Source organism: Facivitalis istanbulensis (assembly GCF_040560405.1).
Taxonomy (GTDB): domain Bacteria; phylum Pseudomonadota; class Alphaproteobacteria; order Sphingomonadales; family Sphingomonadaceae; genus Sphingomonas; species Sphingomonas istanbulensis.
In genome coordinates this window covers 168,695-225,404 of sequence record NZ_JAVSCQ010000003.1, presented here as the reverse complement: position 1 = coordinate 225,404, position 56,710 = coordinate 168,695, and the positions used below count along the sequence as shown (strand labels likewise).

Genomic DNA, 56,710 nt, shown 5'->3' with positions numbered 1-56,710 from the left:
GTGCCCGCATAGGATAGCCGCACCGGGCGCGGATGGTGCCCCATGCGGGTCGCCGCGATCCGCGCCACCTGCGCGGTCAGGTCGGGCCGGATGGCGAGCGTACGCTGCGACACCGGGTCGACGAAGCGCACCGCGTCGTGCAAGCCGCCCGCCTTCAGTCGCGAGCCCAGCGCCTCGGCGAATTCGATCGAGGGCGGATCGGCGCGCTCATAGCCATGCAGCCGCGCCGCCTCCAGCACCCGCGCCTCGACCGACGCGGCGGCATCGGCATAGGGGGGAAGACGGTCGTGATAGCCTTCGGGAAGGAGCGCGGTCATCGGGCCAGCCTGTTCATCGGCGTGAGCGCCACGCCGTCGGGGTTGTTCATCACATCCGCTCGGGAAAGCGGATCGCCGCACTGCCCCGGCTTATGGGCCAGGCGCTGCGGTGGACGCCCGGGTGATTGGTCGCTCCGCGGATCGCCGTCAACCTCTATGACCGGCGGCAGGGGCTGCGTGATACGGGCAGCGATCAGGAGCCGTTCCGGCCTGGAGGGGACGTTTCGCTCGCCCCGATCGTCACCCGGCATCGGCATGGATGCGATCCAAATGGACTCGCCATGGTCCTTTACGGCGTCGGCTCCCCCGCCATCGCGAAGGAGCCCGCCACGCCCTCTCCCCGACCGGGGAGAGGGATTTCGCCTGCTTCAATCGATCAGAACACGAGGCCCATCGCGGTCTTCACGCCCGGCAGCGCCTTGACCTGAGCCAGCAGGTCCGCATCCACCGCTTCGTCGACCGAGAGCAGCAGCACCGCCTCGCCGCCCGCCGAGCGACGGCCGAGGTGGAAGGTGCCGATGTTCACGCCCGCCTCGCCCAGCGTGGTGCCCAGGCGACCGATAAAGCCCGGCGCGTCCTCGTTGACGACATAGAGCATCGGACCGGCCAGATCGGCCTCGACCTTGATGCCGAACAGTTCGACCAGACGCGGGGCCTGGTCGCCGAACAGCGTGCCCGCCACCGAACGCTCGCCGTCCGCCGTCGTCACCGTCACGCGGACCAGCGTGTGATAGTCGCCCTCGCGATCATGGCGCACTTCGCGCACGTCGAGGCCACGTTCCTTGGCGAGGAACGGCGCGTTGACCATGTTCACCGTGTCCGAATGGACGCGCATGAAGCCCGCCAGCACGGCCCCCGTGATCGGCTTCAGGTTGAGCGCGGCGGCGGCGCCCTCCGCCTCTATCGCGATGCCGGTGACGGCACCGTGCGCCAGCTGCCCGACCAGCGAGCCCAGCTTCTCGGCCAGCGCCATATACGGCTTGAGCTTGGGGGCTTCCTCGGCGGTCAGGCTCGGCATGTTGAGAGCGTTGGTGACACCGCCCGAGACCAGATAGTCGGCAAGCTGCTCGGCGACCTGGATCGCGACATTGACCTGCGCTTCCGTCGTCGACGCACCGAGGTGGGGCGTCGAGATGAAGTTCGACGTGCCGAACAGCGGGCTTTCCTTGGCCGGTTCGACCTTGAACACGTCGAGCGCCGCACCGCCGATATGGCCCGAATCGAGGCCTGCCTTCAGCGCCTCCTCATCGATCAGGCCGCCGCGCGCGCAGTTGATGATCCGCACGCCCTTCTTGGTCTTGGCGAGAGCCTCGGCCGACAGGATGTTGCGGGTCTGGTCGGTCAACGGCGTATGCAGCGTGATGAAGTCGGCGCGGGCGAGCAGTTCGTCCAGCGTCACCTTCTCCACGCCCATTTCCAGCGCGCGCTCGGGCGTCAGGAACGGATCGAAGGCGATGACCTTCATCTTCAGGCCCAGCGCGCGGTCGGCGACGATCGACCCGATATTGCCCGCACCGATCAGGCCCAGCGTCTTGGACGTCAGCTCGACGCCCATGAAGCGGTTCTTCTCCCACTTGCCGGCCTGGGTCGACGCATCGGCCTCGGGCAGCTGGCGGGCGAGCGCGAACATCAGCGCGATGGCGTGTTCGGCGGTGGTGATCGAGTTGCCGAACGGCGTGTTCATCACCACCACGCCCTTGGCGCTGGCGGCGGGGATGTCGACGTTATCGACACCGATCCCGGCGCGGCCGACGACCTTCAAATTGGTCGCATGCTCCAGGATCTCCTTGGTCACCTTGGTCGAGCTGCGGATCGCCAGCCCGTCATACTGGCCGATGATCGCCTTCAGCTCTTCGGGCGTCTTGCCGGTGATTTCGTCCACCTCGACCCCGCGCTCGCGGAAGATCTGGGCGGCCTTGGGGTCCATTTTGTCGCTGATAAGAACTTTGGGCATGATTCACCTCGTCACCCCAGCCAGCGCCGGGGTTGTGGAACAGGGAAAGTCCCCGGCACGAGGCCGGGGTGGATTGGCAAGAAGGTCAGGCCGCCTTGGCGGTAGCGTAGGCCCAGTCGAGCCAGGGGCCGAGCGCCTCCACATCCGCCGTCTCGACGGTGGCGCCGCACCAGATGCGCAGGCCAGCCGGCGCGTCGCGATAGCCCGCCACGTCATAGGCCGCGCCTTCGGCTTCGAGCAGCGCGGCCATCTTCTTGATGAGCGCTTCGTCCGCACCCTCGACCGTCAGGCAGACGCTGGTGGTCGAACGGGTCGCCGGATCGGCCGCCAGATGGCCCAGCCAGTCGCGCGCCTCGACGATGGCGTTCAGCGCCGCCGCATTGGCGTCCGACCGCGCGACCAGCGCGTCCGCACCACCCAGATTCTTGCCCCATTCGAGCGCGAAGATCGCATCCTCGACCGCGAGCATCGACGGGGTGTTGATCGTCTCGCCCTTGAACACGCCCTCGGCGAGCTTGCCCTTGGCGATCAGACGGAACACCTTGGGCAGCGGCCAGGCGGGGGTGTAGGTTTCGAGACGCTCGACCGCGCGCGGACCGAGGATCAGGACGCCATGCGCGCCCTCGCCGCCCAGCACCTTCTGCCACGAGAAGGTCGCGACATCGATCTTGTCCCAGGGCAGGTCATAGGCGAACACCGCGCTGGTCGCGTCGGCGAAGGACAGGCCCTGACGGTCATCGGCGATCCAGTCGCCGTTCGGCACGCGCACGCCGCTGGTGGTGCCGTTCCAGGTGAAGAGCACATCGTGTCCCCAGTCGACCGCATTCAGATCGGCGATCTGGCCGTAATCGGCGCGCAGCACGGTCGGGTCGAGCTTCAGCTGCTTGACCGCATCGGTCACCCAGCCCTCGCCGAAGCTTTCCCAGGCCAGCGTGGTGACGGGCCGCGCGCCGAGCATGGTCCACATCGCCATCTCGAACGCGCCGGTGTCGGAGCCGGGGACGATGCCGATGCGGTGGGTGTCGGGGAGCTTGAGCAGCTCGCGCATCAGGTCGATGCAATATTGCAGCCGCTGCTTGCCCAGCTTCGAGCGATGCGAACGGCCGAGGCTGTCCGTCGCGAGCTTGGCCGCTTCCCAGCCGGGAGGCTTGGCGCAGGGACCGCTGGAAAAATAGGGGCGCGCCGGTTTGGTGGCGGGCTTCGCAGGCGCAAGAGTGGCGTCGGCGGCAGTCAAATCAGTCATTTAAGACTCTCCTCACAGAGAGCACGCGCGGCGTTGGGACCGCGTGGCCCGTCGACGGCTCTAGCGGCAACGCGCGCCGTGTCAATCGCGGAAAATGGCTCCGTTGCGCCAGCCTCGACGGTGGTTTGGCATGGGTGGGATCGAGGCCCGCGAGGATTACCCATCCCTGTCAGCATGTTGGCCCCATCGACGCCCCGTCATCGGTCGCGACGAGCGTGAAACGCGTCAATCCGGCAAAATCCGGGCGCATATCGCACGGACGCCTCCTCATGCCCCGTTCACCCGCGATCGCTACAGACAAAGGCGGGGCGGCGTCGGAGAAGAAAAAAAGCCATGGTTCGCACGTCCCTCGTCCTGCTGCTCCCGCTTCTTGGAGCGACGCTGCTGTCCGCCTGCGGCCGGGCCGACCGACCGACGCCACAGGCCCCGCATCCCCAGCCCTATCGCCCGCCCATCCGCGAGACCGCGCAGTGCGAGGCCGATCTGCGGCGTGAGGGCGTGAGCTTCCGTGCGCTGCCCGACCAGAATTTCGGGCCCGGCTGCGGCCTGTACGGCACGGTGCAGTTGACCGATATCGGCGTGCCGGTCACCGGGATCACCGCGATGCGATGCGGCAATGCGCGCGCCTTCGCCGGGTGGATCCGCAACGCCGTCGCCCCCGCCGCGTGGCAGATCCTGGGCGCACGGCTGGTCAAGGTCGAGGGGATGGGCACCTATGCCTGCCGCAATGTCGTGGGCAGCGCGCGGATGGGCGACCGGCGATCGGGCCATGCGCTGGCCAACGCGGTGGATGTGGGCGGTTTCCTATTGCAGGATGGACGACGAATCACGCTGCTGAACGACTGGACCTCGCCCGATCCGCGCGTGCGAGAATTCTGGACGACCATCCGCGCCTCCGCCTGTCGCCGGTTCGGTACGGTTTTGAGCCCCGATTACAATGCCGTGCACCGCAATCACCTGCATCTCGAAGACGATAGCGCCCATCTTTGCCGGTAGCGCCGGGCGGGTCGATATCCTACATCCCTATAAATGACTGATACCCGCGTACCGAACCGCGTCTTCCCCAATGCCAGCCAGGATGCCGCGAGCGCCAAGACGATCGTCTCGACGCCGCAGACCGAAAGCCCGGCCTATAAGCTGGCCTTTCAGGACATGGACTTCCTGTTGCGCGAAGACCTCCGCCCCGTGCGATTCCAGCTGGAATTGCTCAAGGCGCAATTGCTGCTGGAAGAGGCCAAGATCGGCTCGACCTTCGTCTTCTACGGCTCGGCGCGGATCCCGGAGCCCGCCAAGGCCAAGGCGCTGCTCGACCTGGCGCATGACGAAAAGTCGCGCCGCATCGCCGAGAATCTGGTCGCCAAGAGCAAATATTACGAGATCGCGCGCGAACTGGCGCAGATCACCAGCCGCCTGCCGCGCGACGATCGCGGGATGCGGCAATTCGTCGTCTGCTCGGGCGGCGGCCCGTCGATCATGGAAGCCGCCAATCGCGGCGCGCATGATGTCGGCGCGGAGTCGGTCGGGCTGAATATCGTCCTGCCGCATGAGCAGGCGCCCAACCCCTACGTCACCCCGTCGCTGTCGCTGCAATTCCACTATTTCGCGCTGCGCAAGATGCACTTCCTGCTGCACGCGCGCGCACTGGCGGCCTTCCCGGGCGGATTCGGCACGTTCGATGAACTGTTCGAACTGCTGACCCTGATCCAGACGGGCAAGATCCAGCCCATTCCCGTGCTGCTGTTCGGCCGCGAATTCTGGGAACGCGTCGTCAATTTCGAGGCGCTGGTGGACGAGGGCGTGGTGTCCGAGCGCGATCTGGGCATCTTCACCTATGTCGAAACCGCCGAAGAGGCGTGGGACGTGGTGCGCCGCTTCTATGAAGAGCGCGCCCGGCTGGACGCCGAGCGAGGCTAAGGCCTTCGCCCGCAGGATGGGGGCTCGCGCGGGGGCGGTTCAAGCCGTTCCCCGACCCCCGCCGGGGACCAAGCGGTCCTTCTACCGCCGCATTTCCCCTGCGATCAGCCATACCAGATCGGCGGCAGGCATCGCCCTGGCGAGTGGTGCTCCCTGCCCCGCCCACTGCGCGCCGAAGCCATGCTCGCCCCGCGCCCTGGCCGCCGCGTTCAGCGCCTTGCCCGCATCATAGGCGACGGGATAATCGGGCACCCGTGCCGTGATCGCCTCGCCCAGGGCGGTGAAGCGATTGGGCAGGCACCGGGCCGGACGTCCCGATATCACGCGGGTCATCACCGTATGCGCCGCGCCCTCGCCCATCAGCGCGGCGCGATAGGCCGCATCCGCCGCGCTCTCGGGACAGGCGATGAAGGCCGTTCCCAGTTGCGCCGCCACGGCACCCAGCGACAGCGCCGCCGATACGCCCGCGCCGTCCATGATCCCGCCCGCCGCGATCACCGGCCGGCCGCTCCGCACCGCCAGCAACCGGGTCAGCGCGAGCGTACCCAGCCGATCGTCGGGCGTGTCGGGATCGAAGACGCCGCGATGCCCGCCCGCCTCATAGCCCTGCGCCACCAGCATATCGATCCCCGCGCGGACTGCCGCCTGCGCCTCGGCCAGCGAGGTCACGCTCGCCAGCAAGAGGCACCCCGCCGCCTTCAGCGCGGCGATGCGCGCCGCATCCGGCAGGCCGAAATGGAAACTGACCACCGCCGGGCGTGCCGCGATCAGCATCGCCAGCATCGCGTCATCCCCGGCAAAGCTGGGATAGATGGCGCGCAGTTCGCGGGGCGGTTCGGCACCCTTCGCGGCAAAGGCGGGGCGCAGCGCGGCGCACCAGTCCGCCTCCACCACGGGATCGCGACGCGGCGGCGCATGGACGAAGAGATTGACGTTGAACGGCCGGTCGGTCCGGGTCCGGGTCTCGGCGATCATTGCGGATGCGGCGGCGGTGTCGCTCGCCCCCAGCGCGATCGCGCCAAGCCCACCCGCCTTGCCGATCTCGGCCGCCATGGCGGGCGTCGACACCCCGGCCATCGGTGCCTGCAACAGGGGGAGCGTAAGCCCCAGCCGGTCGAACGACAGATTCACCCGCAATGCCCCCGCTTCAGCCCATGGCCCCGCCGCCGCGCCTCAACGCGGTGCCTTGGCGCCTTTGATCGCGGCCTGCGGATCGACCGACGGCGCGCCCTTGGCGGGGGTGCCGGTATTGGCGATCGCGCCGGTGTCGCCGCGCGGATCCTCCTCCACCTTCATCACCGCCGCGTCCGCGCCATTGGCCGGCCCTGCCGCCGCGGCCGGTTCCTTGGCGGTGGGGGCGGCGGGCAGCGGCAGGTTCGATCCCTGCTGGTTGAGGTACAGGATCACATTCGCGCGGTCCTGCGGATTGGACAGCCCGGCAAAAGTCATCTTGGTGCCGGGGGCGAATTTGCGCGGCGACGTCAGCCACGCGTTCATCTTGTCCCAGTCCCATTTGCCGCCCACGGCCTTCAACGCCTCCGAAAAGGCGAAGCCCGCCTTGCCCTGTGCAATCGCCTCTCCCAAGGTCGCATAGAGATTGGGACCGATGCCGTTCGCGCCACCCTGGTTGATCGTGTGGCAGGCAGCGCATTTCTTGAACACTTCCGCGCCCTTGCCCGCATCGGCGGTGGGCAGAAGCGACGCGATCGGAACCTCGGCGGCGGCACCGCCCGTGCTCTCGGCCTCCACACCCTCGATCGCATAGCCCATTTTTTCCGGCCGTTCCTCGTGGAAGATCATGCCGCTGACGATCGAAAGGCCCAGGGCCACGCCTGCCGCGCCAAGCACCCATCCCGCGATCGTATTGGTCTTTAGGTCCATAGCGTTCCGCTGCCCCGCCAATATCTCTCCTGGATGCGGACCTTAGGTGGCGCTTTCCATGACGGCAAGTTCTGCTTCGGTCGAATGCGGGGCCACGTCTTGATCGGTCGCGCCCGCGCCTTTACGCGCCGTTGGCATGGAGAATTACGCCGCCCCCGCCCGCCCGATCGTCGAGGCGATGACGCAAGCCGCGCTGGCCGAGCCGCAGCGCGCGGTCGCTTACCAGGGCGCGCCCGGCGCCAACAGCCATGTCGCGGCGACCGAGGTCTTTCCCGACGGCCTGCCGCTGCCCTGTTTCGACTTTACCGACGCGCTGGAGGCGGTGAAGACCGGCAAGGCCGATCGCGCGATCATCCCGATCGAAAATTCGCTGCACGGCCGGGTCGCCGACATCCATTTCCTGCTGCCCGAATCCGGCCTCGCGATCATCGGCGAGCATTTCCTGCGCATCCGCCATGCCCTGATGGCGCTCGGCGGCCGCGACGAGCTGACCGAGGCGATGAGCCATCCCCAGGCTTTGGGCCAGTGCCGCCACTGGTTGCGCGCGCACGGCATCCGCCCGATCGCCTATGCCGATACGGCGGGCGCGGCGGCGCGGGTGGCCGAACTGGGCGACGCCCATGTCGCCGCGCTCGCCCCGGCGCGGGCGGCCGAACTATACGGCCTCAACCTGCTGAGCGAGGACGTGTCGGACGGCGACCACAACATGACCCGCTTCGTCGTGCTGGCGCGCGGCGGACAGCCGCCGGTGGGCGAAGGCCCCTGGATGACCAGCCTGATCTTCGAGGTGAAGAACATCCCCGCCGCGCTCTACAAGGCGATGGGCGGTTTCGCGACAAACGGCGTCAACATGACCAAGCTGGAAAGCTATCAGCGCGGCGGCAGCTTCGCGGCGACTGAGTTCTATTGCGACGTGGTCGGCAAGCCGGGGGACGCCGCGTTCGACCGGGCGATCGAGGAACTGGGCTTCCACAGCAAATGGGTGCGAATGCTGGGCACGTACAAACAGGCGCGCCAGCGGGGATGACGCGGCATCGTCCTTCCCCGCAAGGGAGCAAGGACGTCATTTGCCCCTCACCCCTTCGCCCATTCCTCCAGCAAGCTGTGCGCGATCGCATAGGAGGGCGGCACGGCGAAGCGCGACACATCACCCGCCAGCGCGGCCCGCACCTCCTCGCGCGAGACCCAGATGGCGTCCTCCAGCTCGGTCCGGTCGATGGTCAGCCGGTCGTCCAGCGCGGTCGCGATGCAGGCGATCATGAGGGACGACGGGAAGGGCCAGGGCTGGCTTGCGACATAGCGGACATTCTCCACCCGCACGCCGGCTTCCTCGAACAGCTCGCGCGCGACCGCTTCCTCGATCGACTCGCCGGGTTCCAGGAAACCCGCCAGCGCCGAATACCGCCCCGGCGGAAAGGCGGGCTGGCGGCCGAGCAAGGCGCGGCCGCCATGCTCGGCGATCATGATGACCACGGGATCGACACGCGGGAAATGCTCGGCGGTGCACGACGGACAACGCCGTCCCCATCCCGCGCGGCACGGATGCGTCTCCACGCCGCAGCGCGCGCAGAAGCGATGCCGCGCATGCCAGTCGACCACCGAACGCGCCGCCGCATAGGTCGCCGCCTCGCCCGTCTCCAGCATGTGGAGCGCCGCGATCATCTCGAACGACCGGCCGCTCGCGGGCTCCGTCACCAGCCGTGCGAAATGCGGCACGCCCTGCTCGATCCCGAGCAGGACATGATCCTCGACCGCGTCCGCCGGATCGATCGCGGTCCAGGCCAGCCGCCCGTCCGCCATGTCCGGCGCATAACCGTGGAGCACCAGCCGCCGCGCCGCCGGATCGGCCAGCGCGGCGGTGAAGCCCGCGTCATCGTGACGCAGCGGATCGGCGCGATCGAGCCGCCCGCCGGTAAAGCCGATATCGCTCACCGACGCGCCGCGCGAAAATCCTGATAAAGCGCGGCGGACAGGTCGCGGCGCAGCGGCCAGTGGTCGGCGGGGAAATAATTGACCATCATCGTGCCCCGCAGCCCATGGGTCGGATCGACATAGGTGATCGTCCCGGCCGCGCCGCCCCAGCCATAGGTACCCTTGCCCGGGCCGCCCGGCGTGTCGGCCAGCGTCACCGAACCGCCAGCGCCATAGCCGGTCGGCACCTCGTCGCTGCTGCCGCCGGTCGCGCCCGACACTTTGCCGTAACTGACGCCGGCGGGCAGCAGGTTGGACATGGCCAGCTTTACCGTCTCGGTCTTCATCACGCGGACGCCGTCCACCTCGCCGCCATTCTGCAGCATCTGGAGGAAGCGATCATAATCCCGCGCCGACATGACCAGCCCCGCGCCGCCATAGGGGAAGCTGGGCTGCTGGAGGAAGACCGAGGTGGCCGCCGGATCGACCGGCACCATCCGGCCATCGAGGAAGGTGTAGTTGGTCACCAGCCGGTTCGCGGCCGAGGCGGGAACCTGCCAATAGCTCGACGTCATCTTGAGCGGGGTGAACAGCCGCGTCTGGACGAAGCGTTCGAATGGCATGCCCGACACCTTCTCGACCACCGCCGCCATCACGTCCAGGCCGATGGAATAGCTCCATTTGGTGCCCGGCTCGGCGATCAGCGGCACGGTGGCGACGCGCTCGGCGAATTGCTGGAGATCGGCAGGGCGGGTCGGACGCACCGCCGCCTCGACCTGCGCATTGACGGCGAAGGGCACGATGCCCCGGCTCTCATATTCCTTCAGCAACGGCCCCTTGGTCACGATGCTGTATCCAAGCCCGGCCGTGTGGGTCAGCAGGTTGCGGATCGTGATCGGCCGGGTCGCGGGGCGGCTCTCCAGCGAGGTCTCCGGATCGGTCAGCACCCGCATCTGCTTATAGGCGGGATAGATGTCCGACAGCGGCTCGTCGAGCGACAGCTTGCCGTCCTCGATCAGGATCATCGCGGCCATGGCGGTGATCGGCTTGGTCATCGAATAGACGCGCCACAGCGTGTCCGGGCCAGCGGCCGGCGCGTCGGGCTCCAGCCGGGTCCGGCCCGCCGAAACGAAGATGGGCGGCTTGCCCGGCGCGCCGATCGCGGCGACGACGCCAGGCACCTTGCCCTCGCGGACATAGGTGTCGAACAGCGCCTGGGTGACGGGCAACGCCGTGGCCGGGGCCGTGGCTGGGGCCTGCGCCGTCTGCGCGGCCAGCAAGGTCCGGGCCTGTGGCTGGATCTGCGGCCGGTGCGCAACCTGCGCCACGGCGGAGGCACTCAGAAGGGCGAGCATGGCCCCGCCCGTCAACGTCATACGTCGAATCATCATCCTCAGACCCTTTTCAAACGATCGGCCGCCCGCGCGAACACTGTGGGCAGACCAGCGGTTTCCAGATCGGCGACGGGCCACCACTCGCCCGCCGCCGAATCATCGGGTTCGCCCTCGCTCTTCGCGAGCGCCAGTTCCAGTCCGAAATGCGTGAAGCCATGGACGACCGTATCGTTCAGGATCACCCAGGGCCCCTGCCCCGGCGCCCCGGCCAGTCCGGGCCGCTCATCCTCCCAAGGGCCGGTGGGCAACGCCCGCATCCCGCCCAGCATCCCTTTGGCCGGGCGCCGCACCAGCCAGACCTGCCCCTCCTGCTCGATCCAGAACGCGGTGCCATGGCGACTGGGGCGTTCCTTGCGGGGGGCCTTGGCGGGCAGGGTATCGGCGATGCCCTCGACGCGGGCCCGGCAATCCACGGCCAGCGGGCAGAGCAGGCATTGCGGCTTCTTCACCGTGCAGATGGCCGAGCCCAGGTCCATCATCGCCTGTGCGAAATCCCCCGCCCGCGCCTGGGGCGTAATCCGGTCGGTCGCCGCGCGAATGGCGGGACGCGCGGCGGGCAGCGGAGTCGCGATCGCGAACAACCGCGCCACGACGCGCTCGACATTGGCGTCCACCACCACCGCCCGTTCGCCGAACGCGATCGCCGCGACCGCCGCCGCCGTATAGGCCCCCAGCCCCGGCAGGGCACGCAGGCCCGCCTCCGTCGCGGGGAATTGCCCGCCATGCTCGGCCACCACCGCGCGCGCGGCCTTCACCAGATTGCGCGCGCGGGCATAATAGCCCAGGCCGGCCCAGGCGGCCATGATGGCCTCGTCCGGCGCCGCCGCCAGGCTGGCGATGTCGGGCCAGCGTTCGACCCAGGCGGTAAAGCGCGGCCCCACCGCCGCCACCGTCGTCTGTTGCAGCATCACCTCGGACAGCCAGACGCGATACGGATCGGGCATCTCCCCCGGCCGGGCGCGCCATGGCAGATCGCGGGCATGCCGGTCGTACCAGGCGAGCAGCCGGGCGGCCGGCCCGTCCGTCGAGTCGGGCGATGATGAATGCTTGGCGTCCACCGGCCCGCTATGGCATGGAGCACGGCATGAGCAAGCGCGTCCGCGCCCCCCAGGAGCCGCCTCCCCGTTCCAACCGCCCGCGCGCGGTATCCGAACTGCTGCCCGCGATCGGCGGCGCGGCCTTTCGCCGCTTCGGCTTCGTGCAGAGCGCCATCGTCAGCCGCTGGCCCGATATCGTCGGGCCGCGCCTGTCGACCGCCAGCGCCCCCGAATCGATTCGCTTTCCGCAGGGCGAGAAACAGAACGGCGTCCTGACCCTGGTGGTGCGCGGCGCGCATGCGCCGATGATGCAGCATATCGCGCCCGAGATCATCGAGCGGGTCAACCGCTTCTTTGGCTATCCGGCGGTTGCGCGGTTACAGATCCGGCAGGGCGAGTTGCCCGCCGTGATGCCGCGCCGCGCCGCGCCGCCGCGTCCCCAGCCCGTGCCCCCGGAAATGGGCGAAGGACTGCGCCAGATCGTCGACCCCGAACTCCGGGCCGTTCTCGAATCGCTTGCCGCCGGCGTCGCTGCGACGCGCGGCCTTCCCAAGGTATCGTGATGCGTCTTGTCCTGTCGCTGGCCGCGCTTGGCCTCGGTCTCGCCCTGCCCGCTACCGCCGCGCTGTCGGCGCCCGTCCAGCGCAGGGCCAGCGATTGGACCACGCACATCGCCCAGACGCCCGCCGGGGCCTATGTGATCGGCAATCCGGCCGCGCGCGTGAAGCTGGTCGAATATGTCAGCTATACCTGCCCGCATTGCGCCGACTTCACGGTCAAGTCGGCCCCGGTGCTGAAGGACCGGATGGTCCGTTCCGGTTCGACCAGTGTCGAGATACGCCACTTCATCCGCGACCGGCTGGACCTCGCCGCTGCGCTGGTCGCGCGGTGCGGCGGCGCGGGCCGGTTTGCCGCGCTGCACCAGGCGATGTTCGCGCAGCAGCGCACATGGCTGGAGCGGGGCATGGAGTATGAACAGGCCAATGGCCAGCGGATCGGCACCTATCCCATGGCGGCGCAGATGCGCGCGCTGGCCGAGGGAGCCGGGCTGACCGCGATCGGCAAGGCCGCGGGGCTCACCGATGCACAGATCGGTGTCTGCCTGGGCGATCGCGCCGCCGCCGACCGGGTGGTGGCGATGACCAGTTCCGCGCCCGCCTCGATCGAGGGGACGCCCAGCTTCTTCATCAACGGCAAGCAGGCGGACACCTTCACCTGGGAAGGGTTGCAGCCGCTGCTGCGCGCCGCCGGTGCGCGCTGATTCCTCTTTTCTTTCGGAGCATATGTCGATGAAGTCTCGTCTTCTCCTCCTCGCCCTGTCGGTGTCCGCGCCGCTCGCGCTCGCCGCCTGCGGTGGCAAGGGGGACGCCAACAGCACCGCCCCCGCCGCCTCGCCCGTCGCGGCGGTCGCCGCCCCTGCGGGCAAGGACTGGACCCAGGTCGTCAGCAAGACCGCCGAGGGCTATGTGATGGGCAACCCCAATGCCCCGATCAAGCTCGTCGAATATGGCTCGCGCCTGTGCCCCGCCTGCGGGGCCTTTGCACGCGAGGGCTATGAGCCGCTGACCAACACCTACGTCAAGTCGGGCAAGGTGAGCTGGGAATTCCGCGAGTTCCTGATCCACGGCGCGCCCGACCTGCCCCCGGCGCTGCTCGGCATCTGCGCGGGCGAGGCGACCTTCTTCCCGATCCTGGAGCAGATGTACCAGGCGCAGCAGGGCTTCAACGACAAGCTCCAGGCGATGAGCCCCGACCAGCAAAAGGCGTTGCAGAATGCCAAGCCGGTCGACGTCATCAAGGCGCTGGCCGATCGGATGGACCTGGTCAATTTCGTCAAGCAGCGCGGCATCCCCGAAGCCAAGGCGCGCCAGTGCCTGGCCGACATGACGCAGATCGACCGGCTGACCAAGCAGACCCAGGATCGCGGCGCGGACGGCACGGTGACGGGCACCCCGACCTTCATCCTGAACGGCAAGCCGGTGGCGGGCGCGATCGGCTGGAAGGACGTGGAAGCGGCGCTGAAAAATGCCGGCGCGTAACAGCGCCAGCTTCTGATGCAGGCAAAGGCGGTCGGATGAAGGTCCGGCCGCCTTTTTTCCTGGCCGGAACCAGGCTATCCGCACGCCCCCGGCGAAGACCGGACCTCCGTTGCCACGCGGCTGACGGCGCGCATAGCGATGCGGCGGAGACGACAGCCACACAGAAGCAGTGGCGACGCCCATGTCCCGTCTTGCTCGCATGGCAACTGGACCCCGGCCTTCGCCGGGGTGGCATGGCAAGCGATGGGGGTACCCCCGGTTCGCGCTGAGCAAAGGGCGGCAAGAAGGATATGCGGCAAACGCACAAAGGGCCCGGGGATCACTCCCCGGGCCCTCTTGGCTTTGGGCTCGAATCCCAAGCCGGACCGGTCCCCGGCGCGGCCGAAGCCACGCCGGTTTTCCGAGTTCCGACTTAGAAGTCCATGCCGCCCATGCCGCCCGGCATCGCCGGAGCAGCCGGCTTGTCTTCGGCCAGCTCGGCCACGGTGGCTTCCGTGGTGATGAGCAGACCCGCGACCGACGCCGCGTTCTGGAGCGCGGTGCGGACGACCTTGGTCGGGTCGATCACGCCGGCCGCGACCAGGTTCTCATAGGTGTCGGTCGACGCGTTGAAGCCGAACGAGGTGTCGTTCTGGTCGAGCAGCTTGCCCGACACGACCGCACCGTCATGACCGGCATTCTGCGCGATCTGGCGGACCAGCGCGGTCAGCGACTTGCGAACGATGTCGATGCCGCGGGTCTGGTCGTCATTGACGCCCTTGACGCCGTCGAGCGCCTTGGTCGCGTACAGCAGCGCCGTACCGCCGCCGGGGACGATGCCCTCTTCGACGGCCGCGCGGGTCGCATGCAGCGCGTCGTCGACGCGGTCCTTGCGCTCCTTGACCTCGACCTCGGTCGCACCGCCGACCTTGATGACGGCGACGCCGCCAGCCAGCTTGGCCAGACGCTCCTGGAGCTTCTCGCGGTCGTAATCGCTGGTGGTGTTCTCGATCTGCGCACGGATCGCCTCGGTGCGCGCCTTGATCGCCTCGGCTTCACCCGCACCGTCGACGATGGTGGTGTTGTCCTTGTCGATCGTGACCCGCTTGGCGGTGCCCAGCATGCCGACGGTGACGCTCTCGAGCTTGATGCCCAGGTCTTCCGAGATCAGCTCGCCCGCGGTCAGGATGGCGATGTCTTCCAGCATCGCCTTGCGACGATCGCCGAAGCCCGGCGCCTTGACCGCCGCGACCTTCAGGCCGCCGCGCAGCTTGTTGACGACGAGCGTGGCCAGAGCCTCACCCTCGATGTCCTCGGCGATGATCAGGAGCGGACGGCCCGACTGGACGACAGCTTCCAGGATCGGGAGCATCGCCTGCAGGTTCGACAGCTTCTTCTCGTGGATCAGGATGTACGGGTCGTTGAGTTCGACCGTCATCTTCTCCGGGTTGGTGATGAAGTAGGGCGACAGGTAACCACGGTCGAACTGCATGCCCTCGACGACGTCGAGTTCGAATTCGAGGCCCTTGGCCTCCTCGACGGTGATGACGCCTTCCTTGCCGACCTTTTCCATGGCTTCGGCGATCTTCTCGCCGACTTCACGGTCGCCATTGGCCGAGATGATGCCGACCTGCGCCACTTCCTGGCTGCCCGAAACGGGCTTGGATCGCGACTTGATGTCCTCGGTCACCTTGGCGACGGCGATGTCGATGCCGCGCTTCAGGTCCATCGGGTTCATGCCGGCGGCCACCGACTTCATGCCCTCGCGGACGATCGCCTGGGCCAGGACGGTCGCGGTGGTGGTGCCGTCACCGGCGATGTCGTTGGTCTTCGACGCCACTTCGCGCACCATCTGCGCGCCCATATTCTCGAACTTGTCCTTGAGTTCGATTTCCTTGGCGACGCTGACGCCGTCCTTGGTGATACGGGGCGCGCCGAACGACTTGTCGATCACGACGTTGCGGCCCTTCGGGCCCAGCGTGACCTTGACGGCGTCGGCGAGGATGTCGACGCCCTTCATGATGCGCTCACGCGCGTCGCGCGAAAACTTGACTTCCTTGGCTGCCATGGTGGCTACCCTTTCAATCTGGAATTGTCAGAAAAACGGGAAAGGAACGGTCGCTCAGCCGATGATGCCGAGGATGTCCGATTCCTTCATGATCAGCAGGTCTTCACCGTTCACCTTGACCTCGGTGCCCGACCACTTGCCGAACAGGATGCGGTCGCCGGCCTTGACGTCGAGCGGCGTGACCTTGCCGTCTTCGGCCTTCGCGCCCGAACCGGCGGCGACGACTTCGCCCTCCTGGGGCTTTTCCTTGGCGGTGTCGGGGATGATGATCCCGCCGGCCGTCTTTTCCTCGGCCTCGACGCGACGGACGAGAACGCGGTCGTGCAACGGACGAAAGTTCATTGCCATGTCCCTTTATCTGGCATGTTACACTTTTCTGGCACTCGAGCCATGCGAGTGCCAACGCAGTCGGATATGTGAACCCGCCTCCGGACCGTCAACGACCCCCCGAAAAAATTTTCGACGGGCCGATGCCAAAGACGCGCCGACGCGAAATCGGCAACAGGCCATATGGATAGCATCCGTCACCGGACGCGCGCATGCGTATTGGCCCCATAACACGGGCCATTGCCGCGCCCTCCCGGCTGGGCTAGCGATAGGCGATGACCGATGCTCGCACAGACGCTCTTCCGCCGCCCTCCGCGCTCGACCAGGATTTTCGGAAGCCGGGCAAGCCGGGGCGGCGCAGCGGCTGGCGGCTGGTGGGCGGCGCATGGCGGTTGCTGGTCGGGATCAAGGATCTGCTGGTCCTGGCGGCGATGCTGCTGTTCTTCGGCCTGCTCTTCGCCGCGCTCAACGCCCGGCCGGGAACCAAGCCGATCGGCGACGGCGCGCTGCTGCTCAAGCTGGACGGCCCGATCGTCGAACAGCCCGAGACGATCGCCCCGCTCGCCATGCTGTCGGGCCAGACCCGCGCCCGGCAATATCGCCTGCGCGACGTGGTGCGCGCGATCGACGCGGGCCGCGACGACGCCCGGGTGAAAACGCTGGTCCTCGACCTCGATTCGTTCGGCGGCGCCTATCCTGCGGCGTTGCAGGAAGTGGGCGACGCGATCGCGCGCTTCCGCAAGGGCGGCAAGCCGGTGCTCGCCTATGCCACCGCCTATACCGACGGCGCGTACCGGCTGGCCGCCAACGCCAGCGAGATCTGGGTCAATCCGCTGGGCGGCACGATCTTCACCGGCCCGGGCGGCAACCAGCTTTACTATAAGGGGCTGATCGACAAGCTGGGCGTGACCACCCATGTCTATCGCGTCGGCCGCTTCAAGTCGTTCGTGGAACCCTATATCCGTGCCGACCAGAGCCCCGATGCGCGCGCGGCGTCGCAGGCGCTCTATGGCACGTTGTTCGCCCAATGGCGCGAGTCGGTCGCCAAGGCGCGCCCGAAGGCGCAGATCGACGCCTTCCTGCAACAGCCGGACCGGGTCGTCCTCGCCGCGGGCGGCAACATCGCCGACGCCGACCTGAAGGCCGGTCTGGTCGATAGGCTTGGCGACCGCATGGCCTTTGGCAAGCGGGTGGCGGAGGTCGCGGGTGTCGACAAGCAGAAGCCCGCGGGCAGCTTCCGCACCATTTCCTATGCTGCTTGGGTCCGCGCCAATCCGCTGCCCGCCAAGGGCGATGCGATCGGCGTGCTGACCATCGCGGGCTCGATCGTCGATGGCGAGGCCGGGCCGGGCACGGCGGCGGGCGACACGGTGTCCAAGGCGCTGCTCGACGGGCTCGCCAAGAAGAACCTCAAGGCACTGGTCGTGCGTGTCGACTCGCCGGGCGGCTCGGTCCTGGCCTCGGAACAGATCCGCCAGGCGATCCTGGAGGCCAAGCGCCAGAAGCTGCCGGTGGTCGTGTCGATGGGCGGCCTCGCCGCGTCGGGCGGTTATTGGGTCTCGACCCCCGGCGACATCATCTTCGCCGAGCCGGGCACGCTGACCGGGTCCATCGGCATCTTCGGCATCATCCCGACCTTCGAGAACACGCTGGCCAAGATAGGCGTGACCACCGACGGGGTGAAGACGACGCCGCTGACCGGCCAGCCCGACGTGATGGGCGGGACGACGCCGATGCTCGATTCGATCCTGCAGGCGGGGATCGAGAATGGCTATCGCCAGTTCCTGACCCGCGTCGCCCAGTCGCGCCACATGACGCCCGAAAAGGTCGACACCATCGCGCAGGGCCGGGTGTGGGACGGCGGCACCGCCCGGCAGATCGGGCTGGTCGATCGTTTCGGCACCCTGTCCGACGCGATCGCCGAGGCCGCGCGCCGCGCCAAGCTCGACCCGGCCAAAGTCTATCCGGAATATCTGGAGAAGAAGCCGGGCTTCGCCGCCTATCTGGCCGAAGGGTTCGAGGGCGACGACGACGCGAACCAGGGCGGCGACGTCTTCGCCATCGCCGCGGCCGAACGGCGCGCAGTCGTTGCCCGGGCGCTGGGCGATGTCCAGCGGCTGGTCAGCGGCGGGTCGGTCCAGGCGCGCTGTCTGGAATGCGGCGCGCTGGGACCGATGGCGACGGCGGGCGACCAGAAGCTGCTCGACCTGATCGTCGCGCGGCTGGGGCTTTAGGCCCCGTCCCGTTCCGGCCTTTCGAAGCGCGGGGCTTCCCGCCAGGCCGATCCCTCGAAGCTGGAGACCACACGCCGCATGATCGCCATCCGCGCCGCCCGCCCCGATGACGCCGCCGCCATCGCCGCCATCTATGCCCCGCATGTGCTGGCGGGCGTGGTCTCGTTCGAGACCCAGGCGCCCGACGCGGAAACGATGCGCGCGCGGATGGCCGGGGCGGACGGCCTCTATCCCTGGATCGTCGCCACGTTCCGTGACGAGGACGGTCGCGAGGATGGCGTGATCGGCTATGCCTATGCCGCCCGCTTCCGCGAGCGCGAGGCGTATCGCTGGGTCGTGGAGACGACCATCTATGTCGCCGACGTGTCGCAGCGCTCGGGCGTCGGGCGGCTGTTGTACGAAGCGCTGGTCGACACGCTGACCGCGCAGGGCTTCACCCAGGCGATGGGCGTCATCGCGCTGCCCAATGACGGCTCGATCAAGCTGCACGAAGCGGTCGGCTTTCGCCGCGCCGGCGTGTTCCGCGAGGTGGGGCACAAACATGGTCGCTGGATCGATGTCGGCTATTGGCAGCGCGAGTTGGCGGATCCCACCCCGAACCCGGCCGAACCCCGCCGCTTCACGGAGGTCGGCGTGGTGCGCGACCCGGTATCGACCCGCCACCGCTAAGGCCCCCGGCCTTTCGCCAGCCATGGTCGTGGACGTTCGCGTCTCGGCGGGCTGAACCACGACCCAGGACGAGAGTTTCGCACATCATGGTCAAGCTCATCGGATCGCCGCCCCGCCAGCCGAAACCTCGCCAGCCGAAACCCCACCGGGCGGTGGCGCGCCTGCGCGCCGGACGCCGTGTCGAGATACGCGCCAGGATGGAGATCACCAGCGGCGGTTTGCTGGCGATCGGCGGACTGGTGTCCGCCATTCTGCTGTCGACCGCGGTGCTGGTCGGCACCTCCACCCGGCGCGCGAGCCCCTAGACCGGGGCGGCGTCGGCTCCCGCGCCATAATGATGCCAGGTGAAGATGGCGAGCGCGCTGCGGTGCGGGCGCCAGGCCTCGGCCAGTGCGCGCACCTGTTTTTCCGAGGGGCGCGCATCATGGCCCAGGATCCGGCCCGTCTCGATCTGCACCGCCAGATCGCCCGCGGGCCAGATATCGGTGCGCCCCTCCGCGAACAGCAGATAGACTTCCGCCGACCAGCGCCCGATCCCCTTCACCCGGACGAGCTGCGCGATCGCCTCCTCGTCATCCTCGGGCAGGTCCGCCAGGTTCAGGCGACCGCTGGTCACCTCCTCCGACAGACTGCGCAGATAGCCCGCCTTTTGCCGCGAGATGCCCGCGCCACGCAGTTGCTCGTCGGTCACGCCGTGCATCCGCGTCGGGTCGGTCGCGTCGCCCAGCAAATCGCTCAGCCGCCGCCAATGCGAATCGGCCGAGGCGACCGAAACCTGCTGTCCCAGGATCGTGCGCACCAGCGTCGCATAGCCGCGCTGGCGGACGCGTGGTTCGGGATAGCCGATCCGTCGCAGCGCCGCCGCGATCGCGGGTTCGATCGCGGCCAGCGCATCAAGGCTGGCGCGAATCTGTTCGACACTCAGCCCCATGATGCTTGATCCGCGCGTTCAGGCCCGGCAGAGCCGTCGGCAACAAGGAGAATAGACATGCCCAAGCTTATCGTCGTGACCCGCGACGGGGAAGAACGCGAAATCGACGGCGAGGCCGGCCTGTCGGTGATGGAAGTGATCCGCGACGCGGGCGTGGACGAATTGCTGGCATTGTGCGGCGGATGCTGCTCCTGCGCGACCTGCCACGTCCATGTCGATCCGGCCTTTGCCGACACGCTGCCCGCGATGGGGCCGGACGAGGACGATCTGCTGGATTCGACCAGCGACCGCAACGCGACCTCGCGCCTGGCGTGCCAGTTGCCGTTCGGCGCGGGCCAGGACGGCATGCGCGTCCGGATCGCGGCCGAGGATTGATCGGCCGATAGCGCCGGGCCCTTCGTCGGAACGGGGACCGGCGCCGATGAAGGCGGCGCGCGCCGGGCCGCCGCCTCGCTCTGTTTCCGGCTCTTTTGCCCTTCGCGAGCGGGACGTGTAGATGTCGCCCGGCCATGGCCACCCATCCGCCCGCCGCGACCTCCACCGCACCGCCCCCCGCCTCCGACCCTCTGTCGGTCCGGCCGTTTTTCGAGAACAAGGCGCGCGCCTTCTGGACGCTGCAGGCGGCCGGCTGGTCCGGCTATCTGGTGCTGCGCTCGGTGGTCGGCATCTCCAACGGCTTTTCGCTGGAGAAGATCATCCCGGTCATCATCGAAGCGATCCTGGGCTATTGCATCACCCTGTTGCTCTCGACGCTGTACGGCTATTACCGCCGCATCCCCCGGGTCATGGCGGTCTTCCTGACCCTGGCGACGCTGGCGGCCGCGACCTTTCTCTACGCCGCGCTCAACGCCTTTTCCTTCTCCTTCATCACCACGACGCAGCCGGGCGTCACGGTCACGCTGCTGATCGGCAATCTGTTCATCACCTTCGTCGTGCTGGCGGGCTGGTCGGCGCTCTATTTCGCGATCAACTATTATCTGATCGTCGAGAGCCAGATCGATGAACTCCGCGCGCTCGAGCTTCAGGCCTCGACCGCGCAGCTGGCGATGCTGCGCTACCAGCTCAATCCGCATTTCCTGTTCAACACGCTCAACTCGATCTCCACGCTGGTGCTGCTGAAACAGACCGAGCGGGCCAATGCGATGTTAAGCCGGCTGTCAGCCTTCCTCCGCTACACCTTGGCGAATGAGCCCACGGCGCACGTCACCGTGGCGCAAGAGGTTGAAACGCTGAAACTCTATCTCGAAATTGAAAAAATGCGCTTTGAGGATCGCCTGCGTCCCAGCTTCGAGATCGACCCGCGCGCCGAGCGCGCGCGCTTGCCCTCGCTGCTGCTGCAACCGCTGGTCGAGAACGCGATCAAATATGCGGTCACGCCGCAGGAAGAAGGCGCGGAAATCCGGGTCGATGTGCGGCTTGTCGGGCAACGGGTGCGGATCGCCGTATCGGACACCGGCCCCGGCTTGCACGAAATCCGTCATTCCTCAAGCGTTTCGACCGGCGTTGGGCTGTCCAATATCCGCGAACGACTGGCCCAGGCCTATGGTCCGAACCACCGTTTTGAAACCCGCTCCGCGCCCGCTGGCGGATTCTCGATAGAGATCGAGATTCCGTTCCAGCTTGAGAATGTGAACAGAGAGGCCGCATGACCATCCGCACCATCCTCGTCGATGACGAGTCCCTGGCCATCCAGGGACTGGAGCTTCGGCTCCAGGCGCACGAAGACGTCGAGATTATCGAGCGCTGCTCGAACGGGCGCGAAGCCATCCGCGCGATCAAGACGCACAAGCCCGACCTGGTCTTCCTCGACATCCAGATGCCCGGCTTCGACGGCTTCTCGGTCATCCAGGGCCTGATGGAGGTCGAACCGCCGCTCTTCGTCTTCGTCACCGCCTATTCGGACCATGCGCTGCGCGCGTTCGAGGCGCAGGCGGTGGATTATCTGATGAAGCCGGTCGAAGAGGCGCGCCTCGCCGACACGCTCGACCGGGTGCGCCAGCGGCTGAACGAGAAGCGCGGCGCGGGCGAGGTCGAAAAGCTGAAGGAAGTGCTCGCCGAACATGCCCCCGAGGCGGTGGCCGATCTGAACGAGGGTGGCGAGGTGGCCTCCAGCCGTTTCGAGAAGCTCATCAACATCAAGGATCGCGGCCAGATCTTCCGCGTCGATGTCGACACGATCGAGATGATCGAGGCAGCGGGCGATTACATGGTCATCAACACCGGCGACAATTCGCTGGTCCTGCGCGAGACGATGAAGGATCTGGAAAAGCGGCTCGACCCGCGCCGGTTCCAGCGGGTGCATCGCTCGACCATCGTCAATCTCGACCTGGTCAAGCAGGTGAAGCCGCACACCAATGGCGAATGCTTCCTGCTGCTCGAATCGGGCGCGCAGGTGAAGGTGTCGCGCAGCTATCGCGACGTGGTCGCGCGTTTCGTCCACTGAGGCATGGCATCCGCCCCCGACAAGGGGGCGGGCAGCCGCCGTGGGCCGGTCGGCATCCCTGTCCCTGGCGGACGCCGTGTCGCGGTTAGCGCAGGCCCAGCATCTTGTGGGTCTGCAACGTCAGGCGCCAGCGCGGCCGCTCCAGCACCTGCGCGATGCAGGCCTCGCGATGGGCATCGGCCTGCGGATCGTCGAGCGGCTGGAGCAGATGGTGGCGAAAGTCCCAGTCTTCCAGGTCCACCGGATCGAGCCCCGCCTGCGGCCACACCAGCTTCAATTCATCCCCCGCGCGCTGGACGACCTCGGACCCCGCCTTGGGGCTGATGCATATCCAGTCGAGTCGCGGATGCGCGGCAAGCGTGCCGTTGCTCTCGATCGCGATGAAGAAGTCCGCCGCGTGCAGCGCGTCGACCAGCGCATCGTCGACCTGCAACATCGGTTCGCCGCCGGTCAGCACGACGAAGCGTTCGCTGCGCGACTCGCCCCAGAATGCCTCGACCGCCGAGACCAGCGCGGCGGCGCCGGCGAATCGCCCACCGCCCAGCCCGTCGACGCCGACGAAATCGGTGTCGCAGAAGCGGCAGATCGCACTCGCCCGGTCCTGCTCGCGCCCCGACCACAGGTTGCAGCCCGCGAAGCGGACGAATACCGCGCGCCGCCCGGCCTGCACGCCCTCACCCTGGAGCGTCAGGAACATTTCCTTGACGGCGTAGCTCACCGGTTCAGCCCTGCGGCTCGACCGCGTAGGCGGTGGGATCGGGGATACCCGCTTCCGCAAAGCCCTTGGACCGCAGGCGGCAACTGTCGCAGCGCCCGCAATGCAGGCCACCGGGCGCCGGATCATAGCAGGACCAGCTCATGCCCATGTCCACGCCAAGCCGCGCGCCTTCGCGCACGATGTGGGCCTTGGTCATGTGCTGGAGCGGGGCGTGGATCTTGAAGGGCTGTCCTTCGACCCCCGCCTTGGTCGCGATTTCGGCCAGCCCCTCGAACCCGGCGATGAATTCGGGACGGCAATCGGGATAGCCCGAATAATCGAGCGCATTCACCCCGATGAACAGGTCGCGCGCGCCCGCCGCCTCGGCCCAGCCCAGCGCCAAGCTGAGGAAGATCGTGTTGCGCGCGGGCACATACGTCACCGGAATACCCGGCTGGACGCCGTCCTTGGGCACATCGATATCGGCGGTCAGCGCCGACCCGCCGAACGCCGACAGGTCGAGCGGCAGGACGATATGCCGTTCCGCCCCCAACGCGGCCGCGATCCGGCGCGCGGCGGCCAGTTCGACCTGATGCCGCTGGTTATAATCCACCGACAGCGCCAGCACGCGATAGCCTTGGGCCTTGGCCGAAGCGGCGGAAATCATCGAGTCCAGGCCGCCCGATACGAGGACGACCGCCAGGGGAGCAGAAGATGTCATGATGGGCGCGACCGCTACGCCGTTATGCCGCCGGTTGCAATGGCGCGCGCGAAGGAACGGAAAAGACACGAAAAAACGGGGCCGCCCGGCAAACCGCGCGACCCCGCGAAAGGGCCAGAACCGGACATGCTGTGACCCGGTCGAGGGAGAATCCGCTGCGAAACAGCGTATGGCGGCCTAGGCCAAGACCCGTGAAGATCGCGTTAAGGCCGACGCCGGTCGCGTCAGTTCTTGAGCTTCCATCCCTTGCGCAGCAGCGCGTAGCACAGCAGCGCCAGCGCGACGTCGATCGCCAGCACGATCACGCCGCCCAGCAGCACCGGCGAGTCCGCGAGCCCGAGAAAGCCGTAGCGAAAGCCCGAGATCACGTAGAAGAACGGGTTCGCATGGCTGATCGCGCGAAACGCCGGGGCGAGGCCGTCGACCGAGTAGAAGGTGCCCGACAGCAGCGACAAAGGCACGACCACGAAATTGGTGACCGCCGCCGCATGGTCGAACTTCTCCGCCCAGATCGAGGTCAGCACGCCCAGCAGCGCCAGGAACACCGATCCCAGCAGGCCGAACCACAGCACCGCCAGCGGCATATGCGGCGCGACATGCACCCCCGGCCAGAGCAGCATCGCCACCCAGACAGTCAGACCCACCAGCACCGCGCGGGTGACGGCGCCGCCAACCAGCGCGGCCAGCAGCTCGGCGGTGGACAGCGGCGGCATCAGATAATCGACGATCGTGCCCTGGATCTTGCCGACCAGCAGCGAGAAGCTGGCATTGGCGAAGGCATTGTTCATCATGCCCATCACGATCAGGCCCGGCGCGATGAAATCGGCGAACGGCACCTGGAGCCCCGCCACCGGCACCGCATGGCGGCCACCCAGCGCGGTCGTGAAAATGATGAGGTAAAGCAGCGTGGTGACCGCGGGTGCCCAGATCGTCTGGAGCTGCACCTTGAAGAACCGGCGCACCTCCTTGATATAGAGGGTTCGCAGGCCGCCCCAGTTGACGTTCCGGATCACGGGCACACCAGGGGCGGCGCGCACGGCCGACTGGATTTCGCCGATTGGGGGCTGGCTGCTCATCGCGATAGCGCGTAACCGCTGCCGCGCCCGCCCGCAACCCGGCGCGACGAACTGAGTGAGGAAAGGTGTATAATGTCCTGGACCGATGAGCGGATCGAAACGCTCAGGACGATGTGGGAAGCGGGACAGACCGCCAGCCAGATCGCCGAAGCATTGGGCGGGGTCAGCCGCAACGCGGTGATCGGCAAGGCGCATCGCCTGGGTCTTCAGGCGCGTCCGTCGCCGGTGAAGGCGAACGAACCCGCCCCCGTCGAAGCCCCCGCTCCGGCCCCGGCCGCCGCGCCGCCACCACCGCCGCCCGCGCCGGAACCCGAACCCGTGCGCGCCGAACCCGCGCCGGTCGCGGCGGCCGAACCCGCGCCCGAGCCGGTGCGCGAGCCCCAGCCGGTGCTGCGCTCCGTCGGCCCCGGCGGCTTCGTCCGCCAGTCGCCGGGCGAGCAGCAGCCCCCGCCCTCGCCCGCCCCGCCGCGTCGCCTGGTCCCGGCCAAGCCGAGCGCCGAGATTGCGGGCAAGACCTCGCTGCTCGACCTGAACGACCGCATCTGCAAATGGCCGATCGGCCATCCGGGCGAACCCGATTTCCATTTCTGCGGCGAGAAGGTGAACCCCGGTTTCCCCTATTGCGTCGAGCATTGCGGCCACGCCTATCAGGCGCAGCTTCCCCGCCGCGATCGCCGCCCACCGCCGCCGCTGCCCTTTGGCGGCCCGCGCGTCCGCTAAACGTCACGCCGTGACCCGAAAGCCCGCCGGTTTCGCGACCGGCGGGCTTTTTGCTGTCCGGCGAGAGCATTGCACGAAACCGGGGAGGCTCGCGGGCAAGCCGAACCGATCGCAGAGCCGGCCTGCGCCGCAAGTCCGATCCGGCCCAGTGGAAGCCGCGATGGGGAAAGGCGTCATTGCCGAGCGGGGCCGGGGCCGGCCATGAATTCACCCCTGGACAAGAGGCGTCGGCCCGCGTCGGAGCGATCGTGGCGCAGCGAGGCGAGTCCCACCCGACCGCCGCATTGCCCACCAGCCGTCAGCCCGCCAACGGCCCACGCCATATCGCGCATTGCTCCTGTCACACACCCGCGCCATAGCCATGCCCGTGACCCGCCATCCTGCTCTTATCGCGCTGATCGCCGGCGCGCTTGCCGCCTGCGGCTTCGCCCCGCTCGACCTGTGGCCGCTGATGATCGCCGGGCTGATCGTCCTGCTGTCGGTGGTATGGACCGCGCCCAGCCTGCGCGGCGCGCTGTGGCGCGGCTGGGCCTTCGGGCTGGGCCATTTCACGGTCAACAACAACTGGTTCCAGCACGCCTTCGACTTTCAGGACAAGATGCCGCCCGTGCTGGGCTATTTCGCGGCGGTCGGGCTGGCGCTCTATCTCGCGTTGTTCCCGATGGCGGCGGCGGGGCTCGCCTGGCGCTGTCGGCGGAGGCACGCCGATGCCTCCTATGTGCTGATCTTCGGCGCGGCGTGGATCGCGACCGAGTATCTGCGCGCGCGGCTGTTCACCGGCTATGCTTGGGATCCGGTCTCGGTCGTCTGGCTGCCGGTGATCGGCGTGGCGCGGATGAGCGCCTTTGTCGGCACCTATGCGCTGTCGGGGCTGACGGTGGTGCTGGCGGGCGCGATCTGGCTGGCGTTTCGGCGGCACTGGCGGCTGGCGGCCGTCATGGTGCCCGCGACTGGGCTGGCCGCGCTGTCCGCCCCGCTCACCCGTGCGCCCGAACCGGCGGCCGATGCGCCGCTGGTTCGCGCCGTCCAGCCCAATGTCGCGCAGGACCAGCGTGGCGAAAGCGACGGGCCGCTGCTGCTCGACCGGCTGACCGCCCTGTCGGGACAGCCCGGCCCCCGCCCGCGCCTCATCGTCTGGCCCGAAGGCGTCGTTCGCGACATGATCGAGGACGGCTATCCCGAATGGGCCTATTTCGGGTTCAACTACGCGCCGCCCATCTGGACGCGACGGCGCATCGCCACCGTGCTCGGCCCGCGCGACACCGCGCTGGTCGGGGGCACCGCACTCTATTTCTCACCCGATCGCCGCCGCGTGACCAGCGCGACCAACAGCGTGTTCGCGATCGATCGGCAGGCGCGGATCACCGGTCGCTACGACAAGGCGCATCTGGTCCCCTATGGCGAATATCTGCCCATGCCCTGGCTGCTCAAACCGCTGGGGTTGGCGCGCCTGGTGCCCGGCGACATGGATTTCACCCCCGGCCCCGGGCCGCGCAACCTGCGCGCTCCCGGCTTCGACGCGGTCGGCGTGCAACTCTGCTACGAAATCATCTTCTCGGGCGAGGTAGTGGACGAGGCGCATCGCCCGCGCCTGCTCTTCAACCCGTCCAACGACGCCTGGTTCGGCCGCTGGGGCCCGCCCCAGCATCTGGCGCAGGCGCGGATGCGCGCGATTGAGGAAGGCCTGCCCATCCTGCGCTCGACGCCCAACGGCATTTCCGCGATCATCGCCGCCGATGGCCGGCTGGTCGCCACCGTCCCGCACCTGACCGCCGGCGCCGCGGAGGCTCCGCTGCCCGTCACCCTGCCCCCCACCGTCTTTTCGCGAATGGGCAACATGCTCGCGCTCATCCTCGCCATGGCGCTGGCCGCGATCGGCGTTGCCATACGCCGCCGCGCTCGCTAGGACCGATATAAAGCTATCTTTATATTGTTATGAGGACGGGAATGCGTAGCTCGTACATCTTCACCTCGGAATCGGTTTCCGAAGGCCATCCCGACAAGGTCGCCGACCAGATCAGCGACTCGATCGTCGACCTGTTCCTGTCCAAGGATTCGGAAGCGCGCATCGCGTGCGAAACCCTGACCACCACCAACAAGGTCGTGCTGGCGGGCGAGATCCGCTGCAAGGGCGTGTTCGAGAACGACCATTGGGCCGAGGGCGCGCTGGAAGAGATCGAGCGGACCGTGCGCGCTACCGTCAAGCGGATCGGCTATGAGCAGTCGGGCTTCCACTGGGAGACGTTCGACTTCTCGAACAACCTGCACGGCCAGTCGGCGCATATCGCGATGGGCGTGGACGAGAGCGGCAACAAGGACGAGGGCGCTGGCGACCAGGGCATCATGTTCGGGTACGCGACCAACGAGACCCCCGGCCTGATGCCCGCCACCCTGTATTACAGCCACAAGATCCTGGAAAAGATGGCGGCCGACCGCCACTCCGGCGCAGCCCCCTTCCTGGAGCCCGACGCCAAGAGCCAGGTGACGCTGCAATATGAAAACGGCGTGCCGGTCCGCGCGACCGCGATCGTCGTGTCGACCCAGCACTCGGCCGAACTGTCGAACGAAGCGGGTCAGACCAAGTTGCGCGACTATGTGAAGTCGGTCCTGACCGAGGTGCTGCCCGAGGGCTGGCTGCCCGAGGACAAGCAGATCTATGTCAACCCGACCGGCCTGTTCGAAATCGGCGGCCCCGACGGGGACGCCGGCCTGACCGGCCGCAAGATCATCGTCGACACCTATGGCGGCGCGGCCCCGCATGGCGGCGGCGCGTTCAGCGGCAAGGACCCGACCAAGGTCGACCGTTCGGCGGCCTATGTCGCGCGCTACCTCGCCAAGAACGTCGTCGCGGCGGGCCTGGCCAAGCGCTGCACCATCCAGCTCTCCTACGCGATCGGCGTGGCCGAGCCGCTGTCGGTCTATGTCGACCTGCACGGGACCGGCACCGTCGAGGAAGCCAAGCTGGAAACCGCCCTGCCCAAGCTGGTCCGCCTGACGCCGAAGGGCATTCGCGAGCACCTCAAGCTCAACGCGCCGATCTATTCGAAGACCGCCGCTTATGGCCACTTCGGCCGTGAGGCGGAAGGCGCGCTGTTCACCTGGGAAAAGACCGATCTGGTCGATCAGATCAAGGCCGCCGTCGCCGCCTGATCGCGCTCCGGCTTCGTGAATCGAAAGGCCCGCGCGGGGATAGCCTCGCGCGGGCCTTGTCTTTTACGGCTCTCGTGTCTCGATCACAGACCGCCAAAACAGCCGCTGGCATGATGCTTGTGAGCACGCCGACCGACATCGTCGTCCTCCTATCCCGTGGCACGGCGTTTCAGCGCGACCCGCACCGGCGACGGACGAGAGCGTCGCCCGGACGATCGTTCCGCTATTCGCGCGTCTCGCCCTGCACCTGGCCATGCGCCAGCAGCGTGAACAGCCCCGCGCCACCGACCAGATTGCCCAGGATCGCCGGGATCAGCAGCCCGAACACCGCGCGGCCCGCCTCCACTCGCCCGGTAAAGAACAGCAGGAAGGTTTCGTCCGCGCCGACGATCGAATGGCTGAACCCGGCGACCGCGATGACATAGGTCAGCGCGAGGATGATCCAGAAGGCCTGGCTGCGCGCATTGGGCAATATCCAGGCGAGGATCGCGATCATGAACCCCGCAGGGATGGCGTTGACGAACGTCTCCCAGCCCCCCAGCGCCAGGATGCGCCCTGACACCACGATCATCGACTCGCGCAGCCCCGCATCGCCCAGCACGCCGCCCGCGACCATCGCGGCCGCCAGGGCGGTGCCGATCAGGTTGGCCGCCAGCACGATCGCCCATAGCCGCAAGGTCCGCGCCAGCGCCGAGCGCGATGGCCGCGTGACCAGTGGCAGCATGGCGGTGATCGTGCTTTCGGTGAACAATTGCATCCGGCCGAGGATCACCACCATGAACCCCACCGGATAGCCGAGCGCGGCGATCAGGGGGCGCCATGGCGTATCGGGCAGCGCCAGGTGGAACGCGCCCTCCGCGACCAGCGAACTGTGGATCGCGATCCCCGCCGCCAGCCCCGACCAGAACAGCGCGCCTGCCGGGCGGTCGAGTTCCGCCTCCCCTTCCTCACGCACGGCGCGGTGGAGTTCCTTGGCATCGGCGGCCTTTCCGGCCTGCCCGCGCGGTGCATCGGTGTGATCGGTCATGTGGAGGCGCAACGAGCGAGCCCGCCCTTGGCTCCCGCCCCCTCCCCGCGCTAAGGGCCCTGGCGATGAACGATCCGACGACGATCCGCCGCCTCTACGGCCGGCGACAGGGACACAAGCTGCGCCAGGGTCAGGCGGCGCTGGTCGAAACCATGCTGCCCGACCTGAGCGTACCCGAGGAAGGCCCGCTCGACGCGATGCGGCTGTTTGGCGACGATCGCTCCTTGCAGGTCGAGATCGGCTTTGGCGCGGGCGAGCATCTGGCCGGACAGGCCGAGGCGACGCCCGGCACCGGCTTTATCGGCTGCGAACCCTTCCTGAACGGCGTGGTCGGCGCGCTGGGCCATATCCGCGACCGCGACCTCGCCAATATCCGGCTGCACATGGGCGACGCGCTGGAGGTGATCGAGCGGCTGCCCGATGCCAGCCTGGACCGCGTCTATCTGCTCCACCCCGATCCCTGGCCCAAGGCGCGCCATGCCAAACGGCGGATGATGAACCACGGCCCGCTCGACACCATCGCGCGCAAGCTGAAGAGCGGCGGTGAATTCCGGCTGGGCACCGACGACCCGACCTATTGCCACTGGTCGATGATGATCATGAACGCACGGCAGGACTATGTCTGGCAGGCGCGCACCCCGCACGACTTTCTGACACGCCCGGCCGACTGGCCCGAAACCCGCTACGAACGCAAGGCCCGCCGACATGGGCATGAGGTGTGGTATTTTCGCTATATCCGCCAATAGGCGGCGTATCGGATTCCGATCGACAACAGGCTGGTCCGCGCCCTCTGCCCGAAGCGCCCCGCTTCCGCGACGCGATGCGATGCCAACTCCGTGTCGATCCCGGTTGGCAGAGGCTTTGCCCGCGCGATAGACGGCGCGTCCGATGAAGCGATGGAGAGCAGGCAGATGGTGGACGATAGCTGGGGCGTGTCGCGGCCGAATGGCGGGCTGCGGGTGCGGACCAACGGCAGTCTGGAAGAGCGCGCCGCCGCGCGGGCCAGGGCGCGGGACGAACGGGCCGCGGCGCGGTCCAGCCTGATGGCCGAGCGGATCGATGCGCGCGCAGCCTTTCGCGCCCGTGAGACGGAAACCCGCGAACGCGAGCGTATCGAGCGCCGCGAACAGGAAATGGCCGCCGCCGCGCGCGATCCCCATGCCGTCGCCGCCAAGCGCCATCGCACGTCCGGTCGCAAGGATGTGGTGCGCGAACAGCGCGATACGCGCGGCTATGCCACGCTGGTGGATGAAGGGCGGATCCGCGAACTCGCCAAGCGCGGCGCGTCGCTCGGCGGCCTGGCCAGCGCCTTCGGCATAGCGCAGGACGAGGTCGAGGCGATCCTGGCGAGCGCCGAATAGCCCTTTCGGCACCCGCCTGTATCGATGATCGGGCGATCGCCCCTTGCGGCGGGCGTCCGGGCACGTCACCATCCATCCGCATGCCGACCTTGCCCGCCGTCACCACCATCGCCCAGACCATCCAGCTGTCGCTCGCGCCGGTCTTCATGCTGGCGGCGATCGGCCAGTTGCTCAACGTGCTGGCCGGGCGGCTGGCCCGCGTGATCGACCGCGCCCGCGCGCTGGAGATGATGATCCACAAGATCGATGACGGCCCGGACCGGCTGCGCCACAAATGGGAATTGCGGTTGCTCGACCGGCGCATGTCGATCATCAACGCCGCGCTGTTCCTGGCGGTGTCCAGCGCGGTCATGGCCTGCGTCGTCATCGCGGGGTTGTTCATCGCCAATATCTTCAAGATCCATATCGGCACCTGGATCGCGAGCGCCTTCATTCTGGCGGTCTGCCTGCTGATCCTGTGCCTGACCGCATTCATGGTCGAGGTGCGGATCTCGCTGCGGGCGATTCACGTGCGCAAGGAAATCCTGAACGGATGACGCGGGGTGGAGCGGCGCGCTTTGCGGACGATCATGGCCATCGCCGGCGACCGGGGTCCGCCTGTCGGGTCGATGGCGGACGGATCATGACAGGACGCATCGGGGCATGACCGCCATCCGCTGGATCGCCAGGACGCTTGCGCTCATCATGATCCTGGGCGGTCTCATCGCGACGATCGCGCCGCATTATCTCGACCGGCTCTATTATGACGGGCCGGAGAGCGGCCATTATGATGGCGACCACTTCTTCAACCCCGATGGCGATGCCGACACGCTGCACCTCCCGACGCGGGGTGGCCGCGCCCGCTTTCTGTGGCGACAGTTGACCGGCGATGATGGGCGCCCCGCCTGGCCCGAGTCCGTGCCGGTCCATGCCTCCCGCCCCGTCGCGCGGGTCGAGGGACAGCGCATGATCGCGACCTGGATCGGCCATGCCACGGTGCTGGTGCAGACCCAGGGGCTCAACATCCTGACGGACCCCATTTATGCCGAGCGCGCGGGGCCGTTCGGCTTCGGTCCCAAACGGGTGGCGGCACCCGGCGTGGCGCTGGCCGACCTGCCGAAGATCGACCTGATCCTCATCAGCCACGATCATTACGATCATCTCGACCAGCAGACGCTGAAAACATTGTGGCAGCGCGACCGGCCGCTCATCCTGACCAGTCTGGGCAATGACAGCGTTATCGGACAGGTCGGCGTCCCCGCCACCGCGCTCGACTGGGGACAGGAGCGGACGGTCAGGCCGGGCGTGTCGGTGGTGGTGACACGCAACCATCATTGGGGCAGCCGCTGGTTCACCGACCGCAACCGCGCGCTCTGGTCCAGCTTCGTGGTGCGGCTGCCGGGTGGCAATATCTTCTTCGCGGGCGACACCGGCATGGGCGACGGACGCTGGCCCGAGGAAGCCGCCAAGCTGGGGCCCGTGCGCCTCGCGCTGCTGCCGATCGGGGCGTTCCGCTTCGTCCCCGGCCAGATGGCATCGGGCAGCCATATCGGCCCGGCCCAGGCGGTCCAGGTTTTCGAGCGACTGAGGGCATCCACCGCGATCCCGATCCACTGGGGCACGTTCCGCCTGTCCTATGAGGGCTATGACACCCCGCCCAGGCTGCTGGACGCCGCGATGCGCTGCTCCTGGACACGGATGTCTCGGCCGGGCGCGCGGTTCTCCGCCGTGCCCCTGGGCACGCCGATGACCATTGGACCGGTTCCTGTGATACCGCCATCCGTCATCGCGCTGCCTGACCGAACGAGCGATGCCGAAATGCGGCGCTGTCTGGATATGCCGCAGATTCGCGCTCTGCGATAAAGACTATATCCCGTTTGGCTTTCCGCGCCGCTACATCCGAAAGGGACTATATTTTGGATGAAACTGTTTCATGATAGCGAACACTCTATGGACTAATTGATCGTACATCTTCGTTGCCAAAAAATTTGGCTAATGGAGAGTCACGATGAATTACAACACGTTCGACGAATCCGAAGCTGATCGCCGACCGGCCGGACCGATCGGGTCCGGCCGGTTTCCTTGATGGGAAATACCGAACGCAGGGTGACGAAACAGGAACAGACACCCATATTCCCCCCATGGCGATTCAGATCCGCACCACCCTCGACGAGCCCGAAACCGGGGTCAGCTTCATCCCCCATCGCCCGTCCCGCCCGGACAAGGCCGAAGGCGGCAAGCGATTCGAGCTGGTGAGCGACTATACCGCCAGCGGCGACCAGCCTGCGGCCATCGCCGAACTCACCGCCGCCGCGCGCGCAGGCGACAAGGATCAGGTGCTGCTGGGCGTCACCGGATCGGGCAAGACCTTCACCATGGCCAAGGTGATCGAGGAATTGCAGCGCCCCGCCCTCATCCTCGCGCCCAACAAGATCCTCGCCGCGCAGCTCTATGGAGAGTTCAAGAGCTTCTTCCCCAACAACGCGGTCGAATATTTCGTCAGCTATTACGATTATTATCAGCCCGAAGCCTATGTGCCCCGGTCCGACACCTATATCGAGAAGGAAAGCTCGATCAACGAGTCGATCGACCGGATGCGCCACTCGGCCACCCGCGCGCTGCTGGAGCGGGACGATGTCATCATCGTCGCCTCGGTATCGTGCCTTTACGGCATCGGCTCGGTCGAAACCTATTCGGCGATGATCTTCGACCTGAAGAAGGGCCAGAGCGTCGACCAGCGCGAGATCATCCGCAAGCTCGTCGCACTCCAGTATAAGCGCAACGATGCCGCCTTCATGCGCGGCAATTTCCGGGTGCGCGGCGACAATCTGGAAATCTTCCCGTCGCATTATGAGGATTCGGCGTGGCGCGTGTCCTTCTTCGGTGACGAGATCGAGGAGATCGTCGAGTTCGACCCGCTGACCGGCAAGAAGGTCGCCAGCCTCAACTCGGTGCGCATCTACGCCAACAGCCACTATGTGACGCCGGGCCCGACGATGAAACAGGCGGTCGAGGCGATCAAATTCGAGTTGACCGAGCGGCTGAAGGAGTTGGAGGCTGAGGGCAAGCTGCTGGAGCGCCAGCGGCTGGAGCAGCGGACCAACTTCGACCTGGAGATGATCGCGGCCACGGGGTCGTGCAATGGGATCGAGAATTACAGCCGTTTCCTGACCGGCCGCCTGCCCGGCGAGCCGCCCCCCACGCTGTTCGAATATCTGCCCGAAAACGCGGTGCTGTTCGTCGACGAGAGTCATGTCACCATCGGCCAGATCAACGGCATGTCGCGTGGTGACCATCGGCGCAAGATCACGCTGGCCGAATATGGCTTCCGCCTGCCGTCCGCGATCGACAACCGGCCACTACGCTTCAACGAATGGGACGCGATGCGCCCGCAGACGGTCAGCGTGTCCGCCACCCCCGGCAACTGGGAGATGGAGCAGACCGGCGGCGTCTTCGTCGAACAGGTCATCCGCCCCACCGGGCTGATCGACCCGCCGGTCGAGATCAAGCCGGTCGAGGAACAGGTGCAGGACCTGATCGTCGAGGCACGCAAGACCACCGAGCTGGGCTATCGCACCCTCGTCACCACGCTGACCAAGCGGATGGCGGAAGACCTGACCGAATATATGCACGAGGCGGGGATCAAGGTCCGCTACATGCATTCCGACGTCGAGACGCTGGAGCGTATCGAACTGATCCGCGACCTGCGGCTGGGCGTGTACGATGTGCTGATCGGCATCAACCTGCTGCGCGAGGGGCTGGATATCCCGGAATGCGGGCTGGTCGCGATCCTCGACGCGGACAAGGAAGGCTTCCTGCGCTCCGAAACCTCGCTGATCCAGACGATCGGGCGCGCCGCGCGCAACGTCGATGGCCGCGTGATCCTCTATGCCGACCGGATCACCGGATCGATGGAGCGCGCCATGTCCGAAACCTCGCGGCGTCGCGAGAAGCAGATGGCGTATAATGCCGAACATGGCATCACGCCGCAGACGATCCGGCGCCAGATCGGCGACATCATCGCGCATGTGGCGTCGGGCGACCAGGTGACGGTGCCGATCGACGAGGGCCGTCCGCACATGGTCGGCCATAACCTGCGCGCCTATATCGAGGACCTCGAAAAGAAGATGCGCAAGGCCGCCGCCGACCTCGAATTCGAGGAAGCGGGCCGGCTGCGCGACGAGATCCGCCAGTTGGAGAACGAGGAACTGGGCCTGCCCGTCGACGAGCAAAAGGCGCCGATCATGGGCCGCTCCAACGAGGGCAAGCCGGGGACGCGCAAGACCCGGTTCGGCAAGAGCAAGACATTCGCGAGCGGGCGAAAGGCGAACTGAGCGCCTTTGCCCGACGCGATCCGCCGATACGCCCCGCCCCGTCAGCGGACGCTACTTATCCCAGGTCGAGATTCTCGGTCGTCACGCCATAATAGCCCGCGACGCGATCGGCATAGGCCTGGTCGAACACCGGCGCATTGTTGGCCCAGCTCGGCCCGCCTTCCAACTGGCGGCGATCGACGGTGATGACATATTGGTCGCCGACCGGATCATATTGCAGCAGGCTGAACGGCACGGGGTAAAAGCTCTTGCCCATGCCCAGGAAGCCGCCCAGCGCCAGCACCGCATGGGTCACGCGACCCGACCGCTTGTGGACCATGAAGGAATAGACGCTGCCGATCGTATCACCATCGCGGCTGTCCAGCTTCAGCGTGTTCGCCACGTTGGACTGGACCAGGATCAGGGTGGGGGTATCGCTGTCGCTCATTCTTAACCTCCGTTTAGGGGCCAGAACCCGCAACCGGGAGCGCGGGTTCCGATGCCCGTCGCCCCGGCACGGCCCGTCGCACCCCAGGGTTGAGCGTCGGCCCCGCCTCGCCCATAGGCTGGGAACGATGCGTCGCCTGTCCCTTGCCCCCTTCGCCCCCCGCCTGGTGCCGATTCTGGCGCTGGCCGCCGGTCTGTCCGGCTGTATCCCCGCCACGCCGCGCCCCGAAGCGCCAAGGCCGGTGCATCCCGCGCCTGCGCCGACCACGCCGCCCCCACGCCCGGTCCTGACCCAGGACTGGCGCGACTGGCCGCTCACGCCGGGCGACTGGCGCTATCTCCGCGACGCGCAGGGCACGCATGCGACCTTCGGCCAGCCGGGCGCGCCAAGCCTGATCCTGAGCTGCGACCTGCGCGCGCGGCAGATCCATATCGGCCGCCCGGGCGCGGTGCCCGGATCGCTGACCATCCGCACCTCCAGCACCGTCCGCGCACTGCCATCCAGGGCCTCGGCAACGGGCGCGACCGTGACGCTCGCCGCCGCCGATCCCCTGCTCGACGCAATGGCCTTCAGCCGGGGACGCTTCACGATGGAACAGGCGGGACAGACAACGCTGGTCATCCCGGCCTATGCCGAGATCGGGCGCGTGATCGAGGATTGTCGAGGGTAACCCGCCCTGGTCCGGCGAGCGCAGGATAGTCGGCCAAACGCCATCGCAATACAAGTCTTGTTTATGGCTTTTGGCGTGCGCACATTGCCAGTGCGCTTCTTGAAGGGCGCGTTGGCTATCCACTTAGCGAAAGGAGGTGATCCGATGTCTCATGGTTCAGCAATGGGGTCGGTTCAGTTCGTTCGGGGGACCGGCTTCTGACATTGATGGACGCGACCGGGGGGTATTCTCCTCCAATCAACGGTCGTGCCCGGATGTCGTGAGGCCCGCATGGTCTCCCGGGCTGGAGCTCTCCGGCCGCTGACCATGTTTAGGGGTTGCCGGGTCGTCGCGATGACGCCCCGGCAGCCTCTTTTCATTTCGGCTGGAGACGATGCGCGCGTCGTCCATCATCCGCCATCCTGCGTCGTCCATCATCGCGCGACGCCATCGGGCAAGCCGCCGCGACACATCCTTCCCCGCAAAAAAACACCCCCACCGGATCGGGATCCGGCAGGGGTCAGGTGGGGTAACAGCGTTCGGTCAGCGCGCGGCCGGTTTCACCGCGCGGACGATATCATCCCAGGCCAACAGCTTGAAATTCTGGGCCAGGGGGGCGTTCTCGCCATCCTGCACCACCATCAGGCCGCCCGGAAAAGCCGGACCGAAATCGCCCAACGCGACTTCGATACCGTCGGTTTCGCTGGTCGCGCCATAGCGGCCCGCCACGACGCGGAAGCGGCCGGCATAGGCACCGTCCGACAGGCGGTAGAGGGTATAGGCGCTGTCGCCCTGGCTGGAGGCGACCAGATAGCCGCCATCCTTGCCCTCGGCGGCGATGGCCAGGCCTTCGACATCGGCGAACAGCGTCCGTCCATCGACCTTGGCGACCATCACCGGCGGGGATGCCGCGCCGGCCATGGGATCGATGCGCCAGATGCCGACATCTTCCTCCGCGACATAGAGCTGGCCGGTGCGATCATCGACCACGCAGCCTTCGGACTGGGTCGCCAGTTTCAGCGGCCGGGTGACCGGACCCGCCGCCCCGGCCATCGACAGCGCCACCTGCTGCACCGCGCCGTCCTTCAGCACGACGAAGCCATAGGGACGGCCACCGATCATCCCCATGCACATGCCATAGGCCTCGCCCGCTCCCACCGGCACCTTGCCGATCGGGGTCAGCCGGGCCTGCGCGGTGTCGAGCCGGAACAGCGCGATCGCGGCCTGCGCCTTGTCGCTGCGGTCGGAGGCGGCGACCAGCACCTGCCCGTCGCCCAGATCGCGCAGGTCGACATTGTTGACCCGCCCCGCCTGCACATAGTCGCGCCGCTTGCCGTCCAGGCCATAGACATACAGCCCGGCCTGCTTGTCGGTCGCGACGATCAGGCTGGCCGCCGGATTCGCCGGATTGCGCCAGATGGCGGGATCGTCGGCGGCATCGCGGTTGCCGGTGCCGACCGGAGCGGTCTCGCCGCGCGCGGTCACGCTGGCGGTCGGTGCGGCCAACGACGCGGAGGCGGCGGGCGGGGTCTGCGCCTGGCAGCCGGCGAGCAGCACCGCTCCGGCCAGCAGAAGCGCGCGCATCACAGGGTCACCTTCACGCCGGTCTTGACGGTCCAGCCATAGCTTTCGTGCTGGATCAGGCGGCGGCCCCCGGCGGGTGTTCCCGTCGCATAACGGTCAAAGCCTTCATTGCCGACATTGATCCAGTCGGCGGTCAGCCGCACGCCCGGCGCGACCAGCACCTTGGCCCCGACATCGAACAGGATCCGATCGGCGACATAGACGTCGCCATCGCCCGTCGCCGTCACCTCATCGAGATAGCGACCGCGATAGGTACCGCTGGCACGGACCTGGATCGGCCCCTTTTCATAGCCCAGGCTGGCGTTCCAGATGTGCTTGGAACTGCCCGGCAGGGTCAGCTGGCGCCCGTAAAGCGTCGCGCGGGTGTCGACATAGGTATAGTTGCCGCCGACCAGCAGTCCGTCGAAGGGCGATGGCAGGAAGGTCAGCGCGGCCTGCAGATTGGCCTCGATCCCCGTCACCTTCGCGGTATCGCCATTTTGCGGCGTCACCACGCTGGTCAGCGTCACGCCGTTATAGACATAATCGCTAAGACGGTTGTTGTAGATGAAGTCGTTCACCTCCTTGTGGAAGGCGGTGAGTTCGAGCAGCGCGTTGGACGCGAAATAATATTCCGCCGTCGCGTCGAAATTCCACGACTTATAGGGCTTCAGGTTCGGATTGCCGAACTGGCCGGTGCCCTCGACCGAATTGAACTGCGACCGGGGCGCCATGTCGGACAGGTTGGGACGGACCAGGCTGCGCGTCGCCGCCGCGCGCAGGACCAGCTTGCTGGTCGGCGCATAGCGCAGGTTCAGGCTGGGCAGCCAGTTGGTATAGCTGCGATCGATCGCCACGGGCGTCACGACCAGCGTGTCGGCCTTGCTGACCTGAATGGTGCGCAGCGTGTTGCCGCGCAACTGGTTCTCCGTATGCTCCATGCGCACGCCGCCGACGACGCGCACGCTGCCGGTGTCGAGCCGGAACTGGCCGTATCCGGCATAGATATCCTCGCTGACGCGATAGATGGCCGACAGACGGTTCGAGTCGGAATCATAGGCGTTGCGCACCAGCCGCGTCCGGTTGGCATTGAACCAGCCGCGCGACGACAGGGGATCGACCGCCGGGTTCATGTCGACGAAACCCTTGTCGCCGATCGAGCGGACGAACCCCTGTGCCAGGGTCGGCAGCTTGCCGCTCGTCACCGCGTCATAGGCGTCGAAGCTCTTGTCATAATCCTTGCGGCGGATCCGTCCGCGGAAACCCGCCTTCAGTTCCAGCGTGCCCATCGCCAGCGGCAGGTCGCGCGCCACGTCCAGTCGCGCCGCCGTCTCGCGGTCGCGCGACCGGCCATCGGTGATCTGGATCTTGCTCAAGGGATCGCTGCCGTCGGTGAACAGCGAGGGCTGGTTGACCGAATAGCGCGGATTCTGGCCATCCAGCCCGTCGAGCGTCACCGTCAACTGGCTCGAGCCGTCCTGGAAGCGGCGGTCGAACACCGTGTCCTGGCGATTGGGCTCGACTTCTTCCGAATAGGAATAGCTGCCCTGATAGGTGACAGTCCATGGCCCGCCCTCGGTCTTGCCACCCGCCGTGACCGAATAGACATTCTGGGTCTCGGTCCGGTCCTTCATCTCGCGCCGCATCCGTACCCGCTTGGACGAGCCGGCACCGCTGGTGAAGATCGCGCTGTCCGCATCGCCGCCGCTGGGCGCGGGCGAGAAGTTGAAGCGCAGGCGGCTGCGCGTCTCGTCGTCGCGGAAGCTGTTGGCGATGCCGCGCACATAGAGCGTCGTCGTGTCGCTGGGCCGCCAGTCGAGCGACAGCGCGCCCGCAATGCGCGTACGCACCACGTCATAGGCGCGATAATCGACCTGGGTCGGATAGGCGACGCCCGCCGCCGTGCTCTTCCAGGTCGCGGCTTCCACCCCATCGGTGCCGAAACGGCGGCGATAATAGGAAAAGCCGCCCGAAATACCGAAATCCGGGGTCAGCAGCTTGGAGAAGTCCATCGAGCCCTTGGGCGACCATTTGTCGCGCAGGTCGTTATAGCTGCCCTCCGCCGACAGCGAGAACAGATCCTTCTTGCGGTCGAACGCGCTGGTCGTCTTGATCTCGATCGCGCCGCCGATCGTATCGGCGTCCATGTCCGGGGTCAGTGTCTTCTTGACCTCGATCGACTCGACCAGTTCGGACGGCACGGTATCGAGCGCCAGCGCGCGGCTGTCCGATTCGGGCGACGGGATGCGCGCACCGTTGATCGACACACTGTTCAGCTGCGGGGCCAGACCCCGGATCACGACGAACCGCCCCTCGCCCTGATCGTCCTGAATCGACACGCCCGGCACGCGCCGCAATGCCTCGGCGACATTCTGGTCGGGGTTCTGGCCGATCGCATCGCGCGACAGCACACTCTCGACACCATCGGCCGAGCGCTTCTGCGACAGCGCACTCGCCTGATTGGCGGCGAGGCCGACGACCAGGATCTCATGGTCGCGCGCGCCCAGATCGGCCGAGCGCAGTGCGAAATGCTCATCGACCGTGCCGCTGGCCGGGACGACGACGCTGCGCGTCTCGGGCTCGGCACCGACATAGCGGACCCTGACGGTGTAGGAGCCCGGCGGCACGTCGGCGAAGCGGAAGCGACCGTCGCGCTCGGCCTCGACCACGCGGTTCAGTTCGACGATGCGGACCTCCGCCCCCTCCAGGGTGCGGGTACCACTGGCATCCGCCACCGAGCCGGTCAGAGTCTGCGCCATGGCAGGCATGGCGATCATGGTCGAACACAGCAGCGCGGCCCGCAGCAGTGCGCGCGTCATGGGAACGGAGACGGTCATCGGATTTCCCCCCGGAAATGGTGGCGTGTCGCCGGCATCGGGGCCGGTCTGTCACGGCGCGGCTAAAGGCGGTTCCTGACAGTCACGCTGCAATTCGATGACGTTTGAATGACAGAGGCGTCATCATGCATCGTATTGTTCGGACAACACACTTGAACCCCGCCGCCATCCCCTCCACACTAACGCCAACGCACAAGGAGATTGCGAATGGCCACGACCGCCGACCCCGTGACCGAGACCCAGGGGCTGAAACTGACGCCGCCCGATCCGGTCCCGACGGTCGCCCCGGCCCAGGCCGCGGGGCTGGTTCCCGTCGACGACAAGACGCGCAGCCAGCTTGAGCAGAAGGTAGACGGCTTCGTCGCCGAACTGGTCGCGCAGGACGTCAACAGCCCCGAATTTGGCCGCCGCGTCGATGCGATCACCGCCATGGGGCAGAAGGAAATCCGCGAGGCGGCGAGCCAGTCCAACCGCTTCCTCGACCGCCCGGTCAAGGCGATGGACGGCGAGACGGGCGTGGGCAAGGACCTGACCGAGTTGCGCCGCGTGGTCGAAAGCCTGGACCCGGGCAAGCAGGGCAATCTCTCGTCCCCGCGCAAGCTGCTCGGCATCATCCCCTTCGGCAACAAGATGCGCGACTATTTCGACGGCTATCGCTCGTCGCAGACGCATATCGCCGCCATCCTGAAGAGCCTGTCCTCGGGCCGCGACGAACTGCTGATGGACAATGCCGCGATCGATACCGAGCGCGCCAATCTGTGGACCGCCATGGGGCGGCTGGAGCAGATGATCCATCTGTCCAAGGCGATGGACGCCAAGCTGGAGGATACGGCGAACGATCTGGATCACACCGATCCGGCCAAGGCCAAGGCGATCCGCGAGACCGCACTCTTCTACACCCGCCAGCGGACGCAGGACCTGCTGACCCAGATGGCGGTCACGGTACAGGGCTATCTGGCGCTCGACCTGGTCAAGAAGAACAATGTCGAGCTGGTGAAGGGCGTCGACCGCGCCTCGACCACCACCGTCTCGGCGCTGCGCACCGCCGTCACCGTGGCGCAGGCGCTGGCCAACCAGAAGCTGGTGCTCGACCAGATCACCGCGCTCAATTCGACCACCGCCAACATCATCGATTCGACCGGCAAGCTGCTGCGCAGCCAGACCGCGCAGATCCATGAGCAGGCGGCGGCCTCGACCATCCCGCTGGAGACGCTGCAACGCGCTTTCCAGAATATCTATGACACGATGGACGCGATCGACACCTTCAAGCTGAAGGCGCTGGATTCGATGAAGACCACCGTCACGACACTGGGCAACGAGGTCGAGAAGTCGAAGGGCTATATCGCCCGCGCCGAGGGCGCGCAGAACCCGCAGCTGACCGCCGCGTCATCCGCGTCCGCGTTCAAGCTGGAGGCGCTGTAAGCCCGTGACGACACCCCGCTCGAACGAGGTCGATGCCCAGATCGAGCGTGCGCGCGAAGTCATGGCGCGCATCTCGCAGGATTATCGCGGCACGGCGGAGATCGCGGTCAAGCGCGTGCGGCGCAAGGCACGCTCGGCGCTGCAACGGCTGATCCTGATCGCCATCGCCAATGCCGCCATCCTGATTGCGGCGATGGTGACCGGGCTGCTCCTGCCCGGCGGGATCGGCATTTTCGGCGCGCTGGCGGCGATGATGCTGATGCTGGCGGTGACGCTGATGATCGCGCTGGCCCCCGCCCCGCGCGCGCCCAGCACCGCCAGGCTGGCGCAGGTGGACATCAAGGCGCTGCCCGCCCAGACCGAACGCTGGCTGGAGGCGCAGCGCCCCCTCCTCCCGGCGCCGGCGATGACGCTGGTTGACCGGATCGGCCAGCGGCTCGACACGCTGTCGCCGCAATTGGCCGGGGTTGAGAATGACACGGCCGAGGCGATGGAAGTCCGCCGCCTGATCGGCGAGCAACTCCCCGCCTTCCTGCATGACTATCAGCGCGTGCCCGAACCTCTGCGCCGCGTCGAACGCAACGGCCGGACGCCCGACGCGCAACTGGTCGACGGGCTCAAGCTGATCGAGCAGGAAATCGGCGACATGACCCAGCGTCTGGCCCAGGCCGATCTGGACAGCCTGTCGACGCGCGGGCGATTCCTGGAAATGAAATACCGGGAAGAGAAAGCGGAGTAGACTGGCGGCCGGTGCCTTGAAAAGCCGCACGACCCGCCTGCCGAGGGCGAAGGGCCCACCCCACGAACAAGAAAGGGCGGCGACGCCAACACGCCGCCGCCCTTTGCCTTTCCCGACCCCGAACCGGGATCAGATCATGCCCAACGCCTTCATATATACTTCGAGGATCGCTTCCTCTTCCTGATATTCCTCGCGCTTCTTCTTGCGGATCTGCATGATCTTCTTGATCGCCTTGGGATCATATCCGCGCGCCTTGGCTTCGGCGAAGACGTCCTTGATGTCGTCCGAAATGCCCTTCTTCTCTTCTTCCAGCCGCTCGGCGCGCTCTATCAGCAGGCGCAGTTCGTCCGCCGTCACATTGCCGCTGCTGTCGAAATTCTCGTCCGCCATTGTCTGTACCCTTTGATAACCGTGCCTACCCGCCCGGCCCGACCACGCCGCCGCCCCGACAGCCCCCGCCAGTATGGCAAGGGACGGTCCGGCGCTGCCCTGTGTCGAGGCCCATGTCGGGATCGGCGGCGGGTTTAGGCGCTTCTGCGCAACGGCTCAAGCGGGCATGTTCGTCAGGCGTTCTTCTTCACGCTCTCGGCCATGCGCGCCAGTTGCCCGGGCGTCGCCTCGCCCTGGTACCGCGCCTTCCATTCCTCATAGGGCATGCCATAGATCGCCGCGCGCGCGGTCGCCCGGTCCATCCCGGCGGCCTCGCCCACCCAGTCCGACAGGCAGTTGCGGCAAAAGCCCGCCAGCCCCATCAGTTCGACATTCTGCGCATCGGTCCGATGGCGCAGATGCCGCACCAGCCGCCGAAACGCCTCGGCCGCCGCCCTGTCATCGATTGCATTCAATGCATCCACCGCATCGGCCATAATCGTCGCTCCATGGTTGATCGCGCCGCATTAGGCTTTACGACACGCTGCGAAAAGAAACAGGATGAGATGATGACCAAGGCCCTCCCACCGCGTTCGCGCAAAGTTCGCGTGCTGGCCACGCTCGGCCCCGCCAGCAGCGATCCCGAGATCATCGCCACCCTGTTTCAGGCCGGGGCCGACGCGTTTCGCATCAATATGAGCCATGGCGACCAGCCGTCGAAGATCCCGCTCATCAAGGCGATCCGCGCGCTGGAGGAGCGGTTCGGCCGCCCGACCACGATCCTCGCCGATCTTCAGGGCCCGAAACTGCGCGTCGGCAAGTTCGCCGAGGGCAAGGTGATGCTGGAAACCGGCAGCACCTTCATCCTCGACCGCGACCCGACGCCGGGTAATGCCAGTCGGGTCGAGCTGCCGCACAAGGAAATCTTCGCCGCGATCGAACCGGGCGCCCGCCTGCTGCTCGACGATGGCAAGCTCGTCCTGCGCGTCGCCTCGCATGACAAGGACCGGATCACCACGCGGGTCGAGGTCGGCGGAATCCTGTCGAACAACAAGGGGCTGAACGTTCCGGACGTCGTGCTGCCGCTGGCCGCGCTCACCGACAAGGATCGCTCCGACCTGAACTTCGCGGTCGAACAGGGCGTGGACTGGATCGCGCTCTCCTTCGTGCAGCGCCCCGAAGACCTGATGGAGGCGCGCGGCCTCATCAAGGGGCGCGCGGCGCTCCTCGCCAAGATCGAGAAGCCGCAGGCGATCGACCGGCTGGAGGAGATCGTCGAACAATGCGACGGCGTGATGGTCGCGCGCGGCGATCTCGGCGTCGAATTGCCGCCACAGGCGGTCCCGCCCCTGCAAAAGCGCATCGTCGAGGTATCGCGCCGGATGGGCCGTCCCGTGGTGGTGGCGACCCAGATGCTCGAATCGATGATCCAGAGCCCCTCGCCCACCCGCGCCGAAGTGTCGGACGTGGCGACCGCCATCTATGACGGCGCCGATGCGATCATGCTGTCCGCCGAATCGGCGGCAGGAGCCTGGCCGGTCGAGTCGGTCGCGATGATGGATGCGATCGGCATTTCGGTGGAGAGCGATCCGGGTCATGGCGAGCGCATCCATTTCACCGCGATGACGCCCGACCCGACGACCGCCGATGCGCTGGCGGAGGCGGCCGCGAGCATTTCCAAGACGGTGTCGACCAGGGCGATCATCTGCTTCACCACCAGCGGCTCGACCGCCCGGCGGGTGGCGCGCGAGCGCCCCTCTGTGCCGATCCTGGTGCTGACGCCGCAACTGGAGACCGCGCGTCGCCTGGGCCTGCTCTGGGGCTGTCATGCGGTCCATACCCGCGACGTCGAATCGTTCGAGGAGATGGTCGCCAAGTCGAAGCGCATGGCGCTGCGCCACGGCATGGCCGAGGCGGGCAATCAGGTGGTGCTGATGGCGGGCGTCCCGTTCCGCACGCCGGGGTCGACCAACGTGCTCCACGTCACCCGCATCATGGGCGACGAACTGGTCGGATACGGCGAAAATACCGAGATGTGAGCGAAGGGGCGACCTTCGGGTCGCCCCCGACCAGCCATATTCTTGGCCACGGCCACGCCGATCACGCGGTTGCCCGCGAACGATCGGGTCACACAACCACAGAGGATGATCCGGCATCAGGCCGGCGGGAGACCGGAACGGGGCGCGGATACGCCCCCTTCCTCCTCAGCGTCCGACCCAGTCCGCTACCTGCTGTGCGACCTGGTTCGCCGCCTGGTTCAGCGCCGGGCCGACACTGTCGCGATCGATCCGGCCGACCGGGACATGCGCCTCGAAACGGCGCTTCTCAACCGCCGGCTTGCCATCGCGGATCAGCGCCGCGTCAAACGTCACCACTGCCTCGCGGCGCGCGGCATCCATACCGAACTGGCGCAACTCACCCGACAGCATATCGCCCGCGTTGATCGAGGTCTCGCGCGGCGACAGCACCACCCGACCCATCCGCGCGGTCAAGGTGTCGGACACCAGCCGGGCGAACAGCTTGGCGGGCGACTCGGCCCATTGCGCATCCTTGACATAAGCGATGCTGGTCGCGCTCTCCTGCACCGGCACGCGCGCAGTCGCCAGTTCCTGTGGCACGGAGGGCACCTGGATGCCGATCGCCTTGCCGCGCGCCGAATCCTGCGTCTGCCCGACCGCCGGAGCACTCTGCGCCTGGATCGTCAGCAGCGAGGGCGGCGGCTTGGCCGCGAAGCTGATGCAGCCGGCCAGCGGAAGCGATGCCATCAGAACGATCAGCGGAGTCTTCATGACGGTCCTCATCGACTTCCTCACTTGCCCTTATAGTCCGGCAGCTTCTGCTGCCCGATCAGCGAACCCGCGCCCTGCTGGTCGACCTTTTCGGCGACGGCGGACAGCGACTGGGTCATCACGCGCAGGTCGCGCACCAGATGATCGACCTCCGGCATGGTCTGCTTCGAGAAGGTCTGCAAGCCCGGCCGCGCGTCGCCGAGCGCTGCGTTCAGCGTGTCCGCGCTGCGCTGCGCCGAGGCGATCGTCTTGTTCAGATTGGCGATGGTCGGCTTCACATCCTCGGCCATCACGCCGTTGGTGGTCGCCGCCAGTTCGCCGATCGACTGCGCCGCCTCGCCCGCCTGCTGGATCGCGGTGCGGGCCTGGGCCAGCGTCGCGGCGATCTCCGGCGCCCGGTCGGCCAGCGCGCCGGTCAGGCGGTTGGTATTGGCGAGGATCCCCGCGATCGAGGCCTGGTTGCGATCCGACAACAACCCGGTCAGCCGTTCGGTCAGCGTCGACAGCCGCTCCAGCAACTGCGGCGCGGAGTTCAGGATCGCGCCGATCCCGCCCTGCTTGGTCGGGATGACCGGCACGCCATAGGGACAGATCGTCCGGTTCTCCGGCTGCGGGCAGGCGATAGGCGGCGCGCCCTTGCGCGCGCCATCAAGCGAGACGGTGCTGCTGCCGGTGAAGCTGGCCGAGATCGAGGCGGTGGTGCCCTGCAGGATCGGCGTCTGTTCGTTGACCGAGACGCGCACCCGCACGAACTGCGGATCGGGGCGCCACAGCGCAATTTCCTTCACCTGCCCCGATGGCACGCCCGAATAGGTGACCGCCGAGCCCTTGGCCAGACCATCCACCGACTGGCGGAAGAAGATGTCATACTCCTTCTCCGACGTGCTCCCCAGCCGGGCGATCCACACGGTGAAGATCGACAATACGGCGAGCAGGATCAGCACGACCGTGCCGACAAGGACGTGGTTTGAGCGGGTTTCCATCAGCGTGTCCCTGGTTCGCTTCTCGCATGGGCATCGGCCTTGTCCCCCTGGGAATGCTGGCCGGTGGAAATGGCGTCGATCTCGGTCGGGTCGCGCGGGGCGTGGGCGGTCGCCGCGTGCGACGCGAGTTCCCCGATCTCACCCTTGGCGGCGATGGCGGCACGGCCGCGCGGCCCCTTGAAATATTCCTCGATCCACGGATGGTCGAGCGCGATCAACTCGTCGATCGTGCCCACCGCGATCACCTTCTTGTCCGCCAGCACGGCCACCCGGTCGCAAATCGCGTAGAGCGTATCGAGATCGTGGGTGATGAGGAACACGGTCAGGCCCAGCGTGTCCTGCAACGACCCGATAAGCTGGTCGAACGCCGCCGCGCCGATCGGGTCGAGACCCGCCGTCGGCTCGTCCAGGAACAGCAATTCGGGGTCAAGGGCCAGCGCGCGCGCAAGCCCGGCCCGCTTCTTCATCCCGCCCGACAGCTCGGCGGGATATTTGGGTCCGGCGTCGGCGGGCAGGCCGGTCATCACCACCTTATAGGAAGCGATCTCGTCCATCAGCGCCTGGGGCAGGCGGCGATAGAATTCGCGGATCGGCACTGCGACATTCTCCGCCACGGTCAGCGTGGAAAAGAGCGCGCCGCCCTGAAACAACACGCCCCAGCGCTTGCGGACATCGACCGCTTCGGTCGCGTCCCGACCGATGGTGGGCTCGCCGAACACGGTGATCTCCCCCGCGTCGGGGGTCTGGAGGCCGATGATCGTGCGCATCAGCACCGACTTGCCGGTGCCGGAACCGCCGACCACGCCCAGAATCTCTCCCCGGCGCACATCCAGGTCGAGCCCCTCATGGATGACCTGCTCGCCGAAGCTGTTGCGCAGGCCCCGGACCTTGATGACGATATCGTCCCGCTCGGCCATCAATCCCATCCGATCCAGGTGAAGAAGACGGCGAAGAAGGCATCGAGGACGATCACCAGGAAGATCGCCTGCACCACCGCAGAGGTGGTCCGCTGGCCGACCTGCTCGGCGTCCGACTTGACCTGCATCCCCTGGAAACAGCCCGCGATCGCGATGATCGCGCCGAAGACGGGCGCCTTGATGAGACCGACATACAGGTCCGTGATCGGCACGACTTCGCGGATGCGCGAGACGAAGGTGACCGGCGGAATGCCCAGCGACACCGCCGCCAGGAAGCCGCCGCCGATTATCGCGATCAGCGAGGAATAGAAGCCGAGCAGCGGCATCAGCGTCACCGCCGCCAATGCGCGCGGCAGGACCAGCACCTCCATCGGCGACACGCCGATGACGCGCATCGCATCAATCTCTTCGGTCAGCTTCATCGTACCGAGCTGCGCGGCAAAGGCCGAGCCCGAACGTCCCGCGACCATGATCGCGGTCATCAGTACGCCAAGTTCGCGCAAGGTGAGGCGACCGACCAGGTTGATCGTGAAGATCTCGGCACCGAACTGGCGCAACTGCACCGCGCCCTGCTGGGCAATGACGATGCCGATCAGGAAGCTCATCAACCCGACGATGCCCAGCGCGGTCACGCCGACCGTCTCGAACTCGTGCACCACGGCGTTGAAGCGGAAGCGGCGCGGGTGGCGGATGACCGCCAGCAGGGCCAGCACCGTCGCCCCCATGAAGCCGAGCAGGCCGTACAGCGTCTTGAACGCGGTGATGACGGCATCGCCGACCTCGCCCGCGACACGCCAGAAGGAGCCGATCGGCTTGGGTCGCATCGCCACCGGCTGATCCGCCTCGATGACCTTGTCGATCAGATTGCGCTGGTCGTCGTTCAGCCCCTCGATCGTCGCATCGTTGCGCGCCGCGAAGCGCTGGACCAGCCAGGCACCGACCGTATCGATCCGATCCACCCCGGACAGGTCCAGACGACGGACGGGTGCATCCTCGCGATCCAGCCGTTCCGGCAGGTCGCCGAGCGTCGCCAGCGACAGGCTGCCGGTGAAGCGCAGGGCGCCACCGTCGGCCGGTTCGTGCTGATAATCGGCCTTGGCGTTCATCACCTGCCTCTTTGCGGGAAAGCGTGGGGGTCGACAAGGCGCTTCGCTCCCACGACGAATCGACTTTCGCGGCTAATTACACGTTTGCGTGACGTTTTCAAAGAAGCCGGTCCACGAGGTGCAGCATCAGCCCGACGCTGCCGCCGACCAGCGTGCCGTTGATGCGGATATATTGCAGGTCGCGGCCGACGGCGTTTTCCAGCCGTGTCGTAACCGTGTCGGCGTCCCAGCCGCGCACCGTCTCCGACACCAGCCGGACGATGCCGTCGCCATAATCGGCGGCGACCCCCACCACCGCGCGCCGCACGAAGCGATTGATTGTCGCCGCCAGCCGGGCATCGGATTGCAGCGTCTGGCCCAGTTGGCGCAACGCATCGCCCAGCCGCCCGGCGGTCACCGCCTGCGGGTCCCGCGCCAGCCGCAGCAACGCCTCGCGCGCCTGTTCCCATAATCCGTCCAGCCAGCGCTGCATCGCGGGATTGGCGACCAGATCCTCCTTCATCGCCTCGACCCGCATCCGCATCGCGGGATCATGCTGCAAGTCCCAGGCAAGCCGGTCGAGCCCCTCCTCGATCTTCCGGCGGAGCGGATGATCGCGATCCTCGGCGACATCATGGAGCAGCGTGTGCAGACCGTCGATCAGCTTGTCGGCCAGCGTCTCGTCCAGCCCGGTCCAGCGCAGGATCGCGCCCGCGCGCTCATGCACCATGGCGCGGACGATCGGTTCATTGGCCTCCAGCGCCTGTGCCGCCCAGCGCAGCACCGAATCCATCAGCGGCAGATGCCGTCCCTCGGCGATCGCGGCCTTGAGCAGTTGTCCCAGGATCGGCGACACTTCGGTGGCCCGGATGCGCGAGCCGATCCCGGCCTTGACCATGCCGCCCAGCCGCTGCGGATCGAAGGCGGTCAGCATCTCGGCGAACAGGCGGGATGCGCCGCGCCGGATGCGCCCGCCCTCCTCGGGCGGTTGCGCCAGCCAGCGCCCCGCCGCGCCCGCCACGTCCAGCCGGTCCATCCGGCGCGCGACGACGCGCGGGACCAGGAAATTGGTGCGCAGGAAATTGGCGAGCGTGTCGCCGATCCGATCCTTGTTGCGCGGCACGATCGCGGTGTGCGGAATGGGCAGGCCCAGCGGGTGCCGGAACAAGGCGGTCACCGCGAACCAGTCCGCCAGTCCGCCGACCATCGCGGCCTCGGCAAAGGCGCGGACGAACCCCCAGGCGGGGTGGACCGGCTGAAAATAGCGGGCGACCAGAAACAGGGCCGCCATCGACAGCAATAGCCCCGTCGCCACCACCCGCATCCTGCGCAGGGCAGGTGAAACGGGCTGGCTACCCCCCGGTCGCGCTATGACTTCCATCATTCATGACAATTCGCGAGCCACGGCTTTGTTCAAGCGGAATCTTTCCGAGGCGTAACGAAACGGGGCAACAGGCCCTCCAGGAACCGCGCCGACACGGGGCGGTGGCGGGCCGACCGCCCGGCGAAGGGAGCCACCCCGAGCGACCAGCCTCGCTGCGCCCCTTCCCCGTGCCGGACGGGACCTATTCCGCCGGATCATATCCCAGCTTGCCCGGCGTGGGCGGCAGCGCGGGGCCGCCGCTCGGCCCCTCGATCACCGGCCCCGCGCCACCCTGATCGTCGCCGGGCGTGTAGGTCAGCAGGCGACGGCCCAGTCGCGGCCCGATCCAGCGCTCGACCCCCACCGCCAGGCTGAAGGCGGCAGGCACGATCAGCAGCGTCAGCAGCGTCGACAGGGTCAGCCCGCCGATCACGGTCACGCCCATCGGGCTGCGCCACGATCCGTCACCGCCCAGCGACAGGGCGGTCGGCACCATGCCCGCGACCATCGCCACCGTGGTCATCACGATCGGCTGGGCCCGCTTGTGGCCCGCGTCCAGCACCGCGTCGCGGACCGGCACGCCCTTGGCGATCTCCTCCAGCGCGAAGTCGATCAGCAGGATCGAGTTCTTGGCGACGATGCCCAGCAGCATCAACAGGCCGATATAGACCGGCAACGACAGCGGATTGCCCGTGAAATGCAGCGCGAGCAGCCCGCCCAGCGGCGCCAGCAGCAGCGAGGCCATGTTGACGAAGGGCGGCAGGAAGCGGCGATACAGCAACACCAGCACCGCAAAGACCATGAAGATCGCCGAGATGATCGCGGTGAAGAAGTTCTTCATCATCTCCGCCTGCATCTTGGCCTGGCCCACGACCATCTCGCTGACGCCCATCGGCAAGTTCTTCATGATCGGCAGGGCATGGACCTTCTTCATCGCATCGCCGCTGATGAGGCCCTTGGCCAGGTCGGCGCCTACCGTCACCTGACGCCGCTGGTTCACGCGGTCGATCTGCGTCGGCCCCGCGCCCAGCCCGATATCGGCGACGACGCTCAACGGCACCGAGCCGCCCGCCTGCGTCTGCACCGGCAGGTTCTGGATCGTCGCCAGCCGGGCGCGCGCATTCTGGTCCAGGGCGACGCGGATCGGCACCTGCCGGTCGGACAGCGAGAAGCGCGCCGAATTCTGGTCAATGTCGCCCAGCGTCGCGATGCGAATCGCACTCGACAGCGCCTGCGTCGTCACGCCCAGGCTGGCCGCGAGGTCGAGGCGCGGACGGATGACGATTTCCGGCCGGTCGACATTGCCGACGATGCGCGGCGCGACGAGCCCCGGAATGGTCGCCATCTGGCTCACGATCCGGTTGGCGGTGTCGCGCAGCACGGCGGGATCGTCGCCGCCCAGCGTGATGGTCAGGTCACGCCCGCTCGACCCCCAGCCGAATTGCGACTGGAAGGACACGCGCGCATCGGGGATCGCGGCGAGTTGCGGGGCCAGCGACCGCTCAAAGTCGGTGCTCTTCATCGAGCGATCGTCCTTCAACGTCGCCACCACGCGGCCATTGCCGACACCGGTACGCGAATAGACCGATTCGACATCGGGTTGCTTGCGCAGGAAGCGCGCGACCTGCCGCACCACCACATCGGTCTGGGCCAGCGTGGTCCCCGGCACCATCTCGATCTTGGCGACCGCGCTGTCATTGTCCTGTGGCGGCTGGAAGGTCTTGGGGATGATCAGGAACATCGCGACGGTCAGCGCGAACGCGCCGGTACCGATCCCGATCACCCACAGGCGATGGTCGCGGAACCGGCCCAGAATGCGCCGGACCACGCCGCGTCGCGCCCCATCGGCCGGCCGGTCATAATGCAGCGACCAGCGCAGCGTCGCCATATAGGCGTCCATCAGCCTACCCTCGCCATGGCTGGCATGACCGGCGGATTTCAGGAAATAGGCCGCGATCATCGGCGTGATCATGCGCGCCACCGCCAGGCTCATCAGCACCGAGACGACGACGGTCAGGCCGAAATTCTTGAAAAACTGTCCCGGCACACCCGGCATCAGCGCCACGGGCAGGAACACCGCGACGATCGCCATGGTGGTCGCCAGCACCGCCAGGCCGATCTCGTCCGCCGCGTCGATCGACGCCTGATAGGCGGATTTGCCCATCCGCATATGGCGCACGATATTCTCGATCTCCACGATTGCATCGTCGACCAGCACGCCCGCGACCAGGCTGAGCGCGAGCAGCGTCATCTGGTTCAGCGTGAAGCCCAGCAGGTCCATGAACCAGAAGGCGGGGATCGCCGAGAGCGGGATGGCGAGCGCCGAGATCACCGTCGCGCGCCAGTCGCGCAGGAAGATGAAGACGACGATGACGGCCAGCACCGCGCCTTCGATCATCGCATGGATGGCGCTTTCATATTGCTGCTCGGTATATTTGACGCTGTTCGAGCGGAGGACGAACTGCACCTCTGGATTGCGCTTTTGCAGGTCCTTCAGCTTCTCGACCGCGCCGTTGAAGACGCTGACGTCGGAGGCGCCCTTGGCGCGCTGGAAATCGAAGCTGATGACCTGGCGCCCGTCGACCGCCGCCTGCGACCGCTGTTCGGCATAAAGGTCGCGGACCGTGGCGATATCGGCCAGCCGCACCGTGCGCCCGCCGCGGACATTGATCAGCGTCTGTCCCAGATCATAGGCGTTACGCGCATTGCCCAGCACGCGAACCGCCTGTTCGGTGCCCGCAATCTCGGCGCGCCCCCCCGCCGCGTTCAGGTTGACCATGCGCAGCTGGGCATTGACCTCGCTGGCGGTCAGGCCCTGCGCCTGCAATTTCAGCGGGTCGAGGATCACGCGGATCTCGCGCGTCACGCCGCCGTTGCGGATGACCTTGGACAGGCCCGGAACCGACAGCAACTCCTTGGTGACATTATTGTCGATATACCAGCTGAGCTGTTCGGGCGTCATGTTGGACGCGATCGCCGAATAGCTGGCAAGGTCGTTGTCGGTCGAATCGACGCGAATCACCTGCGGCTCGAGAATGCCGTCGGGCAGCATCGAGCGGATCTGGGTGATGGCGTCGCGCGCGTCGCTGACCGCACGGTCGATCGGCGTGCCGATGTCGAGCTGCACCAGCGTCTGCGACTGGCCCTCGGTCACGGTCGAGGTGATCTGGTCGACCCCCTGAAGGTTCCGCAACGCCGCCTCGACCCGCTGGGTGACCTGGGTCTCCAGTTCGGTCGGGGCCGCCCCCGGCTGGTTCACCAGGACCACGACGATCGGGAAATCGATATCGGGGTCGTTGTTGACGTCCATCCGCATGAAGGCGACGATTCCCGCCAGCGTCAGCGCGACGAACAGGACGATCGGCGGAACCGGGTTCCGGATCGCCCAGGCGGAGATGTTGCGGAAACTCATGTCACCTGGCCTCCCGGCCCGCGAGGATCGGGTGGACCAACTGGCCCACCGCGAGGAAGCCGCCCGCCGACCGTACCACCCGTTCGTTGCCGGTCAGGCCCGCCGCGATGGTCACGCCGTCATCCGACACCTGCCCGATCTTGATATCGCGGCGCGCGACCTTGTCATCCGGTCCGACGATATACACGAAACTGCCCTTGTCGTCGCTCTGGATCGCCGAATCGGGAAGCAGCGGCGCTTGGCCCGAACCGCCGCGAATGGTCGTGGAAGCGAAACCGCCGGGGCGCAGCGCGGGATCATAGGCCAGCGCGACGCGCGCGATGCCCTGCCGCGTCTGCGGATCGATGACCGGCGAAATCTGCCACACCTCGCCCTTGAAGCTCTTGTCGCCGCCGGTCGGCGTGACGGTGGCGGGCGCGCCGACGGACAGGCCGACCAGATCGGCCTCGGCCAGTTGCGCGCGCAGCTCCATCTGACCGCCCATCGCCATGCGGAACAGCACGCCCGATCCCGAGCTGACGATCTGGCCCGGCTCGGCGGCGCGGGTCAGGATCAGGCCGGCGGCAGGCGCGCGGATGTCGAGGCGGCCGTTGCGCGCCTGCGCCTCGCGGAACGTCGCCTGCGCCGCGCGGACGCGGGCGGCGGCGGCATCGCGCGTGGCGGTGCGGCGTTGCAGGTCGGCCTTGGAGATGAAGCCGCGATCGACGAGCTGCTGCGCGCGGTCCAGTTCGGACTGGGCGATCTGCTGATCCGACTGCGCCACCGCGACCTGCGCCGACAGCGCCGAGGCGGTCTGCGTCTGGACCGAGCGGTCGACCGTGGCCAGCACCTGCCCCGCCGCAACCCACTGGCCCGGCTCGACCAGCACGCGGGTGATCATGCCCCCCTCGCCCGCGACGCCCACCGGCATTTCTCGCCGCGCCGCCAGCGTCCCCGTGGCCGACACCAGGCGGCTGACCGACTGGCGGCCGGGGACGACGACGGTGATGTTGGGCACCTGCGTTCCCGACCCCATGCCCGACGCCGCCGGCTGCTTCTTCCCGCCCAGGACAAACCACGCCGCGAGCGCGAGGACGACGACGCCGACGACGATCCCGATCCAGCGCCGCCGCCGCACCGGTCGTGGCCCGTCCAGCGCCAGTTGCTCGCCCGCGCCGATCGCCATCGGTTCATCATGCATGTTCGTCATCGATCCCCATCCGCTCCCGCGCACTGTTCCACACGCCGGAAAGCGCCCTTTCATGCTGTATTATCGGAATACATCACCATCCTCAAGCGCCTTTGCGCGGCGTCGCAAAAAGGGACCCAGAATGGTTCCGGCGCGTTCATCGCACGTTTTACCGCTTCCGGCCAAAAGGCCCGAAGAACAACCACGGGAGAATTTGATGAAAACGGTCCTGCTTGCCGCCGCGCTCGCCCCGATGGCGCTCGCGTCGGTCGCCGCCTCCGCCCAGAGCGCGCCGACTACGGTCGAGCCGATGGTTCCGGCCAACGGCACCGTCCTCGACATTTCGGCCGAGGGGCGCACGACCCGCGTGCCCGATCTGGCGACGATCCGCGCGGGCGTGGTCAGCCAGGGCGCGACGGCGGCCGCCGCGCTGTCGGACAATGCCGCGCGGATGACGCGGGTGCTGGCGGCGGTGAAGCGCGCCGGGGTCGCGGATCGCGATATCCAGACCGCGACCGTCCAGCTCCAGCCGCAATATCGCTATGGCGACAATGTCCCGCCGACGATCACCGGCTATCAGGCGATCAATACGCTCAACATCCGCTTCCGCGACATCGCCACCTCGGGCAGCGTGCTGGACGCGCTGGTTGCGCAGGGTGCCAACCAGATCGATGGCCCCAATCTGTCGCTCGACAATCCCGACGCCGCGCTGGACGAAGCGCGCACCGATGCCGTGCGCCGCGCCCGCGCCCGCGCGGAACTCTATGCCAAGGCGGCCGGGATGCGGGTGCTGCGCATCGTGTCGATCACCGAGAATGGCGAGAATGCGCGCGGCCCCGAACGCCCGATGATGCTGCGCGCGATGGCCGCCGACGCCCCGTCGAAAACCAGCATCGCGCCGGGCGAACGCGACGTGACGGTCGATGTCTCCGTCCGGTTCCTGCTGGGCTGAGCATCCGGGTCCGATCCAGCCACGCTGGATCGGACCCCACAAGCCTCGCGCGGGGCCCCGGTATCGACACTCCGATGCCCATAGCAAAAGGGCCGCCCGGTCGCCCGGACGGCCCTTTTTTCTTACCTCGTTGCACCTGATCGGGGCTCAGCGCACCCGACCGCGACGCACCAGGTTCACGATCGCCAGCAGGATGATCGCGCCGACCAAGGCGACCAGCAGGGACGGGATCGAGAAATTGTAGGAATTGATATTCCCGCCGCTGAAGACCAGCCCGCCGATGAACGAGCCGACCACGCCGACCACAATATTCAAGAACAGGCCCTGCTGCGCATCGGTCCGCATTACCAGGCTGGCCACCCAACCGATGATACCACCAACCACGAGCCATACGATAAAGTTAACCATCTGTCCCTCCGTTATCGAAAGCCGATCCTGGCGGGAAGACGTGCGAGCGGCGAGTATTGTTCCGTCCCCGTACCGGGGATTCGATGAATGGCGTATTCCGTCAAAAAACCAGCGTCATCAGTATTTTTGCTGGCGTTCGTAGAGCGAACGATAATGCTGGATCCGCGTCACGCGCAGGCCCGGCATACCCGAACGGTCAATCGCGCGCTGCCAACCGGCGA

Annotated in this window: 54 protein-coding genes (2 of these 54 cut by a window edge); 25 read left to right on the top strand and 29 right to left on the bottom strand. The window is 67.3% G+C overall.

The window, feature by feature from the left end; translation table 11 throughout:
• From RN629_RS03755 to RN629_RS03745, 3 genes are all read right to left on the bottom strand, one after another.
• Positions 1-317, bottom strand: partial view of an ATP phosphoribosyltransferase regulatory subunit gene (locus RN629_RS03755; protein ID WP_407033923.1) — the beginning only. 790 nt of this gene lie to the left of the window's left edge; the window shows 317 of its 1,107 coding nt (coding positions 1-317); its start codon is at positions 315-317; the stop codon falls past the left edge of the window.
• A gap of 376 nt (positions 318-693) precedes the next feature.
• Entirely contained in the window at positions 694-2,271 is a 1,578-nt protein-coding gene (gene serA / locus RN629_RS03750) for a phosphoglycerate dehydrogenase (RefSeq protein ID WP_407033922.1), read from the bottom strand.
• 85 nt (positions 2,272-2,356) lie between these two features.
• Positions 2,357-3,514, bottom strand: a complete 1,158-nt coding sequence (locus tag RN629_RS03745) for a phosphoserine transaminase (protein WP_407033921.1) — start codon at positions 3,512-3,514, stop codon at positions 2,357-2,359.
• Between the two features lie 333 nt (positions 3,515-3,847).
• On the opposite strand from RN629_RS03745, the gene RN629_RS03740 reads away from it, so the two are divergent.
• Positions 3,848-4,510 carry an extensin family protein gene (locus RN629_RS03740; protein WP_407033920.1) on the top strand — a complete coding sequence of 221 codons (663 nt, stop codon included), beginning with the start codon at positions 3,848-3,850 and terminating at the stop codon, positions 4,508-4,510.
• 33 nt (positions 4,511-4,543) lie between these two features.
• The gene (locus tag RN629_RS03735; protein WP_407033919.1) at positions 4,544-5,428 is read left to right on the top strand and encodes an LOG family protein; all 885 of its coding nucleotides are present in this window, start codon (positions 4,544-4,546) and stop codon (positions 5,426-5,428) included.
• A gap of 81 nt (positions 5,429-5,509) precedes the next feature.
• Here RN629_RS03735 and RN629_RS03730 read toward each other — a convergent pair whose 3' ends face one another.
• Positions 5,510-6,559 carry an NAD(P)H-dependent flavin oxidoreductase gene (locus RN629_RS03730; RefSeq protein ID WP_407033918.1) on the bottom strand — a complete coding sequence of 350 codons (1,050 nt, stop codon included), beginning with the start codon at positions 6,557-6,559 and terminating at the stop codon, positions 5,510-5,512.
• Between the two features lie 42 nt (positions 6,560-6,601).
• The gene (locus RN629_RS03725) at positions 6,602-7,309 is read right to left on the bottom strand and encodes a c-type cytochrome (RefSeq protein WP_407033917.1); all 708 of its coding nucleotides are present in this window, start codon (positions 7,307-7,309) and stop codon (positions 6,602-6,604) included.
• A gap of 136 nt (positions 7,310-7,445) precedes the next feature.
• Here RN629_RS03725 and RN629_RS03720 point away from each other — a divergent pair, with 136 nt between their 5' ends.
• Positions 7,446-8,336 (top strand): prephenate dehydratase, encoded by an 891-nt coding sequence (locus RN629_RS03720; RefSeq protein WP_407033916.1) that lies wholly within the window; start codon positions 7,446-7,448, stop codon positions 8,334-8,336.
• 47 nt (positions 8,337-8,383) lie between these two features.
• Here the strand turns inward: RN629_RS03720 and nudC are convergent, their stop codons facing one another.
• The 3 genes from nudC to RN629_RS03705 are packed head-to-tail and all read right to left on the bottom strand — an operon-like array spanning position 8,384 to position 11,672.
• Positions 8,384-9,241 carry an NAD(+) diphosphatase gene (nudC, locus tag RN629_RS03715; protein WP_407033915.1) on the bottom strand — a complete coding sequence of 286 codons (858 nt, stop codon included), beginning with the start codon at positions 9,239-9,241 and terminating at the stop codon, positions 8,384-8,386.
• Entirely contained in the window at positions 9,238-10,611 is a 1,374-nt protein-coding gene (locus RN629_RS03710; protein WP_407033914.1) for a serine hydrolase domain-containing protein, read from the bottom strand. Before RN629_RS03710 ends, nudC begins: the two co-directional genes overlap by 4 nt.
• A gap of 2 nt (positions 10,612-10,613) precedes the next feature.
• A complete protein-coding gene (locus RN629_RS03705) occupies positions 10,614-11,672 on the bottom strand; it encodes an A/G-specific adenine glycosylase (protein ID WP_407033913.1) in 1,059 nt (352 codons plus the stop codon).
• Positions 11,673-11,686: 14 nt separating this feature from the next.
• Here RN629_RS03705 and RN629_RS03700 point away from each other — a divergent pair, with 14 nt between their 5' ends.
• Genes RN629_RS03700 through RN629_RS03690 form a run of 3 tightly spaced genes read left to right on the top strand, consistent with a single transcriptional unit; the run spans position 11,687 to position 13,690 of the window.
• Entirely contained in the window at positions 11,687-12,214 is a 528-nt protein-coding gene (locus tag RN629_RS03700) for a DUF721 domain-containing protein (RefSeq protein WP_407033945.1), read from the top strand.
• Positions 12,214-12,912, top strand: coding sequence for a thioredoxin domain-containing protein (locus RN629_RS03695; RefSeq protein WP_407033912.1), 699 nt, complete (start codon positions 12,214-12,216; stop codon positions 12,910-12,912). The genes RN629_RS03700 and RN629_RS03695 overlap by 1 nt, the downstream gene beginning before the upstream one ends.
• Before the next feature lie 28 nt (positions 12,913-12,940).
• Complete coding sequence (locus RN629_RS03690) at positions 12,941-13,690, top strand: DsbA family protein (protein WP_407033911.1); 750 nt, start codon at positions 12,941-12,943, stop codon at positions 13,688-13,690.
• 412 nt (positions 13,691-14,102) lie between these two features.
• Here the strand turns inward: RN629_RS03690 and groL are convergent, their stop codons facing one another.
• Together groL and groES are read right to left on the bottom strand one after the other, a co-directional pair.
• Positions 14,103-15,737 (bottom strand): chaperonin GroEL, encoded by a 1,635-nt coding sequence (gene groL, locus RN629_RS03685; RefSeq protein ID WP_407033910.1) that lies wholly within the window; start codon positions 15,735-15,737, stop codon positions 14,103-14,105.
• Between the two features lie 54 nt (positions 15,738-15,791).
• On the bottom strand, positions 15,792-16,079 hold the full coding sequence (groES, locus tag RN629_RS03680) for a co-chaperone GroES (RefSeq protein WP_042484184.1): 288 nt from the start codon (positions 16,077-16,079) through the stop codon (positions 15,792-15,794).
• A gap of 260 nt (positions 16,080-16,339) precedes the next feature.
• Here groES and sppA point away from each other — a divergent pair, with 260 nt between their 5' ends.
• From sppA to RN629_RS03665, 3 genes are all read left to right on the top strand, one after another.
• Positions 16,340-18,298, top strand: coding sequence for a signal peptide peptidase SppA (sppA, locus tag RN629_RS03675; RefSeq protein ID WP_407033909.1), 1,959 nt, complete (start codon positions 16,340-16,342; stop codon positions 18,296-18,298).
• 78 nt (positions 18,299-18,376) lie between these two features.
• Complete coding sequence (locus RN629_RS03670) at positions 18,377-18,967, top strand: GNAT family N-acetyltransferase (RefSeq protein ID WP_407033908.1); 591 nt, start codon at positions 18,377-18,379, stop codon at positions 18,965-18,967.
• An 86-nt stretch (positions 18,968-19,053) separates the two neighbouring features.
• Positions 19,054-19,272 carry a hypothetical protein gene (locus RN629_RS03665; protein ID WP_407033907.1) on the top strand — a complete coding sequence of 73 codons (219 nt, stop codon included), beginning with the start codon at positions 19,054-19,056 and terminating at the stop codon, positions 19,270-19,272.
• Here RN629_RS03665 and RN629_RS03660 read toward each other — a convergent pair.
• Positions 19,269-19,898 carry a DNA-3-methyladenine glycosylase family protein gene (locus RN629_RS03660; RefSeq protein WP_407033906.1) on the bottom strand — a complete coding sequence of 210 codons (630 nt, stop codon included), beginning with the start codon at positions 19,896-19,898 and terminating at the stop codon, positions 19,269-19,271. The genes RN629_RS03665 and RN629_RS03660 overlap by 4 nt on opposite strands.
• Positions 19,899-19,955: 57 nt before the next feature.
• On the opposite strand from RN629_RS03660, the gene RN629_RS03655 reads away from it, so the two are divergent.
• The 3 genes from RN629_RS03655 (at position 19,956) to RN629_RS03645 (ending at position 22,341) form a co-directional block, all read left to right on the top strand.
• Entirely contained in the window at positions 19,956-20,273 is a 318-nt protein-coding gene (locus RN629_RS03655) for a 2Fe-2S iron-sulfur cluster-binding protein (RefSeq protein ID WP_407033905.1), read from the top strand.
• A 134-nt stretch (positions 20,274-20,407) separates the two neighbouring features.
• Positions 20,408-21,547, top strand: coding sequence for a sensor histidine kinase (locus RN629_RS03650; RefSeq protein WP_407033904.1), 1,140 nt, complete (start codon positions 20,408-20,410; stop codon positions 21,545-21,547).
• Positions 21,544-22,341, top strand: a complete 798-nt coding sequence (locus RN629_RS03645; RefSeq protein ID WP_407033903.1) for a LytR/AlgR family response regulator transcription factor — start codon at positions 21,544-21,546, stop codon at positions 22,339-22,341. Before RN629_RS03650 ends, RN629_RS03645 begins: the two co-directional genes overlap by 4 nt.
• Positions 22,342-22,426: 85 nt before the next feature.
• Here RN629_RS03645 and queE read toward each other — a convergent pair whose 3' ends face one another.
• From queE to RN629_RS03630, 3 genes are all read right to left on the bottom strand, one after another.
• Positions 22,427-23,059, bottom strand: a complete 633-nt coding sequence (queE, locus tag RN629_RS03640) for a 7-carboxy-7-deazaguanine synthase (RefSeq protein ID WP_407033902.1) — start codon at positions 23,057-23,059, stop codon at positions 22,427-22,429.
• A 4-nt stretch (positions 23,060-23,063) separates the two neighbouring features.
• On the bottom strand, positions 23,064-23,762 hold the full coding sequence (gene queC / locus RN629_RS03635) for a 7-cyano-7-deazaguanine synthase QueC (RefSeq protein ID WP_407033944.1): 699 nt from the start codon (positions 23,760-23,762) through the stop codon (positions 23,064-23,066).
• A gap of 221 nt (positions 23,763-23,983) precedes the next feature.
• On the bottom strand, positions 23,984-24,835 hold the full coding sequence (locus RN629_RS03630) for an ABC transporter permease (protein ID WP_407033901.1): 852 nt from the start codon (positions 24,833-24,835) through the stop codon (positions 23,984-23,986).
• Between the two features lie 72 nt (positions 24,836-24,907).
• Here RN629_RS03630 and RN629_RS03625 point away from each other — a divergent pair, with 72 nt between their 5' ends.
• The 3 genes from RN629_RS03625 to metK all read left to right on the top strand — a co-directional run bounded on the left by RN629_RS03625 (position 24,908) and on the right by metK (position 28,705).
• Entirely contained in the window at positions 24,908-25,555 is a 648-nt protein-coding gene (locus RN629_RS03625) for a GcrA family cell cycle regulator (RefSeq protein WP_407033900.1), read from the top strand.
• Positions 25,556-25,916: 361 nt separating this feature from the next.
• The gene (lnt, locus tag RN629_RS03620; protein WP_407033899.1) at positions 25,917-27,461 is read left to right on the top strand and encodes an apolipoprotein N-acyltransferase; all 1,545 of its coding nucleotides are present in this window, start codon (positions 25,917-25,919) and stop codon (positions 27,459-27,461) included.
• Between the two features lie 41 nt (positions 27,462-27,502).
• Positions 27,503-28,705, top strand: coding sequence for a methionine adenosyltransferase (gene metK / locus RN629_RS03615; RefSeq protein ID WP_407033898.1), 1,203 nt, complete (start codon positions 27,503-27,505; stop codon positions 28,703-28,705).
• Between the two features lie 223 nt (positions 28,706-28,928).
• Here metK and RN629_RS03610 read toward each other — a convergent pair whose 3' ends face one another.
• A complete protein-coding gene (locus RN629_RS03610; protein ID WP_407033897.1) occupies positions 28,929-29,732 on the bottom strand; it encodes a formate/nitrite transporter family protein in 804 nt (267 codons plus the stop codon).
• 65 nt (positions 29,733-29,797) lie between these two features.
• Here RN629_RS03610 and trmB point away from each other — a divergent pair, with 65 nt between their 5' ends.
• The 5 genes from trmB to uvrB all read left to right on the top strand — a co-directional run bounded on the left by trmB (position 29,798) and on the right by uvrB (position 35,406).
• Positions 29,798-30,478: a tRNA (guanine(46)-N(7))-methyltransferase TrmB gene (trmB, locus tag RN629_RS03605; RefSeq protein WP_407033896.1), complete on the top strand. Its 681-nt coding sequence runs from the start codon at positions 29,798-29,800 to the stop codon at positions 30,476-30,478.
• A gap of 165 nt (positions 30,479-30,643) precedes the next feature.
• The gene (locus RN629_RS03600; RefSeq protein ID WP_407033895.1) at positions 30,644-31,093 is read left to right on the top strand and encodes a hypothetical protein; all 450 of its coding nucleotides are present in this window, start codon (positions 30,644-30,646) and stop codon (positions 31,091-31,093) included.
• A gap of 80 nt (positions 31,094-31,173) precedes the next feature.
• Positions 31,174-31,629, top strand: a complete 456-nt coding sequence (locus RN629_RS03595) for a DUF2721 domain-containing protein (protein ID WP_407033894.1) — start codon at positions 31,174-31,176, stop codon at positions 31,627-31,629.
• Between the two features lie 106 nt (positions 31,630-31,735).
• On the top strand, positions 31,736-32,935 hold the full coding sequence (locus RN629_RS03590) for an MBL fold metallo-hydrolase (RefSeq protein ID WP_407033893.1): 1,200 nt from the start codon (positions 31,736-31,738) through the stop codon (positions 32,933-32,935).
• 278 nt (positions 32,936-33,213) lie between these two features.
• Entirely contained in the window at positions 33,214-35,406 is a 2,193-nt protein-coding gene (uvrB, locus tag RN629_RS03585; RefSeq protein WP_407033892.1) for an excinuclease ABC subunit UvrB, read from the top strand.
• Between the two features lie 55 nt (positions 35,407-35,461).
• Here the strand turns inward: uvrB and RN629_RS03580 are convergent, their stop codons facing one another.
• Entirely contained in the window at positions 35,462-35,833 is a 372-nt protein-coding gene (locus RN629_RS03580) for a PRC-barrel domain-containing protein (protein WP_407033891.1), read from the bottom strand.
• 127 nt (positions 35,834-35,960) lie between these two features.
• Here RN629_RS03580 and RN629_RS03575 point away from each other — a divergent pair, with 127 nt between their 5' ends.
• The gene (locus tag RN629_RS03575; RefSeq protein ID WP_407033890.1) at positions 35,961-36,503 is read left to right on the top strand and encodes a hypothetical protein; all 543 of its coding nucleotides are present in this window, start codon (positions 35,961-35,963) and stop codon (positions 36,501-36,503) included.
• Between the two features lie 522 nt (positions 36,504-37,025).
• On the opposite strand, the gene RN629_RS03570 is transcribed toward RN629_RS03575, so the two are convergent.
• Both RN629_RS03570 and RN629_RS03565 read right to left on the bottom strand, forming a co-directional pair.
• Positions 37,026-38,066, bottom strand: coding sequence for a phytase (locus RN629_RS03570; protein ID WP_407033889.1), 1,041 nt, complete (start codon positions 38,064-38,066; stop codon positions 37,026-37,028).
• Positions 38,066-40,882 (bottom strand): TonB-dependent receptor, encoded by a 2,817-nt coding sequence (locus RN629_RS03565; RefSeq protein ID WP_407033888.1) that lies wholly within the window; start codon positions 40,880-40,882, stop codon positions 38,066-38,068. Before RN629_RS03565 ends, RN629_RS03570 begins: the two co-directional genes overlap by 1 nt.
• A gap of 207 nt (positions 40,883-41,089) precedes the next feature.
• On the opposite strand from RN629_RS03565, the gene RN629_RS03560 reads away from it, so the two are divergent.
• Both RN629_RS03560 and RN629_RS03555 read left to right on the top strand, forming a co-directional pair.
• A complete protein-coding gene (locus RN629_RS03560) occupies positions 41,090-42,304 on the top strand; it encodes a toxic anion resistance protein (RefSeq protein ID WP_407033887.1) in 1,215 nt (404 codons plus the stop codon).
• 4 nt (positions 42,305-42,308) lie between these two features.
• Positions 42,309-43,043, top strand: coding sequence for a hypothetical protein (locus RN629_RS03555; RefSeq protein WP_407033886.1), 735 nt, complete (start codon positions 42,309-42,311; stop codon positions 43,041-43,043).
• Positions 43,044-43,172: 129 nt separating this feature from the next.
• Here RN629_RS03555 and RN629_RS03550 read toward each other — a convergent pair whose 3' ends face one another.
• Positions 43,173-43,433, bottom strand: a complete 261-nt coding sequence (locus RN629_RS03550) for a DUF2312 domain-containing protein (RefSeq protein WP_058746354.1) — start codon at positions 43,431-43,433, stop codon at positions 43,173-43,175.
• 173 nt (positions 43,434-43,606) lie between these two features.
• Positions 43,607-43,909 (bottom strand): DUF1244 domain-containing protein, encoded by a 303-nt coding sequence (locus tag RN629_RS03545; RefSeq protein ID WP_407033885.1) that lies wholly within the window; start codon positions 43,907-43,909, stop codon positions 43,607-43,609.
• Between the two features lie 72 nt (positions 43,910-43,981).
• Here RN629_RS03545 and pyk point away from each other — a divergent pair, with 72 nt between their 5' ends.
• Complete coding sequence (gene pyk, locus RN629_RS03540) at positions 43,982-45,451, top strand: pyruvate kinase (RefSeq protein WP_407033884.1); 1,470 nt, start codon at positions 43,982-43,984, stop codon at positions 45,449-45,451.
• Positions 45,452-45,616: 165 nt separating this feature from the next.
• On the opposite strand, the gene RN629_RS03535 is transcribed toward pyk, so the two are convergent.
• The 7 genes from RN629_RS03535 to RN629_RS03505 form a co-directional block, all read right to left on the bottom strand.
• The gene (locus RN629_RS03535) at positions 45,617-46,201 is read right to left on the bottom strand and encodes an ABC-type transport auxiliary lipoprotein family protein (protein WP_407033883.1); all 585 of its coding nucleotides are present in this window, start codon (positions 46,199-46,201) and stop codon (positions 45,617-45,619) included.
• A gap of 20 nt (positions 46,202-46,221) precedes the next feature.
• On the bottom strand, positions 46,222-47,184 hold the full coding sequence (locus tag RN629_RS03530) for an MlaD family protein (protein ID WP_407033882.1): 963 nt from the start codon (positions 47,182-47,184) through the stop codon (positions 46,222-46,224).
• A complete protein-coding gene (locus tag RN629_RS03525) occupies positions 47,184-48,101 on the bottom strand; it encodes an ABC transporter ATP-binding protein (RefSeq protein WP_407033881.1) in 918 nt (305 codons plus the stop codon). Before RN629_RS03525 ends, RN629_RS03530 begins: the two co-directional genes overlap by 1 nt.
• On the bottom strand, positions 48,101-49,207 hold the full coding sequence (locus RN629_RS03520; protein WP_407033880.1) for an ABC transporter permease: 1,107 nt from the start codon (positions 49,205-49,207) through the stop codon (positions 48,101-48,103). The genes RN629_RS03525 and RN629_RS03520 overlap by 1 nt, the downstream gene beginning before the upstream one ends.
• A 97-nt stretch (positions 49,208-49,304) precedes the next feature.
• Positions 49,305-50,510 (bottom strand): DUF445 domain-containing protein, encoded by a 1,206-nt coding sequence (locus RN629_RS03515; RefSeq protein WP_407033943.1) that lies wholly within the window; start codon positions 50,508-50,510, stop codon positions 49,305-49,307.
• Between the two features lie 241 nt (positions 50,511-50,751).
• On the bottom strand, positions 50,752-53,961 hold the full coding sequence (locus tag RN629_RS03510; protein WP_407033879.1) for an efflux RND transporter permease subunit: 3,210 nt from the start codon (positions 53,959-53,961) through the stop codon (positions 50,752-50,754).
• A gap of 1 nt (position 53,962) precedes the next feature.
• Positions 53,963-55,141 (bottom strand): efflux RND transporter periplasmic adaptor subunit, encoded by a 1,179-nt coding sequence (locus RN629_RS03505; RefSeq protein WP_407033942.1) that lies wholly within the window; start codon positions 55,139-55,141, stop codon positions 53,963-53,965.
• 205 nt (positions 55,142-55,346) lie between these two features.
• On the opposite strand from RN629_RS03505, the gene RN629_RS03500 reads away from it, so the two are divergent.
• The gene (locus RN629_RS03500) at positions 55,347-56,081 is read left to right on the top strand and encodes an SIMPL domain-containing protein (RefSeq protein WP_407033878.1); all 735 of its coding nucleotides are present in this window, start codon (positions 55,347-55,349) and stop codon (positions 56,079-56,081) included.
• Positions 56,082-56,228: 147 nt separating this feature from the next.
• On the opposite strand, the gene RN629_RS03495 is transcribed toward RN629_RS03500, so the two are convergent.
• Entirely contained in the window at positions 56,229-56,489 is a 261-nt protein-coding gene (locus RN629_RS03495) for a GlsB/YeaQ/YmgE family stress response membrane protein (RefSeq protein ID WP_407033877.1), read from the bottom strand.
• A 117-nt stretch (positions 56,490-56,606) separates the two neighbouring features.
• Positions 56,607-56,710: the final stretch of a CtrA inhibitor SciP gene (gene sciP / locus RN629_RS03490; protein ID WP_407033941.1), read on the bottom strand. It continues 196 nt past the right edge of the window; only the last 104 of its 300 coding nucleotides appear in the window; the start codon falls outside the window, past its right edge; it ends in the stop codon at positions 56,607-56,609.

Coding starts and splice junctions, on each gene's coding strand:
- lnt (WP_407033899.1), top strand. CDS start 25,917: ATGCCCGTGACCCGCCATCCTGCTCTTATCGCGCTGATCGCCGGCGCG.
- RN629_RS03520 (WP_407033880.1), bottom strand. CDS start 49,207: ATGAACGCCAAGGCCGATTATCAGCACGAACCGGCCGACGGTGGCGCC.
- pyk (WP_407033884.1), top strand. CDS start 43,982: ATGACCAAGGCCCTCCCACCGCGTTCGCGCAAAGTTCGCGTGCTGGCC.
- RN629_RS03735 (WP_407033919.1), top strand. CDS start 4,544: ATGACTGATACCCGCGTACCGAACCGCGTCTTCCCCAATGCCAGCCAG.
- RN629_RS03550 (WP_058746354.1), bottom strand. CDS start 43,433: ATGGCGGACGAGAATTTCGACAGCAGCGGCAATGTGACGGCGGACGAA.
- trmB (WP_407033896.1), top strand. CDS start 29,798: ATGAACGATCCGACGACGATCCGCCGCCTCTACGGCCGGCGACAGGGA.
- RN629_RS03600 (WP_407033895.1), top strand. CDS start 30,644: ATGGTGGACGATAGCTGGGGCGTGTCGCGGCCGAATGGCGGGCTGCGG.
- RN629_RS03700 (WP_407033945.1), top strand. CDS start 11,687: ATGGAGCACGGCATGAGCAAGCGCGTCCGCGCCCCCCAGGAGCCGCCT.
- RN629_RS03565 (WP_407033888.1), bottom strand. CDS start 40,882: ATGACCGTCTCCGTTCCCATGACGCGCGCACTGCTGCGGGCCGCGCTG.
- RN629_RS03610 (WP_407033897.1), bottom strand. CDS start 29,732: ATGACCGATCACACCGATGCACCGCGCGGGCAGGCCGGAAAGGCCGCC.
- RN629_RS03570 (WP_407033889.1), bottom strand. CDS start 38,066: ATGCGCGCGCTTCTGCTGGCCGGAGCGGTGCTGCTCGCCGGCTGCCAG.
- RN629_RS03665 (WP_407033907.1), top strand. CDS start 19,054: ATGGTCAAGCTCATCGGATCGCCGCCCCGCCAGCCGAAACCTCGCCAG.
- RN629_RS03535 (WP_407033883.1), bottom strand. CDS start 46,201: ATGAAGACTCCGCTGATCGTTCTGATGGCATCGCTTCCGCTGGCCGGC.
- RN629_RS03725 (WP_407033917.1), bottom strand. CDS start 7,309: ATGGACCTAAAGACCAATACGATCGCGGGATGGGTGCTTGGCGCGGCA.
- RN629_RS03710 (WP_407033914.1), bottom strand. CDS start 10,611: ATGATGATTCGACGTATGACGTTGACGGGCGGGGCCATGCTCGCCCTT.
- RN629_RS03660 (WP_407033906.1), bottom strand. CDS start 19,898: ATGGGGCTGAGTGTCGAACAGATTCGCGCCAGCCTTGATGCGCTGGCC.
- groES (WP_042484184.1), bottom strand. CDS start 16,079: ATGAACTTTCGTCCGTTGCACGACCGCGTTCTCGTCCGTCGCGTCGAG.
- RN629_RS03575 (WP_407033890.1), top strand. CDS start 35,961: ATGCGTCGCCTGTCCCTTGCCCCCTTCGCCCCCCGCCTGGTGCCGATT.
- RN629_RS03525 (WP_407033881.1), bottom strand. CDS start 48,101: ATGGCCGAGCGGGACGATATCGTCATCAAGGTCCGGGGCCTGCGCAAC.
- RN629_RS03720 (WP_407033916.1), top strand. CDS start 7,446: ATGGAGAATTACGCCGCCCCCGCCCGCCCGATCGTCGAGGCGATGACG.
- RN629_RS03745 (WP_407033921.1), bottom strand. CDS start 3,514: ATGACTGATTTGACTGCCGCCGACGCCACTCTTGCGCCTGCGAAGCCC.
- RN629_RS03740 (WP_407033920.1), top strand. CDS start 3,848: ATGGTTCGCACGTCCCTCGTCCTGCTGCTCCCGCTTCTTGGAGCGACG.
- RN629_RS03650 (WP_407033904.1), top strand. CDS start 20,408: ATGGCCACCCATCCGCCCGCCGCGACCTCCACCGCACCGCCCCCCGCC.
- RN629_RS03630 (WP_407033901.1), bottom strand. CDS start 24,835: ATGAGCAGCCAGCCCCCAATCGGCGAAATCCAGTCGGCCGTGCGCGCC.
- RN629_RS03505 (WP_407033942.1), bottom strand. CDS start 55,141: ATGCATGATGAACCGATGGCGATCGGCGCGGGCGAGCAACTGGCGCTG.
- RN629_RS03625 (WP_407033900.1), top strand. CDS start 24,908: ATGTCCTGGACCGATGAGCGGATCGAAACGCTCAGGACGATGTGGGAA.
- RN629_RS03510 (WP_407033879.1), bottom strand. CDS start 53,961: ATGAGTTTCCGCAACATCTCCGCCTGGGCGATCCGGAACCCGGTTCCG.
- RN629_RS03500 (WP_407033878.1), top strand. CDS start 55,347: ATGAAAACGGTCCTGCTTGCCGCCGCGCTCGCCCCGATGGCGCTCGCG.
- metK (WP_407033898.1), top strand. CDS start 27,503: ATGCGTAGCTCGTACATCTTCACCTCGGAATCGGTTTCCGAAGGCCAT.
- RN629_RS03545 (WP_407033885.1), bottom strand. CDS start 43,909: ATGGCCGATGCGGTGGATGCATTGAATGCAATCGATGACAGGGCGGCG.
- RN629_RS03595 (WP_407033894.1), top strand. CDS start 31,174: ATGCCGACCTTGCCCGCCGTCACCACCATCGCCCAGACCATCCAGCTG.
- RN629_RS03590 (WP_407033893.1), top strand. CDS start 31,736: ATGACCGCCATCCGCTGGATCGCCAGGACGCTTGCGCTCATCATGATC.
- RN629_RS03495 (WP_407033877.1), bottom strand. CDS start 56,489: ATGGTTAACTTTATCGTATGGCTCGTGGTTGGTGGTATCATCGGTTGG.
- RN629_RS03645 (WP_407033903.1), top strand. CDS start 21,544: ATGACCATCCGCACCATCCTCGTCGATGACGAGTCCCTGGCCATCCAG.
- sppA (WP_407033909.1), top strand. CDS start 16,340: ATGACCGATGCTCGCACAGACGCTCTTCCGCCGCCCTCCGCGCTCGAC.
- RN629_RS03655 (WP_407033905.1), top strand. CDS start 19,956: ATGCCCAAGCTTATCGTCGTGACCCGCGACGGGGAAGAACGCGAAATC.
- RN629_RS03530 (WP_407033882.1), bottom strand. CDS start 47,184: ATGGAAACCCGCTCAAACCACGTCCTTGTCGGCACGGTCGTGCTGATC.
- RN629_RS03515 (WP_407033943.1), bottom strand. CDS start 50,510: ATGCGGGTGGTGGCGACGGGGCTATTGCTGTCGATGGCGGCCCTGTTT.
- RN629_RS03560 (WP_407033887.1), top strand. CDS start 41,090: ATGGCCACGACCGCCGACCCCGTGACCGAGACCCAGGGGCTGAAACTG.
- uvrB (WP_407033892.1), top strand. CDS start 33,214: ATGGCGATTCAGATCCGCACCACCCTCGACGAGCCCGAAACCGGGGTC.
- RN629_RS03580 (WP_407033891.1), bottom strand. CDS start 35,833: ATGAGCGACAGCGATACCCCCACCCTGATCCTGGTCCAGTCCAACGTG.
- RN629_RS03690 (WP_407033911.1), top strand. CDS start 12,941: ATGAAGTCTCGTCTTCTCCTCCTCGCCCTGTCGGTGTCCGCGCCGCTC.
- RN629_RS03670 (WP_407033908.1), top strand. CDS start 18,377: ATGATCGCCATCCGCGCCGCCCGCCCCGATGACGCCGCCGCCATCGCC.
- RN629_RS03695 (WP_407033912.1), top strand. CDS start 12,214: ATGCGTCTTGTCCTGTCGCTGGCCGCGCTTGGCCTCGGTCTCGCCCTG.
- groL (WP_407033910.1), bottom strand. CDS start 15,737: ATGGCAGCCAAGGAAGTCAAGTTTTCGCGCGACGCGCGTGAGCGCATC.
- serA (WP_407033922.1), bottom strand. CDS start 2,271: ATGCCCAAAGTTCTTATCAGCGACAAAATGGACCCCAAGGCCGCCCAG.